This window comes from Flavobacterium tiangeerense, assembly GCF_007830355.1.
GTDB lineage: Bacteria > Bacteroidota > Bacteroidia > Flavobacteriales > Flavobacteriaceae > Flavobacterium > Flavobacterium tiangeerense.
Window position 1 is genome coordinate 288,588 of record NZ_VLKO01000003.1, and the last position, 57,671, is coordinate 346,258.

50 protein-coding genes (2 of these 50 cut by a window edge) are annotated in these 57,671 nt (G+C 33.8%); 24 read left to right on the plus strand and 26 right to left on the minus strand.

Annotation, left to right across the window (positions count from 1 at the left end; translation table 11 throughout):
• The 3 genes from IQ05_RS04485 to IQ05_RS04495 all read left to right on the plus strand — a co-directional run.
• Window positions 1-120, plus strand: the end of a protein-coding gene (locus IQ05_RS04485; RefSeq protein ID WP_144890358.1) for a recombinase. The gene continues 1,983 nt to the left of window position 1, outside the view; only the last 120 of its 2,103 coding nucleotides appear in the window; its start codon lies off the left edge, out of view; it ends in the stop codon at window positions 118-120.
• Between the two features lie 24 nt (window positions 121-144).
• Window positions 145-1,227 (plus strand): DNA polymerase IV, encoded by a 1,083-nt coding sequence (dinB, locus tag IQ05_RS04490; protein WP_144890361.1) that lies wholly within the window; start codon window positions 145-147, stop codon window positions 1,225-1,227.
• A 92-nt stretch (window positions 1,228-1,319) separates the two neighbouring features.
• Window positions 1,320-1,835: a PAS domain-containing protein gene (locus IQ05_RS04495; RefSeq protein ID WP_144890364.1), complete on the plus strand. Its 516-nt coding sequence runs from the start codon at window positions 1,320-1,322 to the stop codon at window positions 1,833-1,835.
• 52 nt (window positions 1,836-1,887) lie between these two features.
• Here the strand turns inward: IQ05_RS04495 and IQ05_RS04500 are convergent, their stop codons facing one another.
• The 6 genes from IQ05_RS04500 to IQ05_RS04525 form a co-directional block, all read right to left on the minus strand.
• Complete coding sequence (locus IQ05_RS04500) at window positions 1,888-2,658, minus strand: Bax inhibitor-1/YccA family protein (RefSeq protein WP_144890367.1); 771 nt, start codon at window positions 2,656-2,658, stop codon at window positions 1,888-1,890.
• Between the two features lie 131 nt (window positions 2,659-2,789).
• Entirely contained in the window at window positions 2,790-4,220 is a 1,431-nt protein-coding gene (pyk, locus tag IQ05_RS04505) for a pyruvate kinase (protein WP_144890370.1), read from the minus strand.
• 5 nt (window positions 4,221-4,225) lie between these two features.
• On the minus strand, window positions 4,226-4,717 hold the full coding sequence (locus IQ05_RS04510; protein WP_144890372.1) for an IPExxxVDY family protein: 492 nt from the start codon (window positions 4,715-4,717) through the stop codon (window positions 4,226-4,228).
• Between the two features lie 114 nt (window positions 4,718-4,831).
• Entirely contained in the window at window positions 4,832-5,572 is a 741-nt protein-coding gene (gene rnc / locus IQ05_RS04515; protein ID WP_144890375.1) for a ribonuclease III, read from the minus strand.
• Window positions 5,573-5,576: 4 nt separating this feature from the next.
• Window positions 5,577-6,830: a beta-ketoacyl-ACP synthase II gene (fabF, locus tag IQ05_RS04520; RefSeq protein ID WP_144890378.1), complete on the minus strand. Its 1,254-nt coding sequence runs from the start codon at window positions 6,828-6,830 to the stop codon at window positions 5,577-5,579.
• A 178-nt stretch (window positions 6,831-7,008) separates the two neighbouring features.
• Entirely contained in the window at window positions 7,009-7,245 is a 237-nt protein-coding gene (locus IQ05_RS04525) for an acyl carrier protein (protein WP_007137004.1), read from the minus strand.
• Window positions 7,246-7,421: 176 nt separating this feature from the next.
• Between IQ05_RS04525 and purN the strand changes: the two genes are divergently transcribed.
• The 4 genes from purN to IQ05_RS04545 all read left to right on the plus strand — a co-directional run bounded on the left by purN (window position 7,422) and on the right by IQ05_RS04545 (window position 11,531).
• Window positions 7,422-7,991 carry a phosphoribosylglycinamide formyltransferase gene (gene purN / locus IQ05_RS04530; protein WP_144890381.1) on the plus strand — a complete coding sequence of 190 codons (570 nt, stop codon included), beginning with the start codon at window positions 7,422-7,424 and terminating at the stop codon, window positions 7,989-7,991.
• A 5-nt stretch (window positions 7,992-7,996) separates the two neighbouring features.
• A complete protein-coding gene (rnhA, locus tag IQ05_RS04535; RefSeq protein WP_144890383.1) occupies window positions 7,997-8,476 on the plus strand; it encodes a ribonuclease HI in 480 nt (159 codons plus the stop codon).
• Between the two features lie 95 nt (window positions 8,477-8,571).
• Window positions 8,572-9,495 (plus strand): PfkB family carbohydrate kinase, encoded by a 924-nt coding sequence (locus IQ05_RS04540; RefSeq protein ID WP_144890386.1) that lies wholly within the window; start codon window positions 8,572-8,574, stop codon window positions 9,493-9,495.
• 137 nt (window positions 9,496-9,632) lie between these two features.
• Window positions 9,633-11,531, plus strand: coding sequence for an amidophosphoribosyltransferase (locus IQ05_RS04545; protein ID WP_144890389.1), 1,899 nt, complete (start codon window positions 9,633-9,635; stop codon window positions 11,529-11,531).
• Window positions 11,532-11,886: 355 nt separating this feature from the next.
• Here IQ05_RS04545 and IQ05_RS04550 read toward each other — a convergent pair whose 3' ends face one another.
• Together IQ05_RS04550 and IQ05_RS04555 are read right to left on the minus strand one after the other, a co-directional pair.
• Entirely contained in the window at window positions 11,887-12,495 is a 609-nt protein-coding gene (locus tag IQ05_RS04550; RefSeq protein WP_144890392.1) for a superoxide dismutase, read from the minus strand.
• A gap of 319 nt (window positions 12,496-12,814) precedes the next feature.
• Window positions 12,815-13,498: a ComF family protein gene (locus IQ05_RS04555; protein ID WP_144890394.1), complete on the minus strand. Its 684-nt coding sequence runs from the start codon at window positions 13,496-13,498 to the stop codon at window positions 12,815-12,817.
• A 97-nt stretch (window positions 13,499-13,595) separates the two neighbouring features.
• Here IQ05_RS04555 and IQ05_RS04560 point away from each other — a divergent pair, with 97 nt between their 5' ends.
• Window positions 13,596-15,137: a glycine--tRNA ligase gene (locus tag IQ05_RS04560; protein WP_144890397.1), complete on the plus strand. Its 1,542-nt coding sequence runs from the start codon at window positions 13,596-13,598 to the stop codon at window positions 15,135-15,137.
• 52 nt (window positions 15,138-15,189) lie between these two features.
• On the opposite strand, the gene IQ05_RS04565 is transcribed toward IQ05_RS04560, so the two are convergent.
• Window positions 15,190-15,543, minus strand: a complete 354-nt coding sequence (locus IQ05_RS04565; RefSeq protein WP_144890400.1) for a hypothetical protein — start codon at window positions 15,541-15,543, stop codon at window positions 15,190-15,192.
• A gap of 477 nt (window positions 15,544-16,020) precedes the next feature.
• Between IQ05_RS04565 and IQ05_RS04570 the strand changes: the two genes are divergently transcribed.
• From IQ05_RS04570 to IQ05_RS04590, 5 genes are all read left to right on the plus strand, one after another.
• Window positions 16,021-16,824, plus strand: a complete 804-nt coding sequence (locus IQ05_RS04570) for a LytR/AlgR family response regulator transcription factor (RefSeq protein WP_144890402.1) — start codon at window positions 16,021-16,023, stop codon at window positions 16,822-16,824.
• A gap of 173 nt (window positions 16,825-16,997) precedes the next feature.
• Window positions 16,998-17,243, plus strand: coding sequence for a hypothetical protein (locus IQ05_RS04575; protein WP_144890405.1), 246 nt, complete (start codon window positions 16,998-17,000; stop codon window positions 17,241-17,243).
• 38 nt (window positions 17,244-17,281) lie between these two features.
• Entirely contained in the window at window positions 17,282-17,467 is a 186-nt protein-coding gene (locus IQ05_RS04580) for a hypothetical protein (protein ID WP_144890408.1), read from the plus strand.
• Window positions 17,468-17,570: 103 nt separating this feature from the next.
• Window positions 17,571-19,595 carry a tetratricopeptide repeat-containing sensor histidine kinase gene (locus IQ05_RS04585; RefSeq protein WP_244289522.1) on the plus strand — a complete coding sequence of 675 codons (2,025 nt, stop codon included), beginning with the start codon at window positions 17,571-17,573 and terminating at the stop codon, window positions 19,593-19,595.
• 19 nt (window positions 19,596-19,614) lie between these two features.
• Window positions 19,615-20,310: a response regulator gene (locus tag IQ05_RS04590; protein ID WP_144890411.1), complete on the plus strand. Its 696-nt coding sequence runs from the start codon at window positions 19,615-19,617 to the stop codon at window positions 20,308-20,310.
• Between the two features lie 154 nt (window positions 20,311-20,464).
• Here the strand turns inward: IQ05_RS04590 and thiL are convergent, their stop codons facing one another.
• Complete coding sequence (thiL, locus tag IQ05_RS04595; protein WP_144890414.1) at window positions 20,465-21,511, minus strand: thiamine-phosphate kinase; 1,047 nt, start codon at window positions 21,509-21,511, stop codon at window positions 20,465-20,467.
• A 258-nt stretch (window positions 21,512-21,769) separates the two neighbouring features.
• Here thiL and IQ05_RS04600 point away from each other — a divergent pair, with 258 nt between their 5' ends.
• From IQ05_RS04600 to IQ05_RS04610, 3 genes are all read left to right on the plus strand, one after another.
• The gene (locus IQ05_RS04600; RefSeq protein WP_086455109.1) at window positions 21,770-22,645 is read left to right on the plus strand and encodes an ABC transporter ATP-binding protein; all 876 of its coding nucleotides are present in this window, start codon (window positions 21,770-21,772) and stop codon (window positions 22,643-22,645) included.
• 1 nt (window position 22,646) lies between these two features.
• A complete protein-coding gene (locus tag IQ05_RS04605; RefSeq protein ID WP_144890417.1) occupies window positions 22,647-26,294 on the plus strand; it encodes an ABC transporter permease/M1 family aminopeptidase in 3,648 nt (1,215 codons plus the stop codon).
• A 78-nt stretch (window positions 26,295-26,372) separates the two neighbouring features.
• On the plus strand, window positions 26,373-27,296 hold the full coding sequence (locus tag IQ05_RS04610; RefSeq protein WP_144890420.1) for a 1-phosphofructokinase family hexose kinase: 924 nt from the start codon (window positions 26,373-26,375) through the stop codon (window positions 27,294-27,296).
• A 205-nt stretch (window positions 27,297-27,501) separates the two neighbouring features.
• Here the strand turns inward: IQ05_RS04610 and IQ05_RS04615 are convergent, their stop codons facing one another.
• The 6 genes from IQ05_RS04615 to lepA form a co-directional block, all read right to left on the minus strand.
• A complete protein-coding gene (locus IQ05_RS04615; protein ID WP_144890422.1) occupies window positions 27,502-28,260 on the minus strand; it encodes a DUF2490 domain-containing protein in 759 nt (252 codons plus the stop codon).
• A 3-nt stretch (window positions 28,261-28,263) separates the two neighbouring features.
• A complete protein-coding gene (locus IQ05_RS04620; RefSeq protein ID WP_144890425.1) occupies window positions 28,264-29,871 on the minus strand; it encodes a SulP family inorganic anion transporter in 1,608 nt (535 codons plus the stop codon).
• 19 nt (window positions 29,872-29,890) lie between these two features.
• Complete coding sequence (locus tag IQ05_RS04625) at window positions 29,891-31,762, minus strand: proton-conducting transporter transmembrane domain-containing protein (RefSeq protein ID WP_244289523.1); 1,872 nt, start codon at window positions 31,760-31,762, stop codon at window positions 29,891-29,893.
• Window position 31,763: 1 nt separating this feature from the next.
• Window positions 31,764-34,256, minus strand: a complete 2,493-nt coding sequence (locus IQ05_RS04630) for a YbcC family protein (protein ID WP_144890431.1) — start codon at window positions 34,254-34,256, stop codon at window positions 31,764-31,766.
• Window positions 34,257-34,322: 66 nt separating this feature from the next.
• The gene (locus tag IQ05_RS04635) at window positions 34,323-34,691 is read right to left on the minus strand and encodes a hypothetical protein (protein WP_144890434.1); all 369 of its coding nucleotides are present in this window, start codon (window positions 34,689-34,691) and stop codon (window positions 34,323-34,325) included.
• Between the two features lie 62 nt (window positions 34,692-34,753).
• Entirely contained in the window at window positions 34,754-36,550 is a 1,797-nt protein-coding gene (gene lepA, locus IQ05_RS04640) for a translation elongation factor 4 (RefSeq protein ID WP_144890437.1), read from the minus strand.
• A 336-nt stretch (window positions 36,551-36,886) separates the two neighbouring features.
• Between lepA and IQ05_RS04645 the strand changes: the two genes are divergently transcribed.
• On the plus strand, window positions 36,887-37,525 hold the full coding sequence (locus IQ05_RS04645) for a pyridoxamine 5'-phosphate oxidase family protein (RefSeq protein ID WP_144890439.1): 639 nt from the start codon (window positions 36,887-36,889) through the stop codon (window positions 37,523-37,525).
• A gap of 17 nt (window positions 37,526-37,542) precedes the next feature.
• On the opposite strand, the gene IQ05_RS04650 is transcribed toward IQ05_RS04645, so the two are convergent.
• From IQ05_RS04650 to IQ05_RS04670, 5 genes are all read right to left on the minus strand, one after another.
• Window positions 37,543-37,902 carry a hypothetical protein gene (locus IQ05_RS04650; protein WP_144890442.1) on the minus strand — a complete coding sequence of 120 codons (360 nt, stop codon included), beginning with the start codon at window positions 37,900-37,902 and terminating at the stop codon, window positions 37,543-37,545.
• A 2-nt stretch (window positions 37,903-37,904) separates the two neighbouring features.
• Entirely contained in the window at window positions 37,905-38,387 is a 483-nt protein-coding gene (locus IQ05_RS04655; protein WP_144890445.1) for a DoxX family protein, read from the minus strand.
• A 75-nt stretch (window positions 38,388-38,462) separates the two neighbouring features.
• Window positions 38,463-38,750 carry a GIN domain-containing protein gene (locus tag IQ05_RS04660; RefSeq protein ID WP_144890449.1) on the minus strand — a complete coding sequence of 96 codons (288 nt, stop codon included), beginning with the start codon at window positions 38,748-38,750 and terminating at the stop codon, window positions 38,463-38,465.
• Between the two features lie 6 nt (window positions 38,751-38,756).
• Window positions 38,757-39,128, minus strand: coding sequence for a hypothetical protein (locus tag IQ05_RS04665; protein WP_144890452.1), 372 nt, complete (start codon window positions 39,126-39,128; stop codon window positions 38,757-38,759).
• 79 nt (window positions 39,129-39,207) lie between these two features.
• The gene (locus IQ05_RS04670; RefSeq protein WP_144890455.1) at window positions 39,208-40,452 is read right to left on the minus strand and encodes a helix-turn-helix domain-containing protein; all 1,245 of its coding nucleotides are present in this window, start codon (window positions 40,450-40,452) and stop codon (window positions 39,208-39,210) included.
• Between the two features lie 140 nt (window positions 40,453-40,592).
• Between IQ05_RS04670 and dusB the strand changes: the two genes are divergently transcribed.
• Window positions 40,593-41,588, plus strand: coding sequence for a tRNA dihydrouridine synthase DusB (gene dusB / locus IQ05_RS04675; protein ID WP_144890531.1), 996 nt, complete (start codon window positions 40,593-40,595; stop codon window positions 41,586-41,588).
• Window positions 41,589-41,700: 112 nt separating this feature from the next.
• On the opposite strand, the gene IQ05_RS04680 is transcribed toward dusB, so the two are convergent.
• Together IQ05_RS04680 and rbfA are read right to left on the minus strand one after the other, a co-directional pair.
• Window positions 41,701-42,900: an ABC transporter permease gene (locus IQ05_RS04680; RefSeq protein WP_144890458.1), complete on the minus strand. Its 1,200-nt coding sequence runs from the start codon at window positions 42,898-42,900 to the stop codon at window positions 41,701-41,703.
• A 3-nt stretch (window positions 42,901-42,903) separates the two neighbouring features.
• Window positions 42,904-43,296 carry a 30S ribosome-binding factor RbfA gene (gene rbfA, locus IQ05_RS04685; RefSeq protein WP_086453295.1) on the minus strand — a complete coding sequence of 131 codons (393 nt, stop codon included), beginning with the start codon at window positions 43,294-43,296 and terminating at the stop codon, window positions 42,904-42,906.
• A gap of 281 nt (window positions 43,297-43,577) precedes the next feature.
• On the opposite strand from rbfA, the gene IQ05_RS04690 reads away from it, so the two are divergent.
• From IQ05_RS04690 to IQ05_RS04710, 5 genes are all read left to right on the plus strand, one after another.
• Window positions 43,578-47,270, plus strand: coding sequence for a UvrD-helicase domain-containing protein (locus tag IQ05_RS04690; protein ID WP_144890534.1), 3,693 nt, complete (start codon window positions 43,578-43,580; stop codon window positions 47,268-47,270).
• 48 nt (window positions 47,271-47,318) lie between these two features.
• Window positions 47,319-48,512: a glycine C-acetyltransferase gene (gene kbl / locus IQ05_RS04695; protein WP_144890461.1), complete on the plus strand. Its 1,194-nt coding sequence runs from the start codon at window positions 47,319-47,321 to the stop codon at window positions 48,510-48,512.
• Between the two features lie 110 nt (window positions 48,513-48,622).
• Window positions 48,623-50,038: an OmpA family protein gene (locus IQ05_RS04700; protein WP_144890463.1), complete on the plus strand. Its 1,416-nt coding sequence runs from the start codon at window positions 48,623-48,625 to the stop codon at window positions 50,036-50,038.
• Window positions 50,039-50,101: 63 nt separating this feature from the next.
• Complete coding sequence (locus IQ05_RS04705) at window positions 50,102-52,879, plus strand: PD-(D/E)XK nuclease family protein (RefSeq protein ID WP_144890466.1); 2,778 nt, start codon at window positions 50,102-50,104, stop codon at window positions 52,877-52,879.
• A 300-nt stretch (window positions 52,880-53,179) separates the two neighbouring features.
• Entirely contained in the window at window positions 53,180-53,851 is a 672-nt protein-coding gene (locus tag IQ05_RS04710; protein WP_144890469.1) for an ATP-binding cassette domain-containing protein, read from the plus strand.
• On the opposite strand, the gene IQ05_RS04715 is transcribed toward IQ05_RS04710, so the two are convergent.
• From IQ05_RS04715 to IQ05_RS04725, 3 genes are all read right to left on the minus strand, one after another.
• On the minus strand, window positions 53,848-54,630 hold the full coding sequence (locus tag IQ05_RS04715; RefSeq protein ID WP_144890471.1) for an alpha/beta fold hydrolase: 783 nt from the start codon (window positions 54,628-54,630) through the stop codon (window positions 53,848-53,850). The genes IQ05_RS04710 and IQ05_RS04715 overlap by 4 nt on opposite strands.
• 210 nt (window positions 54,631-54,840) lie before the next feature.
• Window positions 54,841-55,641 (minus strand): TIGR00266 family protein, encoded by an 801-nt coding sequence (locus IQ05_RS04720; RefSeq protein WP_144890474.1) that lies wholly within the window; start codon window positions 55,639-55,641, stop codon window positions 54,841-54,843.
• Between the two features lie 328 nt (window positions 55,642-55,969).
• On the minus strand, window positions 55,970-57,262 hold the full coding sequence (locus tag IQ05_RS04725) for an aminopeptidase P family protein (protein ID WP_144890476.1): 1,293 nt from the start codon (window positions 57,260-57,262) through the stop codon (window positions 55,970-55,972).
• A gap of 203 nt (window positions 57,263-57,465) precedes the next feature.
• Here IQ05_RS04725 and IQ05_RS04730 point away from each other — a divergent pair, with 203 nt between their 5' ends.
• Window positions 57,466-57,671, plus strand: partial view of a VPS10 domain-containing protein gene (locus IQ05_RS04730; RefSeq protein ID WP_144890479.1) — the start only. 2,632 nt of this gene lie beyond the right edge of the window; the window shows 206 of its 2,838 coding nt (coding positions 1-206); its start codon is at window positions 57,466-57,468; the stop codon falls past the right edge of the window.

The following is a 57,671-nucleotide window of genomic DNA, read 5'->3' on the forward strand; positions in this document are numbered from 1 at the left end:
CATTTTAAAACTAAACCCTTGAGTTTCTTTTTCCCAACGGAGAGTAAAAATAAAACTGCCGTTATTGAAAACTATTTACAAATAGATAATGCTAAGGATGATAGTCATAAAAAAGTTTAAGTAATTGTATAATGCGCAACTTGGATGCAAGAAGAAGTGTCAAATAGAAAAATTATCCATGTAGACATGGATGCTTTTTATGCATCGGTAGAACAAATGGATAATCCTGCCTTAAGAGGAAAACCAATCGCTGTTGGTGGTTCTGAGGTGCGTGGCGTAGTGTCCGCAGCAAGCTATGAAGCTAGGAAGTTTGGCGTTAAAAGTGCTATGAGTGGTATTGTAGCTAAGAAAAACTGTCCTGATCTTATATTTGTTAAACCACGTTTTGATCGGTACAAAGAAATTTCAAAACAAATTCAAAAAATCTTTTACGATTATACAGATCTTGTTGAACCATTATCTCTAGATGAAGCTTATCTAGATGTAACCCATAACAAAAAGGGAAATCCGAGTGCAACCTTATTAGCGCAAGAAATTAGAGCACGAATTTTTAATGAAGTTGGACTTACTGCTTCGGCAGGGATATCAATTAATAAATTTGTTGCAAAAGTTGCTAGTGATTATAACAAACCAAATGGCCAAAAAACAGTTAATCCTGATGAAGTCATTTCATTTCTTGAGGCTTTACCTATTAGGAAATTTTATGGAGTTGGTAAGGTTACTACTGAGAAAATGTATCAACTAGGTATTTTTACCGGAATAGAGTTAAGAGACAAATCAGTAGCTTTTTTAGAAAAACATTTTGGTAAAATGGGAAACTACTTTCATGATGTGGTTAGAGGAATACATAATAGCCCTGTAAAAAGTTCCCGAATAGCAAAGTCCGTGGCAGCAGAGCATACCTTTGATATCAATCTATCATCAGAAATTTTTATGATAGAAAAATTAGAAATGATTGCATCCTCATTAGAAAAAAGATTAAAAAGACACAACGTTTCTGGTAAAACGGTGACTTTAAAAATTAAGTACAGTGATTTTACACAACAAACTAGAAGTAAAACGTTACCTTATTTTATTGCAGATAAATCTCTTATTTTAGAAATTGTTAAAGAATTATTGTATCAAGAACGGCTTAAAAATTCGGTAAGGCTATTAGGGATTTCAATGAATAACTTAAACACCGATGAAAAAAAATTTGTAGTAGTTCAGTTAAAATTTGAATTCTAACCACTCATTTGTAGTTGAACAATGGTTAAAGTTGGTAAAATAATATTTTTTCATTATCAATAAATATACTTTTGACCAATAATGTAAACATCATGAGTAATTTATCACAATACGACGCCGCATTTTCAAGATTTTATAGCTGCATGCGAATCAAAACTTTGCCGCTGTATTCTTTTGATTTTCATCATGAATACACTAAGGTGCTGCAAAATACCTTTATAGATACCGCTAGAATAAAAGTTTTAGCAACAAAAAACAAATGGAAAAATACAGATTGGGATTTGCAGTCCATTTTAAGGGATGATGTTGTTATTGTAACTGATGTCAATCTAAAAATTGTTTTTGCATCGCACAATCTTATAAAAATGAACGGCTATGTTGAAGAAGAAGTTCTAGGGAAAAGCCCAAAAATATTTCAAGGAGAAGTAACAAACCGAATCACATCAAGTGAGATTAAAAAAGCTATAGATGCTCAAGAAGCTTTTGAGAATGTAGTAATGAATTATAAAAAAAATGGAGAAGTTTATGCTTGTTTAATAAAAGGATATCCTTTATTTAATAACAAAGGAGAGTTAAGTCACTACATAGCCTTTGAAAGAGCAGCATAAAAAAAACCTTTCCAAAATAATTCTTGGAAAGGTTTTTTTGATTTAACCAGTATTAGTTTTTACTGTTGAGTTTACTAAGCAGTCTAAGAAATTCAATATAAAGCCATACCAGAGTAATCATTAATCCCATTGCGCCGTACCATTCCATGTACTTTGGCATTTTTTCCTGAGCTCCTTTTTCGATTCTATCAAAATCTAAAAATAAATTTAAGGAAGCTATTACTATTACAAATACGCTAATTCCTATGCTTATCCAAGAGTTACCATGGTGTACAGGAACAAAGCTAGTAAACATTGACAGTAACCAAGAAATTAAATAGTACGTTCCTATAGCTAGTGTTGCCGCAATTACAACTGATTTGAATTGTTCATTAACCTGTACAATTTTGTACTTATACAGACCCAGGCAAATCATAAATGTTACAAAAGTGGCACCAACAGCTTGAAGCACAATACCAGGATATAAAGCTTCAAAAATAGCGGATACTGCACCAATAAATAAACCTTCAAAAATAGCATAACCGGGAGCAAGATAGGGCGAGTATTGAGGTTTGAAAGCGGCTATAAGTACAAGTACTAAACCTACTACGGCACCGCCAATTGCAGGAACAAGCGGATTCATTCCGTTAAAAGTAAGCCACCAGATTACTGTAGCTGATCCAATTAGAATCATAAACAATAGTAAGCTCTTGTTTATTGTGCCAGAAATGGTCATTTCATCATTGTAGTCAATGATTGATGCTTGATTTATCTCTTCACTTTTTGAAACAGCAGTTGAAAATCTTTTACTATTTAAAAACGGATTATTTGAATTCAAACTCATAATTTTTGTGTTTTATTTACCCTCAAATATAATTGTATTTCCTGTAAATTCATACTTATGATTTCGGTTTTTTAGCAAAAAAAAACCATTCACATAAGATATGGGATGGTTTAGCTAGGCTGTAATTAGTGTTATTCTATTTCAGAAACTCTCAGGGTGTTTACCATTCCTTTATCTTTAATAGGCATCGCTGCTAGATTGATAAGGAAATCTCCTTTTTGAACAAAGCCTTTTTGTTTCACAATCTCGTTTACATCTGTTACCGTATCATCAGTACTTACATCTTTAGTGTACATGAATGATTTTACACCCCATAATAAATTAAGTTGGGTCAAGATTCTTTCATTCGATGTAAAAACTAAAATGTGTGCATTAGGTCTCCAAGCCGAAATTTGAAAGGCTGTGTATCCACTGTTAGTAAGGGTACATATAGCTTTTGCTTTAATAACATTGGCCATGGTAGCAGCATGATGACAAATAGTTTTTGTAATAAAACGTTTGGTTTTAATTTGAGGGGTATTTTGTGGAACTTGAATTAGCGGAGAATCTTCAACTGCTTCAATAATTTGAGTCATTTTTTGAATAACTTGAACAGGGTAGTTACCCGTTGCAGTTTCACCAGAAAGCATTACTGCATCTGCGCCATCCATTACAGAGTTTGCAACATCATTTACCTCTGCACGCGTAGGAGTCAAGCTAGTAATCATAGTCTCCATCATTTGAGTTGCTACAATTACTGGGATTCTAGCTGTTTTTGCTCTACGTATTAATTCTTTTTGAACTAAAGGTACTTCGTGAGCTGGTAATTCAACTCCTAAATCTCCACGAGCTACCATAAGTGCATCACAATAGGCTACAATTTTATCAATGTTCTCTAATGCTTCAGGCATTTCGATCTTTGCAACAATAGGAATTTTATACTCAGAATGTTCTGCTATTAATTCTTGTAGATCTTGTAAATCTCGTGGCGTTTTTACAAAGGATAATGCAATCCAATCTACGTTTTGTCCAATGGCAAAAATAGCATCTTCAATATCTTTCTCAGTCATTGCTGGAAGGGATATCTTTGTATTAGGTAAGTTTACCCCTTTTTTAGATTTAAGTTCACCACCTTGTATTACTCTTGCAACTACTTCAGATTTTTTATCGGTTTCAACAATTTCAAAAATAAGTTTCCCATCATCAAGTAATATTCTTTCTCCAGGATTTACATCATTTGGAAAGTTTTTATACTTCATAAATACTTTTTTTGCAGTACCAAGAATATCTTCGGCTGTGGTAAATGTTATTAAATCTCCATCATGAACAACAACGCCTTCCTCCATAACACCTACGCGTAATTTAGGACCTTGTAAATCACCAAGAATTGCTGTTGTATAACCAAACTCTTTGTTTAACCCGCGAATAATATTTATTTTTTCTTTTACATCTTCGTAGTCTGCATGCGAAAAATTTACACGAAACACATTGACTCCTGCATCAATCATGTCCTTGATGGTTTCTCTTGTACTACATGCTGGCCCTAGTGTAGCTACAATTTTAGTTTTTTTGTTTGTAAGCATTTGTATTAAAAAATTAAATTGTTTTTAGATTTTATTTTAGTTGTCTCTACGCTGTAAACCGCAGAAACTTTATTTATGGTATTTAATAGTGTTTTTATTTCGTTTAAATTCAAGGTGTCATCTGTATTTTCAATTTTAAAAAAGTAGTCTACTTTTTTAAACTCAGGTAATAAAAATACTTTTGTAGCTACATCCATCTTGATATCAGAAAATAAATTTTGAGAAAATTCTTTTTGTTTCTCTTGTAGCACTTCATTTTTATTTTGGATTAAATCCCAAGAAATTTCATTTTCAGGACCTTCATAGAAAAATCTTGAAAAATTTGTTTCTCCCTCCTTAATCTTAATTTGAATTTCATTGCTACATTTACTCAAATTGATAGGTAATTTTTGATTGATAAAATAAGCCAATCGATAATCTTCTAATGAGGTATGTATAGCAATAAGATGATAGTCTATTGCATCAAATTCACCTAAATTAAGTTTAAGATTTGCCATTTCATCAAAAAATAAGATGTAAATATAGCATTTCTATTGAAGTGTATAGTCTTCTAAATAAGATGTTTTTGTTAATTTATGAACGAAAACGATATAGTTTTATAGAAAATTGTATTATTTTCTGTCCATTTTTTCTTGAAATGCAAAATAAGCGCGTTGGGATGCTTTTTCTTCTGCTTTCTTTTTAGAGGTAGCCCTTGCTTTTGCAATGACTTTATCGTCAATACTGAGTTTAACACCAAAAAAACGTTGGCCATCAATAGAGTTGTCATCAAAAATATCGTAATGAAATATTTTTTTCTCTTTTTGACACCATTCAATTACTAAGCTTTTATAGCTAATTACCTTGCCTTCTAGACGTGCAATATCTACATAAGGAGTAATTACTCTGTTTCTAATGAATTTTTCACAAAACTCGTAGCCTCTATCTAGGTAAATGGCACCTACTAGAGATTCAAAAATATTGCCATGAATATTTTCTCCAAAATGTTGAACAGGAACTTTGCTTTCTATAAATTGAATTAAATTTAAATCTTTCCCTAGTTCATTTAAATGCTCACGACTTACAATTTTAGAACGCATTTTTGTAAGGTATCCTTCGTCACCGGCAGGCGCTTCATTAAATAAATGAGCGGCAATAACCGCGCTTAACATAGCATCCCCTAGAAACTCTAGGCGTTCATAATTGATGGGATTGCCAGATAAATCCAGTCTATTAGATGATCTATGGGTGAAAGCTTTGGTGTAAAATTCTAGGTTTAAGGGAGGAAATCCTAGGATTTTCTGGATAGAATCAAAAAAAATCCCGTCAGTAACCGAACGGGATTTTTTGAATATTTTTCTAATTATATTCATACAATTAGATTTCTAATTTTTTTACCAAAACGCAAGCATTATGGCCACCAAAACCAAATGTATTGCTCATTACTACATTCATATCTCTTTTTTGAGCTTTATTAAATGTAAAGTTCAATTTTGAATCAATGTTCTCATCATCTGTAAAATGATTGATAGTAGGAGGTACTAAGCCGTGTTTTAAGGAAAGTATAGCAGATATAGTTTCTACAGCACCTGCAGCACCTAATAAGTGACCTGTCATTGATTTTGTAGAATTTAAATTCATGCTATAGGCATGTTCACCAAATACATGAAGAATAGCTTTTGACTCTGCCATATCACCAAGAGGAGTAGATGTTCCATGCATGTTTACACCATCTACATCAGAAGGTTGTAATCCAGCATCTCTAAGGCAGTTTAGCATTACATTTTTAGCGCCCAATCCCTCTGGATGTGGAGCAGTAATGTGGTAAGCATCTGCCGACATACCGCCACCACCTATTTCGCAATAGATGGTTGCGCCACGAGCAATAGCATGTTCATATTCTTCAAGAACCAAGGCGCCTGCTCCTTCTCCTAGAACAAAACCATCTCTGTCTTTGTCCATTGGTCTTGAGGCCGATTTTGGATCGTCATTTCTTGTTGATAGTGCGTGCATAGCATTAAAACCTCCCATACCAGCAATTGTTACTGCAGCTTCAGAGCCACCTGTAACCATAGCATCGGCATGACCAAGTCTAATATAATTGAAAGCATCTATAATGGCGTTTGTAGAAGAAGCGCATGCAGAAACAGTTGTAAAGTTAGGTCCTCTAAAACCATATTTAATGGAGATATGTCCTCCTGCAATATCAGCAATCATTTTTGGGATAAAGAAAGGATTGAATTTTGGCGTCCCGTCTCCTGAAGCAAAATTAAGAACTTCAATTTGAAAAGTTTCTAATCCGCCAATTCCTGATCCCCAAATAACGCCCACGCGGTCTTTGTCAATTTTCTCCATATCAAAACCAGCATCTTTTACTGCTTCTTCAGATGCAACCATGGCATATTGAGCGTATCGGTCCATTTTGCGGGCTTCTTTACGGTCAATGAAATTTTCAACATTAAAGTTTTTAACCTCGCATGCAAAGTGAGTTCTAAATTTAGAGGCATCAAAGTAAGTGATAGGTGCAGCTCCGCTAACGCCATTTATTAGCCCGTCCCAATACTCTTGTACAGTATTTCCAATAGGAGTAAGAGCGCCTAATCCTGTTACTACAACTCTTCTTAATTCCATAAATTCTTTGTTATGTTATCTTTAAACAAATAAAACCCACGCTGATACAGTATGAAATACTACAAAATAGCTATGGGTAATATAATAATATCTTTTGGATTGGAGTTCAATCTTGAATTTAATATTTTTAAAAAATAATAACACCCGTTCACATGAATGCAAGCGGGTGTTTGATTTATTATTTTTTAGCTTCCTCGATGTAAGAGATTGCTTGACCTACAGTAGCGATGTTTTCTGCTTGATCGTCTGGAATTTGGATATCAAATTCTTTTTCGAATTCCATAATAAGCTCAACAGTGTCTAATGAGTCAGCTCCTAAATCATTAGTGAAGCTTGCTTCTGTTACAACTTCGTTTTCGTCAACGCCTAATTTGTCTACGATAATCGCTTTTACTCTTGATGCAATGTCTGACATAATCTTTAATTTTAGAATTTAATTTGTTGGCAAAAATAAAAAACTTTATTTTAAAACAACTATTTAGTTAATAAATGTGACATCTAATTTATGAAATATATTTTGACAAAGGTGTCACAATGTTATTTATTTTCAATTATTATGCTTTTTTTTGTGGCTTCAAATAGAATGTAATTATGAAAAAAATCGTGATTTTTGCCTCGGGATCGGGTACAAATGCTGAAAATATTATCCAATATTTCAAAAAAACTAGCTCAGCACGTGTTGCTGCAGTTTTTACAAATAATCCTAAAGCAGGTGTGATTACGAGAGTTCAAAAATACAATTTACCAATAGAGATTTTTACCAAATCACAATTATTTGAAAACGAAGTACTACAAAAAGTTCAAGCTCTCCAACCAGATTTGATTGTTTTAGCTGGTTTTTTACTCCAATTTCCTTCAAATATTATTAATGCCTTCCCAAATAAAATTATAAACATTCATCCTGCATTATTACCTAAATATGGTGGAAAAGGAATGTATGGGATGCATGTGCATCAAGCAGTTCTTGACAATAAGGAATTAGAAACGGGAATCACGATACACTATGTGAATGAAAATTACGATGAAGGCGCGATTATCGATCAACAAAGAGTTGCATTATCTGCGGTAGATACGGTTCCAACAATCGCCGAAAAGATACATGAACTAGAGCAAGAATTTTTCCCAATTATCATAGAGCGCATTTTAAACCAAAGTATATAATTGTAATGGGACACGATGTACACATATATACAGATGGTGCTGCCAAGGGTAACCCAGGAAATGGCGGCTATGGAGTGGTAATGGAATGGGTAGCAAAACCGTATAAAAAAGAATTTTATGAAGGTTTTAGGCGAACTACGAATAATAGAATGGAATTACTAGGCGTAATTGTAGGACTTGAAAAATTAAAAAATCCCAATACGAGAGTATTAGTAGTTTCGGATTCTAAATATGTCGTAGATTCTGTAGAGAAAAAATGGGTTTTAGGCTGGGAAAAAAAAGGATTTGTTGACAGGAAAAATGCCGATTTGTGGAAACGGTTTTTACTAGTATACCGCAATCACAAAGTCGATTTTAAATGGATCAAAGGGCATAACAATCATGTGCAAAACGAAAGGTGTGATGAATTAGCCGTTATGGCATCCATGCAAAAACAACTTTCTGTGGATGCTTTTTATGAAAAAGAGGAGGCTAAATTGTTGTAAATATGTTGTTTAAATTGGCAAAACTTTACATGTCTTGCGCTTTGCAACTTTATAACTTATAAACTATCTTTGCCCCTTAATTTGAAACGTATATAATGAATAAATTATTGATTGTTGGAACAGTAGCTTTTGACGCAATTGAAACTCCATTTGGGAAAACGGACAAAATTTTAGGTGGTGCAGGAACATATATTGGTTTGTCTGCTTCTTTTTTTAATGTGCAATCAGCCATTGTTTCTGTAGTTGGAGATGATTTTCCTCAAGAATATTTAGATTTATTAACTTCAAGAAATATTGATATCTCTGGACTAGAAGTAGTACAAGGTGGTAAAACATTCTTTTGGAGTGGTCGTTACCACAATGACTTAAACTCAAGAGATACACTAGATACTCAATTAAATGTTTTGGCTGATTTTCAACCAAAAGTACCACAAGATTATAAAAATGCTGAGATTGTAATGCTAGGGAACTTACATCCATTAGTACAAAGCAGTGTTTTAGATCAAATGGAAACACAACCTAAATTAGTAGTGCTAGACACAATGAATTTTTGGATGGATTGTGCTTTACCTGAATTGCTAGACGTAATCAAGCGCGTTGATGTAATCACTATCAATGATGAGGAAGCGAGACAACTTTCTGGAGAATATTCTCTTGTTAAGGCTGCTGCCAAAATTCAAACTATGGGTCCTAAGTATGTGGTAATTAAAAAAGGAGAGCATGGCGCACTTATTTTTCATGATAAGGAAGTTTTCTTTGCTCCAGCATTACCATTAGAAGAAGTGTTTGACCCAACAGGAGCAGGAGATACATTTGCAGGAGGATTTGCAGGTTACTTGACACAAAGCGAAAACATCTCTTTTGAGAATATGAAAAATGCTATCATTCAGGGTTCTAACTTAGCTTCTTTTTGTGTAGAAAAATTTGGTACCGAGAGAATGCTAACTTTAGAGAAAACCGAAGTAGTGTCTCGATTAAAACAATTCAAATCGCTAACACAATTTGACATAGAATTATAATATCTTAAAACCTCGGAAACGAGGTTTTTTTTGTATAAAAATAGTAGCAGGAAATTTTAGTTTTTACTTTTGTAAAACATAAAACTTATGTTTTACTAATTTCAGAATATCACAACAACACAACAAATTACACTACAATGAGCGATGCTTTACAACATGAATGTGGAATAGCTTTAATTAGATTACTTAAACCGCTTGAATATTATAAAGAGAAATATGGAACCGCATTTTACGGAATCCAGAAAATGTATCTTTTGATGGAAAAGCAACACAACCGAGGTCAAGATGGTGCTGGTTTTGCAAGTATTAAACTAGATGTAGAACCTGGTGAACGGTACATCAGTCGTGTACGATCAAATCATGCGCAGCCTATTCAAGATGTCTTTAAACAAATAAACGACAGAATAAACGAAGAAATGGCAGCGCACCCTGAGTATGCTGATGATGTGGCTTTACAAAAACAAAAGTTACCGTACCTTGGTGAATTGTTCTTGGGACATGTGCGTTATGGAACTTTTGGTAAAAATAGTATTGAAAGTGTTCACCCATTTTTACGTCAGAATAACTGGATGCACCGTAACTTGATCTTAGCAGGAAACTTTAATATGACAAATGTTAAAGAGCTTTTTCAGAATTTAATAGATCTAGGACAGCATCCAAAAGAAATGGCTGATACTGTGACCGTAATGGAAAAAATAGGTCATTTTCTTGATAATGCAGTTACAGATTTGTATCAAGATTGCAAAAACGAAGGATTGAGTAAGAGAGAGGCATCACCTGTAATTGCGGAACGATTAGATGTCGCTAAGATTTTAGCACGCGCAGCTAAAAATCTAGATGGAGGATACGCCATGGCTGGACTTTTAGGTCACGGTGATTCTTTTGTATTTAGAGATCCTGCTGGTATTAGACCTGCATATTTTTATCAAGATGATGAAATTGTGGTAGTAGCATCAGAACGACCAGTTATTCAAACCGTGTTTAATGTTCCCTTTGAGTCTGTACAAGAAATCGAGCCAGGAAATGCCCTGATTATTAAAAAAAATGGTACGATTTCTATGAAAGAAATTTTACCTCCAACGGTTAAAAAAGCATGTTCTTTTGAGCGCATTTATTTTTCAAGAGGTAGCGATGCCGAAATTTACCAAGAAAGAAAAACTCTAGGAAGATTAATCTTGCCAGCAGTTTTAAAATCCATAGATGAGGATACTGACAATACCGTTTTCTCTTATATACCCAATACGGCTGAAACCTCGTTTTACGGATTAGTAGAGGCCGCTCAGGATTTTTTAAATCAAAGGAAAAATAATTTCATCTTAGAAAATAGAAATAATTTAACTAAGGAAACGTTACAGGAGTTGCTTTCGGTTAAAATACGTACTGAGAAAGTAGCTATAAAGGATGCAAAATTAAGAACTTTTATTACTGAGGATAGTAGTCGTGATGATCTTGTAGCGCATGTATATGATGTAACGTATGGTGTGATTAAACCCACAGACAACTTGGTTATTATTGATGATAGTATTGTAAGAGGTACTACTTTAAAAATGAGTATCATCAAAATGATGGATCGTTTGAATCCAAAACGAATTGTAATTGTTTCATCGGCTCCGCAAATTCGTTATCCTGATTGTTACGGTATTGATATGGCGAAACTAGAGGGATTAGTGGCTTTTAGAGCTGCTCTTGAGTTACTTAAAGAAAGGAATTTATATCATATTATAGATGAAGTGTATGCTAAATGTAAAGCACAAGAAAATTATAAAGATAATGATGTTGTGAATTATGTAACGGCTGTTTATGCTCCTTTTGAAGCTCAAGAGATTTCAGATAAAATTGCTGAAATGTTAAGTTCATCAGAAATAAAAGCCGAAGTGAAAATTATCTTTCAAACCGTTGAAGATTTACATATAGCTTGTCCAAAAAATTTAGGGGATTGGTACTTTACTGGGGATTATCCAACTCCAGGAGGGAATAGGGTAGTGAACCGCGCTTTTATGAATTTTTATGAAGGTAAAGATGCACGAGCATATTAGAAATAAGAATAAAAGAGGTTTTAATCGATTTTATAAGTTGTTCATCTAATTTATTTGACTAAACAATATAAAATATATATATTTATATCACCATAATATTAGTAGGTTAAATTTATGGTAGATTTGGGGCAAAAAGGGTGGAAGCAATTCCACCTTTTTTATTGGAATAAAGTTAGGGAAGAAATTATAATAAAGAGGAAAGAATAAAGAAAATAGACTAAAGAAAAAAGACGAATAAGCCAAGTGTTTGTTCGTCTTTTTTAATAAGGAATAGTAATACTTTTTTAGATAAAAAAAATAGACAAACAACTTTTAAGTCATTTGTCTATTCTCTATATTCTAATCTCTTAAAAGATTATTTCTCTAAAGCATATCTTCTGGAAACTTCAGTCCAGTTGATTACGTTGAAAAATGCTTCAATATAATCAGGTCTTCTGTTTTGGTAGTTTAAGTAGTAAGCATGCTCCCAAACGTCCATTGCTAAAATAGGTGTTCCGCCACAACCTACACCTGGCATTAATGGATTATCTTGGTTTGGTGTACCACAAACTTCTACTTTTCCGCCTTTTTGTACACAAAGCCAAGCCCATCCTGAACCAAATTGTGTAGCCCCAGCTTTGCTAAAACTTGCTTTGAATTCTTCAAATGTTCCAAAAGCGGTTTCAATTGCAGCAAGTAAATCTCCTGTTGGTAACCCACCACCATTAGGTGTCATCACTGTCCAAAATAAGTTATGGTTGTAAAATCCACCACCGTTATTGCGTACTGCAGCGTTTTTTAAATCAAGATTGATCAAGATATTTTCAATGGTTTTACCTTCCATGTCAGTACCTGCAATAGCTGCATTTAGATTGGTTGTGTAAGCATTATGATGTTTAGAATGGTGTATTTCCATTGTTCTAGCATCAATATGTGGTTCTAATGCATCGTATGCATAAGGTAATTGTGGTAATTCAAAAGCCATGATATAATTGTTTTATAAGTGAATTAATATATTATTCAAATTTAAACATTAAAGTTTGGAAACGGAAATTCTATTTCGTTATAATTTCATTAAATTAATTTATTAAGTACTATATTGCTGTGTAAGTAGTAATAAATCAATGTTTTACAGGTGTTCGTAAAGGCGCTGAAGGTAATTGTTGATTAAAATGTTTAAAATGTGTTATTTATAGGTGGTACTATTTTTATTCCATTAAAGACTAAAAATATATCTAATAGGGTAAGTATTTAATTTTCAAATGTGGATTTTAAACCCTAGATAAATTAGCGCTAAGATTGATTTAGGATTGCGCCATAGCCATACAAACAATACTTATTTTGGCTCCAGGAATTTTCAACAAAGCTCTTGAGCATGCCTCAAGTGTGGCTCCAGTTGTAATCACATCATCAATTAGTAGAAAGTGCTTGTTGTGATCTTTTTCATCAAATACAACATCAAACACGCTTTCTATACCCTCAGTACGACCTAATAAGTTTTTTTTTGATTGTGTTTTTGAGTATATATTTCTGTGTAAAATAGTATCGTTGTAACTAATTTTTAAGTTTGATGAAAGTGCTTTCCCAAACGTAGTAACTTGATTATAACCCCTTTCTCTAAGTTTTTTCGGGTGTAAAGGAACAGGTATAATGGCATCTACATCTTGTAGAGCTTCAACTGTTTTTAATTCATGTGCATACCAATCCCCTATTAGCGTTCCTACTTTTTCATGACCCTTGTATTTCAAGTTGTGAATGATTTGCTGTACAATGCCTTTTTTTCTAAAATAAAATAAAGCTGATGCATGAATTACAGGAATTCGTCCATAGAATTTTTTGAACGCTTCATTGTTTTCCATCAAATGATGATTTGTCAAGGGAATGTTGTGTCTGCAAAGGGTACAAATCACTAATTCATTGGCAACCAAAAAAGAATCGCACCCTGAACAAACTTTTGGAAAAAAGAGATTTATAAAGCTTTCAAACATATAATCAGGTATTTATTGATAAAAATAAACAAATCAATGGTCCATTGACTCATAATTTTCTTTTTTTTAAGTTCACTTTTTATATTTTTGCAGTACTATGGCAAAACAAGAAGATTTATTTAAGAATGTAGTTTCGCATGCAAAAGAGTACGGATTTATTTTTCCGTCAAGCGAAATCTACGATGGTTTAAGTGCAGTCTATGACTATGCACAAAACGGAGTAGAATTAAAAAAGAACATACGCGAGTACTGGTGGAAAGCAATGGTGCAAATGAACGAGAATATTGTAGGCCTTGATGCTGCAATATTGATGCATCCTACCACCTGGAAAGCCTCAGGTCACGTTGATGCCTTTAACGATCCTTTGATTGATAATAAAGATTCTAAACGTAGATATAGAGCCGATGTTTTAATAGAAGATTATGCCGAAAAATTAAATTTAAAGGCAAAAAAAGAAATCGAAAAAGCAAAAGTTCGTTTTGGAGACGCTTTCAATGAGCAAGAATTCATTACGACTAATGCTAGAGTGGTTGAATATTTAGCCAAAGAAAGAGAAATTCTAGAAAGAATGGGCCGTTCTTTGGGCAATGGCGATCTTGAAGATGTCAAAGCTTTGATAGAAGAATTAGAAATTGCTTGTCCAGAATCTGGTTCTCGTAATTGGACCGAAGTGCGTCAATTCAACTTGATGTTTGGTACTAAATTAGGGGCCTCAGCAGATACGGCAATGGATTTATACTTGCGTCCAGAAACTGCTCAAGGTATTTTTGTAAACTTCTTAAATGTGCAAAAATCTGGACGAATGAAAGTTCCTTTTGGAATTGCACAAACCGGAAAAGCGTTTAGAAACGAAATCGTAGCGAGACAATTCATTTTCCGTATGCGTGAGTTTGAACAAATGGAGATGCAATTTTTTGTACGTCCAGGCGAAGAAATGAAGCATTATGAATTTTGGAAAGAAGCCCGACTAAAATGGCATTTATCTCTAGGTTTAGGGAAAGAAAGATACCGTTTTCACGATCACGAAAAACTAGCACATTACGCTAATGCTGCTGCTGATATAGAATTTGATTTTCCTTTTGGATTCAAAGAATTAGAAGGAATTCACTCTAGAACTGATTTCGATTTGAAAGCACATGAGCAATTTTCAGGTAGAAAATTACAGTATTTTGACGCTGAATTGAACCAGAATTATGTGCCTTATGTGGTAGAAACCTCAGTTGGTTTAGACAGAATGTTCTTAGCAGTCTTTGCAACTTCGTTAAAAGAAGAAACGCTTGAAGATGGATCTACTAGAACAGTGCTGAAATTACCTTCAGTACTTGCTCCTACAAAAGCAGCTATTTTACCATTAGTTAAAAAAGACGGATTGCCAGAAATCGCTAGACAAATTATTGAAGATTTGAAATGGGATTTCAGTGTATCGTATGATGAAAAAGATGCGGTAGGGAGACGTTATAGAAGACAAGATGCATTAGGCACACCATTTTGTATAACAGTAGATCATCAAACTATTGAAGATCAAACGGTAACCATACGTCATAGAGATACTATGAAACAAGATCGTGTGGCTATTGCGGATTTAAAAGCCATTATTGAAAATGAAGTTTCAATGAAAAACTGGTTGATGAAAATGTAATACACGATAATTATAGTATAAAAAAAGCTTCTCGATTGAGAAGCTTTTTTGCTTAGAAACGGTAACCGAGTGTTATACCACCACGCGGAACAACATCATAAACGTTATTGTTAAATAAATTTCGACCTACTCCTGCATTGATTTCAAAGACAAAGCCACGTTTGTGCACCCACTTTGACCCAAGACCAAAACCTAAGGCAAAATCAGTGAGCCTTTTTTCTCGTACGTTATAATTTTGACCATCATAATAGAAATTTGATTCTACCTCAGAATTTATCATACCAAATCCTTCTACAAAGAATCCAGCAGCTGGTTTTTTTCCAAAATAAGCACGGTAATATGGGGTTACATAATAAAAAGAATTAACATCTTCTCTTTTTCCATAAAAAAAAAGATATACCAACACCTGAATCCTCTGTGATCAGCCGTTCATATGTTATTTCTACAATACCCGCTATTAGTAATACAGCATTTCCTTTAATTTCATTTTTCTTGAAGGTTGAAACTTCTTTTTCTTGGCTAAACGCTATACAGCAGTAAAATAAACATAATAAAGTAGTTATTTTTCTCATGATTTTTTTTGATAAAAGTAAGATAAATTTTAATTAAAAATTATTTTCACTAAAATATTTTAGAAAAGAGATATTTATTTTCCCCATAAATTTTGAGTATAAATCTTAGAATCATAACTAGTAGTATCGTATTGTAGAATAATTCAAAAAAAAATAAAACGTTATATTGTAAAGTTTTTCAATGAGGAAAATGTTTTTTGAACTTGGTATAGGATATTTTATACTTTTGTTTTTAATTGTCGTTTAAAATACCACTTTTGAAAGTGCTGAAAATATTGAATTGTAGAGGATTATCAATTACAAACCCAAAAATGCCATATAAATACATAATTATAGATGACGACCCAGAAAGTCTCTTGCAAACTAAATTGGTTGCAGATGGATTTCAGGAACTTTGCTATGTGGGTTCCTCCTATAATGCCACTGACGGCTTAGATCTTGTATTAGAGTGCAAACCCGATATTATTTTTATAGAAATAGACCCAAAAGACTGCAAATCAAATTTGGCGTTGCATTTTATAGATTGCCTTTATAAATATTTGAGTGTCATGCCCATTTTTGTAGTTACTACTCGTGATAAAAAACTGGCGTATGACTCTTTTCAATATGGTGTTAGGGAATATTTGATCAAACCTATTGAGCCTTCTACTATTGTAAAATTTTTGTTGAGGTTAAATAAAAAAATAGAAAAGGAAGGAATTACAAATGAGATTGCAACATTTCACCATCAGCAGTTCCCTGTAGTAAGTTCAGTATCTGAAGTTCAATCCTTGCGTTTGTGTATTAAATCCTATGGTGACTACCGGTACATTGATGCAAAAGACATCTGTTTCCTAAAAGCAGATAATAATTCTACAGACATTCATTTGAACAATGGGGAACTAATAACGGCTTTTAAAACACTAAAATATTTTGAAACAGTTTTGTCTCAACCCTTCGCGAGGATTCATAAAAGTTACATCGTAAACAGAAACTACATTTCTAGAATTCACAGCGGGAATGCTCTTTGCTATATAAAAAACTCCAACGCACGCATACCTTATTCTAAAATGTACAAAGCGAATGTTGACCAAATTATCACTGATTTTGCAAACGGGAATTATTTAGAAATATAAATTTCCACACTTTACCCAAGTTTCGTACCCGTACACTCGTACACAGACTTGTTCTACCATTAACCCATTTTTATTGATTGTTGTTTACTTTTTGTATAGTAGTTTTACCTCAAGATAAGCTGTTAATCAGCGCTGTAAAGAGTTAAAATAATATAAATATAAAACCCCAAATCATGAAAAAATCAATTGCTACATTAGGATTATTCACGTTATTAATGGTACTTACTTCAGTAGAATCAAACGCGAAAATTACTCCATTAAGTAATAACAACGGACAAATTGAGATTTTGAATTTAAATACGATGAAGTTGGATATTACTGGTAATGCTTCAGTTGGGGGAAACAAGAAAAACGATACGCCTCCTCCGACTGAACCTACTTTATTGGACAAAATATCTGATTGGTGGGATAGTTTATAAAAAGATATAGCAGATACAATTCTTTAAAAAAATTAATAATGAAAAATACAATTATAACAACTGTTTTAATAGGATTAGTATTGGTGTTAACCTCCTTTACCTTTAAGCAAGAATCTGCTCCATTAATAATGAATGCATCGAAAGTGATGACTTTTAAAATAGAAAACGTAAATATGGATCTTATCGCAAATGCATCTGTAGGAGGAAATAAAAAGAATGACTAGTACCTTGTACTGTTAAAATTTATCAAAGCTGTCAAATACATGACAGCTTTTTTTTTTGACGACCATATAATTCCCTATTTTTGGTATTATAACTCATCGCCCATTGAAGCCTACTTTTTATATTATTCTTTTGTTTCTTATTTTGGGTGTGAGCTGCACTCAAAAAAATACAGTTTCTAAAAATGAAGAGAAACCAAAAGATAGTTTAGAGATTTTTTTCTCCTTGGCTAACAATTTTGATTTATCTCTAGATCAAAGACAGCAGTACATACAAAAAGCTTCGGCAATAGTCAAACTTCAAAATAATGATTCTGTCTACCGAACAAATTTATTTAAAATAGCCAATCGATATTATAACTTAGATCGTTTTGAGGATTATAAAAAAACGGTTACTTATATTATAAAAAAATCTGAAGCCAAACAAGATGCTCAAAGTGTAGCAAAAGGAAATGCTTATTTAGGCGACTATTTTCTTTTGAAAGAACGGGCAGACAGTGCTTTTTATTACTACAATAAAGCCGAAAATAAATATTTAGAGTTAAATGATACCTATAATGTTGCGTTAACGATTCTTAATAAAGCCACGTTACAGTATATGGAAAGCGATTTTTTAGGAGCTGAAATGGCAGTTTTTAAAGTTTTAAAAGTTTTAAAAAACACAAATTATAACGATATTTTATACGATTCTTACAATCTTCTGGGTCAGATCTATAATGAACTTGAGGATTACAGCAATGCTATCGAGTATCATAACAAGGCATTATCTAGTATAGATGATAAACTAATGAAATCGTTTGCTCAGCCAAAAGCAACTTCTTACAATAACATTGGATTTGTATATCAAAACAAGAAAATGTTTCGTGAAGCAAAAACATATTTTGAAAAGGGACTAGAACAGAAAAATGTTTTTAAAGATAAGCCCGCTTTGTTTGCTATGTTGTTAAATAATTTAGCCTATACTAAATTTCAACTTAAAGAGAATGAGGGGTTACCTCAATTGTTTTTTCAATCTTTAAGGATAAGAGACAGTTTGCAAATTACTACAGGTATTATTGCAAGTAAAATTAATATTTCAGAGTATTTTTTGTCAAAAAAGGATACTCTAAAAGCTTTACAATTTGCTAATGAAGCATTGTATTTATCTAAAAAAGCAAACAATTCTCGTAGTACATTAAATTCATTAAAGCAATTGTCTTTGGTAGACCCTAAAAATACAGCATATTATAGTAAAGAATATATTGTAGTTAGTGAAAGGAGACAAAAATCAGATCGTGCTATAGGAAACAAATTTTCTCGTATAGAATTTGAAACAGAAGAAGTTATTGAAAAAAATGACTACTTAACCACCAAAAACCGAAATTTATTATACGGTTTGATTTCATTTGTAACAGTAGGATTGTTGCTTTACCTAGTTAAAAATCAAAGAAATAAAAACAAGGTGTTGCTTTATAAACAAAGACAACAAAAAGCAAATGAAGATATTTACAATTTAATGATTTCGCAACAAAGTACGATAGACTTAGGGCGAGTTAAAGAAAAGAAAAGAGTAGCTCAAGAGTTGCACGATGGGGTTTTGGGTAGAATATTTGGTCTTAGGATAAACTTAGACACCTTGAACCAATTTGATGATTCAAATGCTATTGAAAAACGAAATGAATACTTAGTAGAACTGCGTAACATTGAGCAAGATTTACGGGAAATATCACATGATTTAAGCAGAGAGAATAAAGAGTTGATCAATAATTTTGTAGTCATTTTACACAATCTTCTTGAAGAACAAAGAAAAACTTTTTCTACAAATTTACACGCAAGTATTGACAATGCTATTGATTGGGACGCAATAAGTAATTCTATCAAAATCAATATTTATAGAATTGTGCAAGAAAGTTTACAAAACATAAATAAATATGCACATGCTAATTCCATCCATGTGAAGTGTTTAAAAAATGAGGATCAACTAATTTTAGAAATTATTGATGATGGAATTGGTTTTAACACAATCAAAGCAAAAAAAGGAATAGGTTTGCAGAATATCAGGTCAAGAGCCTTAGATTGTAATGGGACTGCAATAATTAATTCTATAATTAGTAAAGGGACCCATATTACAATTACAATACATTTAGTATAAACATTAAATACTAGAAAAAATGACAATTGAAGCCCCAGCTAAAATTAAATTTAATAATAATATTTTAATCGTAGATGATCATCCTTTTATAATTGAAGGGTATAAGAATGCTATTACTCGCTATAAAACCGATGAGTACACATTCATGATTGATCAAGCTAAAAACTGTGAAACAGCCTATGATATTATTACTAATCCAGAAACGGCTCCTTTTGATATTGCTTTCCTTGACATCAGTATGCCTCCTTTTGAAAGTAAAAATATTTTCTCAGGTGAGGATTTAGCTAAGTTACTCCAAAGATACATGCCTAATTGTAAAATTATTTTACTGACTATGTATACTGAATTATTGAAAATCAAAACGATTGTTAAAACCATCAATCCAGCTGGTTTGATTGTAAAAAATGATCTTAATTTTGAAGTTTTGATTTTTGCAATTGACACGATTATCAACAATAAAAAATACTATAGTGATTCTATTGTACGTATGTTGGAATTAGTAGATGCAGATGCTGTTGAGATAGACGTTTTTGACAAACAAATATTATTTCACTTATCTAAAGGAACAAAAAAAAGCGAATTAACACACTATATTCTTTTATCAGCAGGTGCCATTGAGAGAAGAAAGAAAGATTTAATGTTACTCTTAAAAATTGAAAGCGGATTAGATAAAGATCTGGTTCAAGAAGCTAAAGCAAAAGGATTGTTGTATTAATTTTTTGATGCCAATTTTATTTTGAATCAACATCAAAGGGCATTAGTATACATCAATACTATATAGAGATTCTTTTTATCAGATAAAAAATGCCACAAAAAGTCTTGAACTTCTTGTGGCATTTTTAAATAGGTTCCGTTTTATAACCGAATAGTCATTCACTTAAAGCATCCCATCCACGGGCTTTGAGTGGAATTTTGGTATTTGCACGAGTGATTAAATGAATTCCTTCACTTTCTTGGGTCATGTGACCAATAATTGTAAAGTTCGGATTGGCTTTTATTTTCTCAAAATCTTGTATTGAAATGGTAAATAACAACTCGTAATCTTCGCCGCCATTGATGGCAACAGTGGTGCTATCAATATTAAACTCTTCGCAAACATTGATAAACTGAGGGTCAATAGGTAATTTATCTTCATATAAATTACAACCTACTTTTGATTGTTTGCAAATATGCATGATCTCTGATGATAATCCATCTGATATGTCAATCATAGCCGTAGGTTTTACTTCTAGGGCATGTAATAATGTGCGCACATCTTTACGAGCTTCTGGCTTTAATTGACGTTCTATCAAATAAGTATAGGCGTCTAAGTCAGGTTGGTTATTTGGATTCACTTGAAACACTTGTTTCTCTCTCTCTAAGACTTGTAAACCCATGTAGGCAGCACCAATATCTCCAGTAACAACTAGTAAATCAGTTTCCTTAGCCCCATTTCTATACACGATTTCGTCTTCATTGGCTTCGCCAATAGCTGTTATACTTATGATCAATCCTTTTTGAGAGGATGTAGTGTCACCACCAATCACATCAACTTTGTATTCTGCAGCAGCATGTGTAATACCAGCAAATAATTCTTCTAAAGCTTCGAGTGGAAATCTGTTGGAAACGGCAACCGAAACGGTGATTTGAGTCGCCTTAGCATTCATGGCACAAATATCCGAAATGTTAACAACTACCGCTTTATATCCTAGGTGTTTTAAAGGCATGTATGCCAAATCAAAATGCACTCCTTCAATTAACAAGTCAGTAGACACTACCACTTTTTTGTCCTTGAAGTCTAAAACAGCTGCGTCATCACCAATTCCTTTTAGAGTAGAAGCTTGTGTAATTTCGAAGTTTTTTGTCAAGTGATCTATTAGGCCAAATTCTCCTAGTTGAGCAATGCTGGTGCGTTGTGGGTTTTTATCTTCTATCATTTAGCAAAGGTACAAAGGATTTTTGTTTGTCGCAAAGACTCAACGTTTCAAAGGATTTTTGAATCATCATAGATCAAAGGATTTATGGTTCTAAAAGTAGGTTTAAGTTAAAAGGAATTCATTTTTTTTACTTTGTTATTGTCATAAGGAACAGCAGTTTGCAATGCGAAAAAGGATAAAATAGTACTAAAAATAAGAAATAATTGGTAACATTTTAGTAAATAAGATACTAATCTGACTTAACTAAACCAATAAATCATGAAGTTAAAGATTAGTAACTTGAGCAAGACGTATAGCAATGGTGTAAAAGCATTGGATAATTTGAATTTAGAAATTGGAACGGGAATGTTCGGACTTTTGGGTCCTAATGGAGCGGGTAAATCTAGTTTAATGCGTACCATAGCTACTTTACAAAAACCGGATTCAGGATCCATAGAGTTTGATGGAATTAATGTTCTTGAAAATCAAATGGAATTGCGTAAAATTTTGGGATACTTACCTCAAGAATTTGGTGTTTATCCTAATATGTCTGCAGAAGATTTACTAGATTATTTTGCCCGATTAAAAGGAATTTCATCTCAAAAAGAGCGAACAGTAATTGTCAAACAAGTATTGGAAGTTACTAATTTGTATGACGTTAGAATGAAAAATGTAAATGGCTATTCAGGTGGTATGAAACAGCGTTTTGGTATTGCGCAATTGTTGTTAAATAATCCAAAGTTAATCATTGTTGATGAACCTACTGCTGGTTTAGATCCTGCGGAAAGACACCGTTTTTTAAACGTACTAAGAGAAATAGGTACAAATCATACCGTTATTTTTTCAACGCATATTGTTGATGATGTAAAAGAATTATGTAATGAAATGGCCATTCTAAATGGTGGAAAAATATTAAATCAAAGTACTCCTAAAGCTGCAACAGCTGAACTTTCAGGTCAAATTTGGACCAAAATTATTGAAAGAGAAGCTTTGGAACAAAACGAAAAAGACTTTAATGTAATTTCTTCTAATTACAACCAAGACAACACGCTTAATATTAGGGTGTATAGTCAGGAAAAGCCAAATGAAAGTTTTGTTCAGGCAGAACCTCAGTTAGAAGATGTATATTTTGTTGCACTAAAAAAAGACCTATAAAATGTTTGGAACCTTATTTACTTTTGAATTAAAAAGGTGGCAAAAAAATCCAACTTTTTATATATACGCCGGAATTTTCATGGCATTTTCTATGTTAATGATGGCTAGTAGTCTTGGAATTTTTGATAGTTTTAAAACTACTACGGCCTCTAACGCTATGGCAAATTCGCCTATAGCATTAAACAATATGTTAAACGCATTGTCAGTTTTCATTTATTTTTTATTGCCTTCCATAATAGGTGCGTCTGTTTATCGTGATTTTAAATATAACATGCATTCTATCTTGTTTTCGTATCCATTTAGCAAATGGGATTACTTAATGAGTAAGTTTTTCAGTTCCTTATTAGTTGTTATTTTAATCACCCTTTGCGTTGGTTTAGGTGCTTTTTTAGCTTCATTTTTACCAGGAGTAAATCCACAGTTATTGGGTCCGCATAGTTTTATGGCCTATTTGCAAAGTTACTTGATATTTGTAATCCCTAATTTGGCGTTTTTTGGTGTAATTGTTTTTTCAGTAGTAACAATTACCCGCAATATTTCGGTTGGTTTCATTACTGTCTTACTACTTTTATTTGTGCAAGGTATTGTAAGTAGTTTTACAAAAGAAAGTGAGAATCGATTTTTGGTTGCGCTTTTTGACCCTTTTGGTGGTGAAGCTTTACGTTATTATACAAAGTATTGGACTGTTTACGAGAAAAACGAAAATTTACTGCCTTTTAAGGGAGCTATTATTTACAATAGGGCAATCTGGTTGACTGTTTCTATGGTAATTCTAGGTCTTATGTACCGCTATTTTTCATTTACTCAAACAGCATTAACACTAAGAAAAAGTAAAGATAACGAGCGTATTACAAAGAACAATTTTGGTGGAATCACTAAAGTCAACTTGCCTAAAGTAGGGTATGATTATTCAACCAAACAAAATTTGAAAACAGCTTGGAGTTTATCTCAAGTAGATTTTAAATTTATTGTGAAAAACTGGATATTTATCAGCATTGTGCTTGTAGGAATGCTTTTTATTTTAATTACAGCTTTGTCTTCGGGTGCATTTTTTGGAACAGAAACCTATCCGGTTACTTGGCAAATGCTCGAAATTCCTGGAAGTACTTTTGGGTTGTTTATCAATATTTTAACCTTTCTTTTTTCTGGGATTTTAATTCATCGTGCTACTACCACTAGAATGTTTCATTTAATAGATGTAACTCCTACTCCTAACTGGGTTTTACTTTTGTCAAAGTTTATTGCCATTGTCAAAATGCAAATGGTGTTACTTTTAGTAATTATGTTTTCGGGGATTTTGTTTCAGGTGTATAAAGGTTATTTTAATTTTGAAATAGGTCATTATCTTTTTGAATTGTATGCCTTAAAATGGATAGAATATATAATTTGGGCATTAATGGCAGTTCTTATTCAAACATTAGTTAAAAACTATTTGTTAGGATTCTTTATCCTTTTACTTTTTTACATCGGATTAAGTTTTCTGCCGGCAATAGGGGTTGAGCAACTAATTTATCAGTTTAATAGTGATACGGGTTATAGTTTTTCTGATATGAATGGTTATGGTCACAGATTGTCATCTTATTTTCTCTATAAAATATACTGGTTAGCCCTTGGAATTATTTTCTTTGGTTTAGCATTACTTTTTTGGACTAGAGGTACGGTACAATCTTTTAAGGGTCGTTGGTCTGATTTTAAAATCAGATTTACAAAGCAAATTGCATTGCTACTGGTAGCGTCAACATTCGTTTTTTTAGGAATTGGTGGAGCGTTATATTATCAAGATAATATTTTAAACGAAAATAAAAGCGGAAACGAACAGGAGCTAGAAATTGTAAATTGGGAGAAGAAATACAAAAAGTTCGAGAACAAAATTCAACCAAGAATTACAGATATTAAAATTGATATGGATTTGTTTCCAGAGGAGCGCAATTTTGTTGCTAATGGGAAATACATTTTAAAAAACAAATCAACTCAAATAATTGACTCTATTTTTGTAGATTATAAAGAAGGAACCCAAGTTAGTTTCAATGTCAAAAACAAGCTGGTTTCTAAGGATACACTTTATAATTTTAACATATATAAATTAGAGCAAGCGTTGCAACCTGGTGACTCTATCCAAATGAGCTTTGTTATCAAGAACAAGCCAAATACTTTCTTTAAAAATAACTCTCCCGTTTTATATAATGGAACGTTTATTAATAAGGATATTTTTCCTTCTATAGGATATTCAGCTAAAAGTGAATTGACAGATGATGATGTTCGAAAAAAATACGGACTGAAACCAAAAGATCGAATGGCTAAACCAACAGATAGTATTGCTAGGAAAAACACTTATATCAGTTCTGATGCGGATTGGTTAACATTTGAAACCACAGTAAGTACCTCTGGAGATCAAACAGCTATAGCACCTGGTTATTTAAAAAAGAAATGGCAGAAAAACGGACGAAATTATTTCCATTATAAAATGGATAAAAAAATGCTTAATTTCTATGCTTTTAACTCTGCTCGATATGAGGTTAAACGAGACAAATGGAAAAATGTAAACATTGAAATATATTACCACAAAGGACACGAATACAACTTAAATCGAATGATTGCAGGTGTAAAGAAATCCCTAGAGTATTATAGCAAAAATTTCAGTCCGTACCAGCACAAACAAGTTCGAATTATTGAATATCCTAAAACGCAAGGTCAATTTGCACAATCATTTGCTAATACGATCCCTTACTCTGAAGCCATAGGTTTTATAGCTGATGTAAATGACGACAATCAAGACGCTGTTGATTATCCTTTTTCAGTTACATCACACGAGGTAGCGCATCAGTGGTGGGCTCACCAAGTTATAGGTGGCAATGTTCAAGGGGTAACGTTACTTTCTGAGAGTTTGTCAGAATACAGTTCATTAAAAGTTTTAGAGCATACGTATGGAAAATCTAAAATGCGACGATTTCTAAAAGATGCGCTAGATAAATATTTGAAACAACGAACTTTTGAAAGCAAAAAAGAACAGCCTTTAATGTTTAACGAAAACCAACAATACATTCATTATGAGAAAGGATCATTGGTATTGTATGCCTTAAGTGATTATATTGGAGAACAGAAAATGAACAATACCTTAAAGAGTTATATAAGTAAGGTAGCTTTTCAAGATGCTCCCTATACCAACTCAATAGAATTGGTAAACGAATTGAAAAAAGCAACTCCAGATTCGTTACAATATGCTATTAATGATATGTTTGAGACTATAACTTTATACGATAACAGAATTAGTAACGTGACTTCTAAAAAAATGCCTAATGGCAAATTTCAAGTTACGATTGAGTTTGAAGTTTCAAAGTATAAAGCTGACGAGGAAGGAAAAAGAATCTTCAAAGATCCTAAAGGAAAAACATTAAAGTTCACTAGGAAAGGCGACAAGTATCCTACAGAATCGTTTCCTTTACAAGACTATGTAGAAATTGGAATTTTTTCGGAGCAAACCATTAAAGGAAAAAAAACAGATAAAGAATTGTATCTTAAAAAAATAAAAATTAATACTATTGATAATACAGTGGTGTTAATGGTAAACGAAAAACCTACAGAAGTTGGCGTTGACCCTTATAATAAGTTGATCGATACAAATTCTGATGATAATAGAAGGAAATTGTAAAAAGAAAGCGAAGTCTATATAGATTTCGCTTTTTTTTTGACTAAATTTATATTTCTTTCAACAATTTAATTTGATTACATGAAAATGAAACCCATTGTAACACTAACCATAAATCCTTCCTTAGATAAGAGCACTCATTTCACAGGACTAATTGCAGAACAAAAAATTCGTTGTGAATCACCTCGATATGATGCCGGTGGTGGCGGTATAAATGTGTCGAAAGCAATAGCAAAATTAGGAGGTACGTCCAAATGCATTTTTACTTCTGGTGGTTCTTCCGGCGAATTGCTCGAAGAATTAATTACAAAAGAAGGTTTGCAATTTGAATTGATAAGAACGAAAAGCTGGACACGAGAAAATTTTATTGCTTTTGATTCCGAAACACAATCGCAATACCGTTTTGGTTTTCCCGGAAATGAGTTATCTCCAGCTGAACAAGATGAAATTTTGCAAAAAGTAAAAGATTTAAAAACAGATTATCTTGTCATTAGCGGAAGCTTAAATGAAGGATTAGCAACTGATTTTTACCAACAAATAGCCCAAATAGCAAAAGCTTCTAACATCAAAGTTATTGTAGATACATCTGGTGAACCACTGAAAAAAGTTTTAGAAACAGGAGTCTACTTGATAAAGCCCAACATTGGCGAATTAGCAAAATTAATTGGTGTCGAACGATTAGAATTTCCAGAGGTTGAAACAGCTGCCAAACAATTAATAGAAAATAAAAGTGTCAAAATTGTAGTAGTTTCACTAGGAGCGGAAGGAGCCATTTTAGTCACTCAAGACGAAACACATTTTCTTAAAGCACCAAAAGTAGAAAAGAAAAGCACCGTAGGAGCTGGCGACAGTATGGTGGGTGGTATGGTGTGGGCATTGTCTCAAAATAAAACTTTTGAAGAAGTAATTCGATGGGGAGTTGCGTGCGGAACAGCTGCTACAATGAATGAAGGAACTCAATTATTTAAAGCGGAAGATGTAATACAATTGTTGGGTGAAATGTAAAAAAATAAAACCCAACAACTTTCGTTATTGGGTTTTATAAGAAATCAGTAGGATGGTGTTTTTATAAATACAACTTCATCTACTAGCGCTAATTTATAGCTTACAAAGGGTTTTGGTCAATGGTGTTCCATCATTTTTGTATAATAGGAATGTGAAATAAAGATCTCTTATTTGATCAAAACACTACTTCTTTCAAAGCATAAATTTATTTAAACAAACTAATGTTAGTGATGTAGGATATTCTTACGGTTGGATTACTTTCTTGTAACGTATTGGTGTAATTCCAAATGTTTTGATGGATATAGCTCAGTTGAATTTGTTGGTTTTTATCAATATTATAGCCTAAACCTCCAATAATTCTATTTTGATTAAAAAAAGTTTTTCCAGCATTGGAACCAATATTGAAAAAAGCTTCATCGCCTAGAATCCCGAATAATTTTACTTTGTCCTCTTTCTTAGTTAAAGTATAATTCATCAAGAACATATATCTCAATCTGTTTCTATACTCGTAATGATCAATTGAATACTCTGTGCCATTTTTTACTGCAATTCCAACAAATCTATTTTCATCTCTTAAACGATGCGTGAATTTAAATTTCCCATTCGAGTGAACAAACGTTCCTTGAATCCAAACATGATCTTCAGGAATATCTGTTTTGTTTAAAGCAGGGCTTCCATACACATAGGTGTTGTAGTGTGAATAACCAATGCTACCATTGAATTTTTTAGTAAACTGATAATCAAGAGATGGCCTCACAAAATATTGTTGCTTTTCTGAAACCCCGTTGGCATATCGCATAGTGGCTTCTAATGTAAACGATAACTTTTGGCTTAACATGTTTTTCCCAACATAATGAAACCAAACATCGTTATTACTTGTTTTTACCTGTGCGCTTGAACTATTTGGCAAAAGAATTCCTAGTAGCCCAACGAGAGCTACTAAGAAATGACTATATTTTTTCATTTGTTAATTTATAAAATTTAAATTTTTTCTGGAAGATTTTGGGTGAGCAGAAAAAGCAGTATGATTTTCTAATCCTACAATGGTTACTTTTCCTCCATTCGATTCATAATCATGAACAAAATGTTCTAAGTTTTCCATAACAGAATTGTCTACAAGCTTAGTATTTTTCAAGTCGATAGTAACATTAAATCCATATGGAATTTCTTCTAATTTTCTTTTAATTCCTAAGAAATTAGTAAAAATTGCAGCTTTACTAATCGTTACTAAATAGTCATTTCCTTCGAAAGCTACTTCAGTTGGTGCTTTGAAAAATGATGAAATTGGAGTTCCGTGTAATAAGTGAATAATCATGTTTAAAACCATACCGGCAGCAATACCCACTAATAAATCTTCAAACAAAGTAAAGAAAATAGTCACTAAAAATATAGCTAATTGTTCTTTTCCTATTTCAAATGTATGAATGAATTCTTTTGGATGTGCTAATTTTATTCCAACAGTAACTAACATCGCTGCTAATGCGGCATTCGGAATCATTTCTAATAATGGTGAAGCGACTAATAAAAATGCTAAAATGAAAAAACCATGAAAGAAATTCGCCCAACGTGTTTTTCCACCATTGTTTACATTTGAAGAACTACGTGCTACTTCAGCAATCATTGGTAAACCACCTAAAAATGCAGCAAAAACATTTCCTATTCCAACCGCAATTAAATCTTTATTGGTATTCGATTTTCTTTTGAATGGATCCGTTAAATCAATTGCTTTTACAGTTAATAAACTTTCTAGGGTTCCAACCAAAGCAAACATAATCACGAATTTGATAAAAGTTCCTGTTTGCGAAATACCAGCAAAACTAGCATTGAAATTAATGTTGTCTACTAAATTTCCAATTTTCACCAAAGAATAAGCGGGTTCAGTATGTGCGAAATCCATATATAACTCTGCTGGAATAGCAAACAATAAAACTACAAGCGGTGCTGGAAACATTTTGATGTACTTGTTTTTGATGTATGGCCAGCCTAACATAATGGATAAACTTACCACGCCAATAATAGTCGCTTTATAGTCTAAATTCATAATGAAATTCGGAATATTAGCTAGTAATTCCAATGGACCTTTTCCTTTTGCAAGTGTTGGATTATCGTTTAATAGTACTGGAATTTGTTTAGCAATAATAATGATTCCAATGGCGGCTAACATACCATGAATGGCTGAAAGCGGGAAAAAATCGGCAAGTTTTCCAAGTTTTAAAACGCCAAATAAAATTTGAACTAAACCAGCAATAACCATTGCGCCTAAGGCTAATTTCCAACCTAAAACATTATCACCATGACCAAATTCTGCTACTGCTCCGGCTACAATTACAATTAATCCTGCTGCTGGTCCTTTTATTGTTAATCGTGAACCTGAAATTAAGCTCACCAACAAACCACCGATAATAGCGGTAATTAAACCCATAATAGGCGGAAAATCGGAGGCTTTTGCAATTCCTAAACTTAAAGGAAGCGCTAATAAAAACACAATAAAACCAGAAATAGCATCTGCTGAGAAATTTTCTTTTAATCCTGCAATTCCGTCTGCAGGGATATATTTTTTAACTTTTGAGTTCATATTTTTTAAATATTTTTAATTATGATGATTTATAAGGTAATTCGTGATAGGTCTTAATGTGTGTTCCTAAGAAAAGTCTAGTGTAAATTCTAACGCCGGCTATTCCAGAAACCACAAAACTAGTGGCTAATAAAAAAGCTAGTACAACTTGGTGACTTTCAATATGGCTAAACAATAAATCTTCGCCAATAAAGGTGGAAGTAATTGGAAAACCTGTAACGCCAAGTGCTGCTAATAAGAAAAAGAAAGCAAATTTTGGATGTTCATATACGTGTCCAGAATGTTGACTTAATAAAATTCTCTTTTCCATTGTTTTTAATTTCAATAAAGCGATGTAACCAATAGTTCCCGCTATTACAATTCCTATGATATATAAGGATATTTCGTAATAACTTACTTTTTCGTTAAACAAAATGGCTAACACAATCCAGAAATGGTTAAAAACAATTAATAACCAAGCAACAAACGGACTTTTTCTTTCTGAAAAGGCTTTGAAAACGAATACCAATCCGATAGTAGCGAAAACTTCAGGTAAATAATTAGTCACATAACTTGGAATTGAATTCTTGAAATACAAAGTGATGCTTCCAACTAAATACGTGCTCAAAAACAAGAAGAATAGTTTTCTTAGGTTTAAGAAGTTTAACTTATTACCAATTGTGTTTAATGGATTCCAAAGGAAAATTCTAATGATTTTTTCCAAGTGAAATTCGTTTAAACTCAAAACATATAAAGCATTTTCTAATTTTTTAGGAATGATGCTTTTACGTATTTGTTTTGGTACGAAATTGTAAAATTGTTCTCGGATTAAATAACTTACCACAGATGGTGAAACCAATAATTGATAGGTTCTTAAAAACGCATTTCCAGCAATATGAAATAAAGCTAATGTTTCGAATCCCAAAGCTATTTCAATAAATATCAATCCAATTTGTGAAATCGAGCTATAAGCAATTTGACTTTTTACAGACGATTGTACTCTAGCAATTAAAGTGGTAACGATACTTGTGGTTAATCCCATTACGCCGATGGCAATTCGCATAGACGTTTGGTGTTCCCAAAAAGGCATCGTACGTAACATTAAAAAAGCACCTAGATGCACCGAAAGCGAACCATAAAAGATAGCACTTGATGGAGTAGGACCTTCCATTGCTCTTGGTAACCAAGAAGAAAATGGTACTTGAGCCGATTTCACTGCTGCTGCACACGCCAAACATAAGGCAATAAACGAACCAATTAAGGTGTGATTTTGCAAATGTTCGTTGACCAATTCGTAATTGTGTAGTCGGATAAAAGTGATGTTTTCATGAAACAAATGATGACTTGCCCACATTGCTAAAATAATTCCAACGTCACCAATTCTATAGATTGAAAATACTCGGAAAGCATTTTTTACAGGTAAATAACGTTCTCTGTAAAAACCAATAAGTAAAAATGATGAAATTCCGATAATTTCCCAACCGATAAATAAAGTTTCAAAATTCCCTGATAAAATGGCTAAATTATATCCAAAAAAGAAGAATAAAACCGTGATAAAAAAGCGTTTGTATCCTTTTTCTCGATGTAAATAATAGCGACTATATGTTGTTATCATTGAGGTTAATAAAGCACCAATGAATAAATACACCGCAGTTACTTTGTCGAAATAAAAATCGATAAAGAAGTCGTAGTCATTTGTTTTGACTAACGATACTTCGAATAAATTCAAATCTTTGCTGCCGTTAAATATCCAATAGAAAATAAAAACACACAACACTAACAACTGCGCAAAAACCGTTGTAAATGCCGTCCAAGATAGCCAAGACTCTTTCTTTTCTGGAATGAAAAAACTAATCAAAAATCCTACAATAGGAATAATGATAAATACTAATAAAAATTCATTTGTCATCATCTTATTTTAGTAGCGTTATGTTTAAATTTTCCGAACTCGTTATCGCATATTCCAAAGAATTATCGATAGTTTGTATATTAAAAGAAGCGGGTTGGTAAATTTCAAATTCACCATTTACAAAACGATATAGTGTTTTAGTTTCTGGATGCAAGGCAACCAAATTCACCCAATTATTGATAAACCATTCATAGGTTGCGGGAACTTTTGTTATGGCATATTTTACAATTTCAGGAAAATGTTCTACTACAATTAACAAGCGTAATGGATCGTGAACTTCAATCATTTGACTAGGTAAACCTGGTCGTAAATCGCCGTCAATTCCATTCGCAACTCCAATTAATCCCATTACATTATGAGGTAATTTGGAGCCCGCACCGAGTTTATGATTGTCAACTCTTGAGAAATAATATTCTAAATTAATTCCACCACCAACAGGAGCTACGGCATTTAAAATTCCAGCTAAATAGTCGCCTTTTGGATCTACTTCATAATCAAATGAATTCATAAACGAACGTCTGTCTAAAAACACATGGTCCGATACACTTCTTCTTCCTACAATACACATGGCATTTGTAGCATGATTTAATTCAGGTCGAGGTTCAAATAATGAAACCGAACGATTTTTTATTTTCTCGTGTACTTTTGAAATGCTTTCGTTAGAATTAATGGTATCAAACCTTCTAGAGCGTTCTTTGGCATTATTGGCTAAGGCATTTGTGAACGTTTTGCTGTTTTCTTTATGTGAAAAAGTATTTACTACAGAAAGTAATTCTTCATCGTAAAAAACAATTTCGTCTCTAGTTGTATCGTGTAATGCGGGTAAAAACTGTGTGTCGGTAGGAATAACAATACCTCTTTCAGCCAAAATTTCACGAACTTTTACATGATTAGCAGCGAAGCTTAATACTTTCGCGTTCACGCTACTTGGTCTTCCGCTACATGCACCACAATCGTAACCAGCAAAATGAGTATTGTTCACGCTAGTAGCGCCGTGGCCTACTACATAAACTATTGGAGCAAAATTTTCTACCAAACCAATAGTCTTTAAAATACCTTCCACACGATTTGCCATTTCTTCAATAGAAAATCCTACTTGTAAACCGTCTATTTTTTCTTCTGGATTGGTGTTTTCTATTACTAATTTCGACTTTTTATTCAAATGTTTGAAGGAAGCCGAAGTGGCAGGAGACATGCTTGGTTTAAAAATATTTAAAAACAATTTAAACGCTGAGGTATACCCTAATGTTTGAGAAATAAGCCAACCAAATACCAAGGAATGCGATTTTTTATGGTAATGATAATCTTTAGGGCTTTTCTTTTTTCTTGGCAACTCTTTTATTAGAAATTGTGGTGTAACAGGTGCTGGACATAATTTGGTAAAGAACTTTCCATTTACAGGTTGATAGAAAAATTCGAAATTAAAAAATGCCGCAACCCCAAAAGTTTTTACACTTGGTTCTAAAGCTTCAATATGTCTTCTAAACGAACATTCTCTATCGTCCATACAAAAGAAAGCTTGAAATTTTGTGTTTTCTTCTGAGGCTTTTACACTTGTTTTATGTTGCAAACCGGTTAAGGCTTGGTTGTAAAAGGTCCATTCAAAAGCTTCTTGCCAAATAGAAAGTACTTCAAAATATTCTGAATAAGCCGATTGAGAAAACAAGTTTTCGGCTTCAAAAGTGATTTTGGTAATTAAAGGCTCCCAGTTTTCTCCAAATTTTTTATCTAATGCGTCAATTTCTAAAAGCAACTCAAAAGTAACTAGTTCTTTTAAAGTTATTTTTCTTGCATCTAATAACGAAGTGGGATTGCTTTCTAAGGTGGCAATCATACCGCTCCATCCAGGATGAGAAAATTGTTGATCAAAGAGATAATTTTCAAAATACAAACCTTCTCCAACTAAAATTTGAAGTAATTTATAAATTGAAGTGTCTTCTTTTAGTAGCTTTTTGGCTCTTGCCGTTGAAAAGATACTAAAAACACCATTTTTATCTAATTCTTTTATAGAAGCTAAAAACCCGTCCTGATGAACAGGAAATGCCCAAACAGAAATGCCTTGATCTAAATAACTGCATAAGATTCTAAAAAGAATACCGTGAGTAGATTTGTCTAAGTTTATGGCATATTTCTCTTTCCATAGACTTCTAAGTTTTCCAATTTTAGGATAAATGGCTTCGTCGTAATTTTTATGCAGAACATTTTCTTTCCAAGATGAAAAGTTATCTTCTCCTTTTTTCTGATAAATAATTTTATCTAGAATTGCCTCATTTATTTGGTTGTTTTTTAACTTGTTTCTAAAATCAGAAAGCGGTAAAAACGTTTTATAACCAAATATTTCAGATGATTCTTGTAAGGCTGTAAAGAAGTCTTTATCCTGAAAAGCATGTAATGTATTGTGATGCACAAAGTCTTTCAACGGATTTTGTGCAGGTAGAAAATGCGAGAGTTTGTGAAGAGTTGCCTCTTCCACAAATCGCAATGAAGTTAAATTCATTATATTCTAAATTAAGTTAATAACAATAATGTTTTGCTTGTATAGCAAACAGTTATGAATATTGTATTAACTTAAATTAAGCTTCCAGTTACAGAAAAGATCGTATAAAGGAATACTTTTTTGTAGAATACAAAAAAGTGTTTTATTGTAGATTTTTTGATTTTTGGAATATGAAAATAAACCAAAATTTGAACTTATCGAATTGGTATATTTTTCTAAGTCATCACCAAATTCGACATCTTCTTCAATGTCAAAACTGATAAATTCAAAATCATTTTCAATTTCATTTAGATCAGAAAAACTGTATGATTTTGCGTGCTCAACTTTATAATTCTTAAAATTATTACTGACTTTATTTGTATTATTTCCATACGCCAAATTCCCACATGCAAAGTATGTGAGAATTGTGAGTAGGAATAATAATTTTTTAGTCATTGTAATAAGTAGTCGTCAGGCAAAACTATTAAAAAAAAAATTAAAAGAGTATGATTATATTTTTAATCATTCAACTTTAATACGGCCATAAACGCTTCTTGAGGAATTTCAACATTCCCTACCAATCGCATTCTCTTTTTACCTTTTTTCTGTTTTTCTAATAATTTACGTTTACGAGAAATATCTCCTCCGTAACATTTTGCTGTAACGTCTTTACGCAATGCTTTGATCGTTTCACGTGCAATGATTTTAGCGCCAATGGCCGCTTGAATTGGAATATCAAATTGCTGTCTCGGAATCAATTCACGCAATTTCTCACACATTTTTTTACCGATGTTGTAGGCATTACTCTCGTGAATCAAAGCAGACAAAGCATCTACAGATTGCGAGTTCAATAATACATCAAGTCTAACTAATTTCGAAGTACGCATTCCTATTGGAGAGTAGTCAAATGAGGCATACCCTTTAGAAACCGTTTTCAATCTATCGTAAAAGTCAAATACAATCTCGGCTAGTGGCATGTCAAAATTCAATTCAACACGCTCTGTTGTCAAGTAAGTTTGATTGGTAATGACACCACGTTTTTCAATACATAAACTCATTACGTTCCCTACAAAATCAGCTTTAGTGATGATTGTTGCTTTGATAAAAGGCTCCTCTACACGGTCTAAACGTGAAGGTTCCGGTAAATCAGATGGGTTGTTAATGATAAACGGTGTCTCCGGATCTTTTTTGGTATACGCCAAATACGAAACGTTAGGAACCGTGGTAATTACAGTCATGTCAAACTCGCGCTCCAATCGTTCTTGGATAATTTCCATGTGCAACATTCCTAAGAATCCGCATCGGAAACCAAATCCTAAAGCCGCTGAACTCTCAGGCAAAAATACAAGCGAAGCATCGTTCAATTGTAGTTTTTCCATTGAGGCACGCAAATCTTCATAATCCTCTGTATCAACAGGGTAAATACCGGCAAAAACCATTGGTTTTACATCCTCAAAACCCGTAATCATATTCGTTGTTGGCGTTTTTGCATCCGTAAGTGTATCACCTACTTTTACTTCTTTCGCCTCTTTAATTCCAGAAATTAAGTATCCAACATCTCCAGCTGAAATCACTTGTTTTGGCACTTGATTGAGTTTCAAAGTACCTATTTCATCAGCAAAATATTCATTGCCAGTAGCCATGAATTTAATTTTTTGCCCTTTCTTAATTTCACCATTTACTACTCTAAAAATAACCTCAATACCTCTAAACGGGTTGTAATGAGAGTCAAAAATCAAAGCTTGCAAAGGCTCGTGTACATTTCCTTTTGGAGCAGGAATTTTTTCAATAATTGCTGCTAATATATTTTCGACACCAAAACCAGTTTTTCCAGAAGCGTGAATAATATCCTCTAGGTCGCAACCCAACAAGTCAATAATATCATCGCTTACCTCTTCAGGGTTGGCGCTTGGTAAATCTACTTTGTTTAAAACGGGAATAATTTCCAAGTCGTTTTCTAAAGCTAGGTATAAATTTGAGATCGTTTGTGCCTGAATACTCTGCGCTGCATCCACAATCAAAAGCGCACCTTCGCAAGCCGCAATGGATCGGGAAACTTCATACGAAAAATCAACGTGTCCCGGAGTGTCAATTAAATTCAAGATGTATTCCTCACCCTTGTAGGTGTACTCCATCTGAATGGCGTGACTTTTAATAGTAATACCACGTTCACGTTCCAAGTCCATATTGTCAAGCAATTGCGCCTTTTCTTCACGAGCAGTTACAGTTTGTGTAGCACCTAGTAAACGGTCTGCAAGTGTACTTTTCCCGTGATCAATATGTGCAATAATGCAAAAATTCCTTATGTGTTTCATTTTCAGTAAATATCAATAAATTTGCTTGTCAACTTGTGGGCGTGCCGGCAGAAAAAGCCGTCGGGCTATGCGCTATATCTTTTGTGAAGTCCCGATAGCAATCGGGACTTCACAAAAGGATGCCACTGCTATCCCTCACGCAAAACCCCACTAAGAGTCAATTAATTTGCAAATATAGTCTAAAAGTTTTTCATGAGAGATTCAACAATGCCTAATGTTACTGCAATTGAAATTTAATTTTTTAGCAGTTCTCTTTTAGGGTCTTTCTTATTGTATTTTTGCTCGTATTTACAAGAGCATCTTGCAGTTACATTTGAACTTTTACACCAACTATTTATGCCAACTTCAGCACAAGATTCTATTATCATAAACGACACTTCTTACAACTTACAAGAACTAGAAACCCTAGCTTGGAAAAAATTAGTCAACGGTTCAGTCAAGAAAAAAAACGGTTTCCGAACCATGTGCGTTGGTACCATAAATGAAAACAACACCGCCGCTTTACGAATTGTAGTAAACAGAAAAGTTGACGAGGTAAACAAAACCATCTACTTCCACACGGACAATCGCTCCCGAAAATGTTATGATTTACTAAAAGACAATCGCATTTCACTCTTGTTTTACGATGCGCGCCAACGGGTTCAAATTGTAGTGAAAGCGCATGCCACTTTACACACTAATGATGCTTTATCAAATGATCGTTGGAAGGCAACCAGTCCGCAAGCCCGTCTGGGTTATATGACATTGGAACCACCCAACACAAAATCAGACCACCCAACCTTGGGATATGAAGAACGTTTTTCGACCCTAAAGCCCACAGATATTGAAAGCGATCTTTTTCAAGAAAATTTCACGGTTGTTGCTTGTGCCGTCTATGAACTTGAATTTTTATACCTCGACTTTACTGGCAACAGAAAAGCTAATTTCTTTTATGAAAACAGTGTTTTACAAGATAGTTTTTGGGCAGTTCCGTAGTGTAAAATATAGGGAAATTATCTTTTATTGAACTTCGCTTTGTAATGCGTAGTGTCTTTTTCTGAAAAAATCACTCTGCGGTTGTCTTCATTTTCGAATTCTAAACTGTCATTAACCACAAATTTTACTTCTGTAAATTTATACCCGGTAACAAATGTGGTTGTTATTTGATAGGAATTATTGTTAGCATTTAATTTCATTTCGGTAGCTTCACCCCAAGAGAATGGTTTGTCTTTTCCCCGAATGGCTACCTTTTTTACATTTTTCATTTCGGATGCATCCAAAGTAAAAATAACGGTTTTTTGTTCTGTTTTTTGAACGCAATTTGTTAAAAATAAAGAAAGTACAAGTGCTAGTAATATCGTTTTAGTTTTCATAATTAACCTTTGTTTTTAGTTAGTAAATAATCAATTCCAAATCGTCCTGAACCTAGTATTAAAAAGAACATCGCTACCCAAAGAAATCCCATGGCGGCAAGGCAATTCCACAATCCATTTTGGATTTGTTGCATAAATATGGCAACCAGCATGGTACAAATTACTAAGAAAGAAGCAATACGAGTTTGAATTCCAAATAACAGTAGCAATCCGCCAACAGCTTCTGCAAAAGCGCCCATCCAAGCAAAAAAAGCTGGAGCAATGGCAAAAATCCCACCATAATTTGCCACATCACCTGGAAACCAAAAAGCGACTTCAAACAATCCTAAATTAGCATCAACGGGTGACCAGGGCATTCCAAATTTATCGGCTCCAAAGTTAAAAGCCAGCAAGTACCCGCAAACAATTCGCGGAATAGCAATAAATAGATCTTGTGACCAATGTGGTAACAAAATAGGTTTGGTGATTTTGGTAAGTAGTTTCATAATGTTGTATTTTTTGATTTTCTTATTGATATTGAATTTTGCCATTGCCATTGAACTTTGCCATTGCGATTTTCATTAATTAACAATCAGATCTCCATTGCCAGATTTTTTCGAATTAGAATCGAATTGGGCTTTCCCTTTGTTAATGATATCTCCGTTTCCAGTTAATTTTGCAGTAAGTTTTTCACTGACATTGACAGTTAGATTTCCGTTTCCAGTGCTTTTTAAATCGGCTGTTTTAGCAACTAGATTCTGAGCGTTGACATCGCCATTTCCAACTTTAACAATATCTAAATCGTCAATCGTTCCGCTAATTTTACTTTCGCCATTTCCTGTGTTTTCTAATCTAAAATAACGACCCACAACATTTTACACGGTTAAATTACTGTTGCCAACGTTTTTGATGACACTCGCCTCTGGCATCGTGATTTTTATTTTTAGATTGGTGTCTTCAACATACATTTTGTTGTTTTGGTTTCCTTTAAATTGAATTTTTAGTTCTTTATCTGAACCGTTTTCTGAAAAACTCAGGAGACGTTCCAAATTGTCATCGATAGTTATAGCAATGCTCCAAGGTTTGCCAATCTCAACCTCAATAATTCCGTCTAAATCTTCCAAAGAAAGCTTATCGAAATTTTTGTAGTCGTAATTTTTAGTGATCGTTTTTCCTGATCCTTGTAGTTGTGCGTGTGCAAAAGTTGAAGCGAAGACCAACGTTATTGCCAAGATTAATTTTGTCATAATTAGTTTTTTAGTGATTAATAACAGGGCAAAGTTGCGCCATAAATCAGCACCAATCGCTTCAAATTATGATTTGAGACTAACTAAGTAATGTTTTAAAGTGTTGTAAATATAGGATTTGCAGGTTTTTTGTAAATTCTTTTGGTGTTTTGGAGGTATTTTTCTTGAAAGCTCTATTAAAAGTAGCTTTCGAATTAAAGCCGCAATCAAAAGCAATTCCTAGCAAGGTAGATTTTTTGTGTTCGCCATTTGATAAACTGATTTTAACCGCTTCAATTCTAAAATTATTGATGTAATCATTAAAGTTCATTTGAAACCCTTGATTGATCGTTTTGGAAATAACAGAGGCGTTGGTTTCTAATTTTTTTGCCAAATCCGTAAGCGTTAATTCGGGATTTTGATAGAGTTTTTCAGCCTGAATTAAGGTTTCTATTTTAGATTTCCAATGTGCCGTTTCGGGCGAAACAGCTTCTTCAACAGTATCATATTGAATGTCAATACTGATCTCCAGTTCATTTGCACTGCTATTTTCTAACAAAAGAATGGGGTTTTTGTCAAAAAATGACATCTTAAACGGTATCGTAGCATTTGTAGGATTAGAATATCCCGTAATGGCAATGTAATACATCACAATTGAGAAAGAAAGATAAAACCACCAACTACCTTGATACGATTTCATTTCTGGAAAAAAGTATTCAACACCATCAAAAACAAGTGGTAAAAGCAACATCACTAAAAAAGCAATCAAATACGTTTGAATCCATTTAAACAAAACCGAATCGGCATAACTCACCACCTGAAACATCAGTCTTTTGTATACATTGTAATATCGGATACTCAAAATAAAATACACAATCATCGAGAGTAAACCTAATTTTTGATACCATTCCTCAAAGTCTTTGTCCATTCCGTTTTCGTAGAAATAATAATCCCCAAAAATGAATTTGTCGTAAATCCAAATAGCAATAATGTAAATAAGATAAAGCAATCCTGGCAGAATATGTAATGCCTCTTTTTTCGAAAATTTAAATGAAGGATTCAGTAAACTTTGAGTATAAAAAAAGATGATCGGACCTATCCATAAAAGGTGTTGAAAAGGAGTGTAAAATAAAATATCTCGATAGGGTTGATTGTCATACCAGCCTGCAAAACCAAGCATCCACGGTGCAATATAGAGGCTACAAAGAAAAATGAAAAAACTCAACCAATAATTCGATTTATTTTCGGTTTTGATAGCTTTTGCAAGTAACAAAACGCTGTAAACAATTCCTTGAGTAAACGAAATAAGTAAAACGGAACTGTAAAATCCAAAGGTAAAAAGCATCTTGTAGTTTTCGTAAAAATAATTATTTTTTGTAAACTAATGTCAAAATTTTGCAACTACGACTTCTTGTGTCTTAATCTATTGATAGTTCCAAAATTATCGGTCTAATTTTTTTATCTTTGCAAAAAAATAAAAACACCTTGATTAAAATAGGCGACCATATTGTATTACCGGATTTTCCCTTACTTCTTGCTCCAATGGAAGATGTAAGCGATCCTCCGTTTCGTAGATTGTGCAAAATGCATGGTGCTGATATGATGTATTCTGAATTTATTTCTTCTGAAGGATTAATACGTGACGCCATCAAAAGCCGAATGAAATTGGATATTTTTGATTACGAGCGACCTGTGGGAATCCAGATTTTTGGTGGAGATGAAGAAGCAATGGCACTTTCGTCAAAAATTGTTTCTACCGTAAATCCAGATCTTATTGATATCAACTTTGGCTGTCCTGTCAAAAAAGTAGTGTGCAAAGGTGCAGGCGCAGGTGTTTTAAAAGATGTTGACTTAATGATTCGGTTGACCAAAGCAGTGATTGATAGCACGCATTTGCCCGTAACCGTAAAAACGCGTTTGGGTTGGGATGATAACTCTATTAATATTGATGAGGTTGCTGAACGTTTGCAAGACATTGGCGTTGCAGCATTGAGTATACACGCTAGAACGCGTGCCCAAATGTACAAAGGCCACTCCGATTGGTCACACATTGCCCGCGTGAAAAACAATCCTAGAATTACGATGCCTATTTTTGGAAATGGCGACATTGATTCTCCAGAAAAAGCATTACAATATAAAAATGAATACGGCATTGACGGAATCATGATTGGTCGTGCTGCCATTGGTTATCCTTGGATTTTTGACGAAATCAAACATTACTTCAAAACAGGAGAGCATTTAGCTAAACCGACCGTTATTGATAGAGTAGAAGCCGTGCGCAATCACCTTACTTGGGCCATGGACTGGAAAGGAGAACGATTAGGAATTGTTGAAACGCGACCGCATTACACGAATTATTTCAAAGGAATCCATTCTTTTAAAACCCACAAACAAAAATTAGTAACCCTCGATCGTCCAGAAGAGTTATTTGCCGCTTTAGATGAAATTCAGGATGCTTATGCCGGTTATGAGGTGGTTTAGTGACACTATAAACTTAATCTGAGCTATAGGAACAAGCGAAGCAATTCCATTAATCTGCACAAATTAATTCGTGTAAATTGGTGGAATTCGTGTTTTATTTTAAATGGGAAAACTACTCCAACAACCTTTTACTAACCCTACTACTCGCTATCAGTGAAGCAATAAAACCTAGCGATACAATGGTTCCCATCACTATGAGAACATTTTCAAGAGAGAAAACAACGGGATAGGCTAGTGTAGGAGTAATCATAATCAACTGGAAATATTCTTGCAATAAAACAATAATAATCCCAATAGTTAATCCTATAATTCCACCAAAAACACTCAATAAAGTACCTTGAAGTAAGAATATTTTGCGTAAATCTTTTATTTCTGTACCCAGGTTATAAAGTGTTTTTAAATTCCCTTTTTTGTCTAAAATCATCATGATCAAAGCGCCAATTAAGTTAAAAAGTGCCACCACAATCACTAATGTAAATATTAAATACACAGCAATATTCTCAGTGTTTAGCATTTTATAAAGCGCCTCGTTGAGTTGGGCTCGGTTTTTTACCGTTATTTTATGGCTAAAAATGGAGTTTAATTCGGATGTAATTGCCTTTTCATCGGCTGTTTTAGATACTTTAAATTCTATTCCCGAAACTTGATTGGGTTTGTATTCCAGTAATTCTTGGGCTAAACCCAAGTCAGCAAAAACATACTTTGAGTCTAAGTCATCGTTAATATTATAGATGCCTACTGGTATTACATCGGTTTTATTAAAAGCTTGTTCAGGATTTTCAATGGCGCCTTTTCCTGGTTTTGGAACTAAAACTTCCAGTTGATTATTGAAATCCAACAATCCCATGGAGAATTTTTGAGCAATTCCGTAGCCTACAACTACTTGGTACGTATCTGGACTAAGCCATTGCCCATTAAAAAGCTTTTTATCAAGGGCATTTACTTTATTAAAATTGTGGTCCACTCCTTTAAGAGTAGCAACTTCTTGTTTTCCATCAAAAGTAAACAAAACCCGCTCTTCAATAATTTTGGAATAAGAAACAATGCCGTCAATTTTTTTAATCTGCTTTTCCTGACTTGGTAAAACGAAGAAAGATTTACCCAGAGTGCTGCCTATTTTTAAATCAGGATCTATATCATTTGCAAACGAAAGACTAAATACTTTAAGTCCGCTAAACACTGATAAAACCACAAATAAAGCCATGGCACCAACAATAATTCCCAAACTGGCAATCCGATTGATGATGTTAATAGCGTTGTTTTTGCTATTACTTTTAAGGTAACGTTTGGCTATATAAAGCGGAAAATTCAATGGTTATTGAAATCTACGTTTGTCTAATAAATCTCTATTTTCAATAGGATTGTCTCGGTTAGCAAGAGCATTGTCTATTTTTTCAATATAGTCTAAGGAGTCATCAATAAAGAAAACCAAATTTGGAACTTTTCTCAATTGTAATCGTACACGTTGAGACAAGTCATGCTTTATATTCTTCGAATTTGATTTTACAGCCTCGAGAATTTCATTTGCTTTTTCTTGAGGAAATACACTTAAATGCACCGTAGCTACTGATAAATCTGTAGTCACCGTAACCTTGGATACCGAAATGACTAAGTTTGCCAATCCGTTTTTTCTCACTTCACCTTGTAGAATGTCAACCAAATCTTTTTGGATCACCCCACCTATTTTTTTCTGTCTATTTGTTTCCATGCTGCAAAAATACTACTTTTAAGTTTTATCCCGAAGTTTCGGCACAAATTTTAAAAAGTAACCTATTAATACACGTATTTTTAGGAGCTATTTCCTGCTGTTCACTATATCTTTTTATAAGGTGATGAAAAATCACCTCATAAAAAGGATGCCGTTTCCATCAGGGCTAGGAGATCCCGTGCAGTAGTGCGCTATTTCTATAAAATGATAAGTAAAATTCAATATTTAAAAATATCAATTTGGAACCTAAAATAAATCCAGTTTCGGCTCCCTCCCCTTTGGTGAGTCCCGACGCATCGGGAGGGGAGGGAAAACCATCTTTCTCTATATATGATGCTTCGGCAGGCTCTGGAAAAACCTATGCGCTAGTCAAAGAATACCTTAAGATTATTCTTGTTGCAACAAAAAACGATGCCTATCGCAACATTCTAGCCATTACGTTTACCAATAAAGCGGTACACGAAATGAAATCCCGAATCGTAGGCAGTTTATCTGAGTTTGCAAAAGAAGAGCCCAACCAAAAGGCGCAAGACTTAATGCTGGATTTAGCTTCAGATACCAAACTGTCTATTATCCAAATCAAAACTAAATCACAGCAAATCATTAAGCACATTATTCACAATTATGCTGCCTTTGATATTTCTACCATTGATAAATTTACCCACAAAGTGATTCGGGCTTTTGCTCATGACCTGAATCTGCCCATGACTTTTGAAGTCACTTTGGACACCGAAAATTTATTAACAGAAGCTGTTGATGCCATTATTGCTCAAGCCGGAGAAGATGAAACATTAACAAAACTGTTAATCGATTTCACAATGGAAAAAACAGATGATGATAAGTCATGGGATATATCTCGGGAAATTCTTCAAACTGGGAAACTGGTCTTGAATGAAAACAACCGAAATGAAATCACCCATTTTCAAGATAAATCCATCACTGAATTTGTCGAAATCAAAAAAAAATTAGCCGAAACCTGTAAGATTCTTCAAAAAGAGAGCATCCTTTTAGCTGAAGAAGGGTTGTCAATTATTGATAAAAACGGAATCAATCTTAAATCCTTTTCGGCAGGACATTTCCCCAATCATTTAGTTGCCATTAAAGACGGAAAATACAATCCTAAAAATAAAACCTATCATGAATTTGATGATATAAAAATTAATAAAACAGCACAAGACAGAGCCGTAATAGAAAGTATCATTCCTAATTTACTTCAGCTTTTAGACAGTATTTATAAACTGCATGATAAAATAAATTTTTACAAAGCATTCTTAAAAAACATTACACCTTTATCATTATTGAATACAGTAAGTAATGAATTGGCCAAAATACAACAGGAGCAAAATGTCCTTTCAATTGCTGAGTTTAATGCCATCATTCACAGAGAAATTCAAAATCAGCCAGCGCCCTTTATATACGAGAGATTAGGAGAGCGTTACCGACATTTTTTCATAGATGAATTCCAGGATACTTCCGAAATGCAATGGCAAAACCTGATTCCGTTAATTGACAATGCACTTTCAGGTCAGGACGATTACGGAGTAAAAGGGACTTTGATGATAGTAGGAGATCCCAAACAATCTATTTACAGATGGCGTGGTGGTAAAGCAGAACAGTTTATTGAATTAAGTAAGGATCAAAACCCATTTAGTAATCCGGATAAAAGACTGGAACATTTAGACAAAAATTATCGTTCCTATTCACAGATAATTGAGTTTAACAATGATTTTTTTAAGTTAATTTCAAATGAATTTGAGCACCCAGATTACAAAGATTTGTATGAAAACCACAGCTATCAAAAAACGAATGATAAAAAAGGAGGGTATGTAAACATTTCATTTATTCCAAAACCAGAAAAAGGAGAAGAGGAATATGATACAAATCTAGAAGAGGAAAGCAAGAGCAAAATAGATTTATACGTTGAAGCCACTTTGAGCACAATTCAAAAAACGCTTCAACAAGGTTTTCAATACAAAGATATTGTGGTACTCACCAGAAAACGAAGTCAAGGAATTGCTATTGCAAATTATTTAACAGAGCAAGGAGTTCCACTTTTGTCTTCAGAGACTTTGATGATTCAAAATGCCACCGAAGTACGATTGATTATTCATTTATTAAAATATTTAAAAAACAGCTCTGATTTAGAGTCTAAGGCGAATTTTCTTCAATACATAGCTCAAAACAGTCAAGACAAGCTTCCTGTTCATGATTTTATTGCACAAGGAATGGCTTTGCATAAAGAAACTGATTTTGAAAATTGGTTACTCGGCTTTGATGTTTCGCTTTCGTTTCAAAACATTCGAAAAAAATCATTGTATGAAGCGGTAGAAACTATAATAAGTAAATTCCTCTCTCCATCCCTCTCCAAAGGAAAGGGTGACGAAGCGGCTAATGGTTTGGATAAAAATGTTATAGCAGAATCAAATAAGTTAGGATACATGACCGGCGGAAATTATGCTCATCTTTTAAATGAAAAAGCAAAAGAAAAGAGAAAAGAGCCAACGCCTGCTGAGAAAGCTCTTTGGATGGAGCTTAAATCTAAGTCACTAGATGATCATAAATTTAGGCAGCAACACTTAATAGATGATTTTATTGTTGATTTTGTCTGCTTGTCAAAAAAACTAGTTATTGAAGTAGATGGAGAGTATCATTTTACCGATGAACAAGCTGAGCTAGATAGTAATAGAACCAATACTCTCAATAAGTTAGGATATAAAGTTATCCGATTTACTAATGAGCAAGTGTTAAAAAATATATCAGAGGTTTTAAAAGAAATCAAAAAGGAGGTAATGGTTCAGGAGAATTCTCTAGATATTATTGCTCCAGTTTCATCTCCCTCCCTTTCGGGGAGGGCTGGGGAGGGGAATGCCTATGTTCAGTATTTCTTAGACATTGTTTTGGAGCGCGATATTCGCAACCAAGCAGGAATTTCTGATTTCTTGAATTTTTGGGATAAAAATGCAGAGAAATTCAGTATTCCTTCACCAGAGGGAACGAATGCCGTTCGAATTATGACCATTCATAAATCAAAAGGCTTGGAGTTTCCAGTTGTTATTTTTCCATTTGCCGAGGAAGATTACAATAGAAAACCAAAAGACAAACTCTGGTTGAATGCTGAGGAGGAGGATTTTGGTTTACCAAAAGTTTTAATTGATAATAGTAGTGCAGTTGAGGGATTTGGTGAAGCGGCAGCAGCGGTATACTATCAAAAAAAACAGGAAGAATTGCTTGATAATATTAATGTTCTATACGTGGCTTTAACTCGTGCAGAGGAACAGTTGTATGTGATTTCAAATATGAATCTATCTAGTAAAGGCGAAATTCCAAAGAATAATATGTGTAGCTTTTTCATTAATTATCTAGATCATAAAATTGGTTTTGAAGAGCAAAAATTAGAATATGAATTGGGTACACCGGTAAAGTTGTCTTCGGTAAAGCAACATGTTGATACTTCAAAAACAATTCCTGTTGTTTCAGAAATTTTGAATCCAAAGAATATTAAAATTGCACAACGCGAATCTATAATGTGGGCAACGCAGCAACAAGAAGCCATTGAATACGGTAATTTAATTCATGAAATTTTATCCTTTGTAAAAACAAAAAAAGATGTTGATATAGCCATTACAAAATCATTAGAAAATGGTTTAATATCATTTTTACAACAAGAAACGGTTTTGGCTACCATTCAAGAAATTGTGAATCATCCTGAATTAGAAATTTGTTTTTCAGAGGGGAATGAGGTTTTAAATGAGCAAACCATCATTCAAAAAGAAGGAAAATCTATAAAACCAGACCGTATGGTGATCACTCCAAATAAAGAAGTGCAATTGATAGACTATAAAACGGGTACTACTAATATAAAGTACCAACAACAATTAGAAGGGTATCAATCGGCGATAGAGTTGATGGGTTATAAAGTGATAAAAAAAGCACTTATTTATATCGGAAAAGGAATCGAAGTAGTAAATTTGTAGCTCAAAAATGAATAATTCGCAAAAAATAGAACTTTTAAAAAACAGTTTATGTACGGAAAAATAAAAGAACATCTTCAAGCTGAATTGCAAACCATAGAAGATAATGGGATTTTTAAGAAAGAAAGAATAATAACCTCACCACAAGGTGCCGAAATTACAATAGCAACCGGAGAAACGGTGCTTAATTTTTGTGCAAACAATTATTTAGGATTATCATCTCATCCAGAAGTAGTTCAGGCTGCAAAAGATGCACTTGATACACATGGTTTTGGGATGTCATCTGTTCGTTTTATATGTGGTACACAAGACATACATAAAACATTAGAGAGAAAAATATCTGAGTTTTACGGTTTAGAGGATACTATATTGTATGCAGCCGCATTTGATGCTAACGGTGGTGTTTTTGAACCTTTATTAGGTGAAAATGATGCCATAATTTCAGATAGTTTAAATCACGCTTCTATTATAGATGGTGTGCGTTTGTGTAAAGCAGCTCGTTACCGTTACGAGAACTCAAATATGGAGGATTTAGAACAGCAACTGATAAAAGCAACTGAGGCAGGAACTCGTTTCAAGTTAATTGTAACTGATGGCGTTTTCTCTATGGATGGATTAGTGGCGCCATTAGATAAAATTTGTAATTTAGCTGATAAATATGATGCCATGGTTATGGTAGATGAGTGCCATGCTGCAGGTTTTATTGGGGCAACCGGAAAAGGTACGCTCGAGGCAAAAGGAGTAATGGGCAGGGTAGATATTGTTACGGGAACTCTAGGAAAAGCACTAGGAGGTGCAATGGGTGGTTACACTACGGCAAAAAAAGAAATTATAGAAATCTTACGTCAACGTTCAAGACCGTACTTGTTTTCAAATTCACTTGCTCCATCAATTGTAGGTGCTTCAATAAAGGTTTTTGAACTACTAGAAAAAGACACCACTTTGCGTGATAAACTAGAATGGAATACAAATTATTTCAAAAACGGAATGAAAAAAGCTGGTTTTGATATCATTGATGGAGATTCTGCAATTGTACCAGTAATGCTGTATGATGCAAAGTTATCTCAAACCATGGCCGATGAATTATTAAAGAAAGGTATATATGTGATAGGCTTCTTTTTTCCAGTTGTTCCTAAGGATAAAGCAAGAATTAGAGTGCAACTCTCTGCAGCACATACACAAGCGCATTTAGATAAAGCAATTCAGGCATTTGTAGAAGTAGGGACTATGTTAAATATTATATAATTCCCACATTAAGCACGTAAATCTATTTTTTTTAACATTTCGTTTTGTAGTTTAAAATTTACGTGCTACTTTTGTTCATAATTAACTAAATGTAATTAAAAAATTTAAGTATGAAACATCTTAACAAAATTTTTGTTGCTGCGATGATGGTGGTGGGATTTACGTCTCAAGCACAAGATAGCAACAATCCTATTGCAATATCTTTCGGAGTAAATGCAATAGATACTAAAACAAGTGCAGGAGGAGGAAAAGGATGGGCTGATCGTCATTTCTCTCAGCCATTTGCTGTAAAAGACAACTGGAATATTTTACCATCAGTATCGTACCTAAGCGTATCGAAGTATGTTGGAGATAATTTCTCTGTAGGTCTTGCAGGATCTGTGAATAAAATTGATAAATTGGTAACTTTTAACCCAGCTGCTCCTGGTAGAGACTCTCGTGGGTATGTTGTAAACAATCCTGGAGACTTAATGTATTATGGAATTGATGCTACTGTTAAATATAGTTTCATGAACATGATCAAATCAAAAGTTATTGACCCTTCTCTTTCTGTAGGTGGTGGATACACTTTCCTAGGAGATACTAGCTTCGGAACTGTAAATCCTGGTGCAGGTTTAACTTTATGGTTTACTGAAAATGTAGGTGTAGAGTTAGCAACAAGATACAAAAAATCTTTTGGAGATGGAGAATTGCAAAGATCTCTTTTCCAACATTCTGCAGGTGTGATCTTCAAATTTGGAGGTAAAGATACTGACGGAGATGGAATCTACGATAAAGATGATGCTTGTCCAGATGTTGCTGGTTTAAAGCAATTCAACGGATGTCCTGATACTGATGGAGACGGAATCCAAGATAGCGCTGACTCTTGTCCAGACGTTGCAGGTTTAGCAGCTTTAAATGGTTGTCCTGATGCTGATGGAGATGGTATCGCTGATAAAGATGATGCTTGTCCTAATGAAGCAGGTCCAGTTGCATTAAAAGGATGTCCTGATACTGACGGAGACGGAGTAGCTGATAAAAATGACAAATGTCCTACTGTAGCAGGTCCTAAAGATAACGCAGGTTGTCCTTGGCCAGATACTGATGGAGACGGTGTATTAGACAAAGATGACAAATGTCCTTCTGTAAAAGGAACTGTTGCTAACCAAGGTTGTCCTGAAGTTTCTGAAGAAGTGATGAAAACTTTAAATAACTACGGTAAAGTAATCTTATTTGATTCTGGTAAATCTACTTTCCAACAAGGTACTTACACAGTATTGACATCAATTAAAGATATCTTGAATGAGTATCCAAATTCTAAATTCCAAATTGAAGGTCACACTGATAGCGATGGAAGTAATGAATTAAACCAATCTTTATCTGAAAACAGAGCTGCTGCAGTTAAAAACTATTTAGTTGAAAACGGAATTGCTACTGAAAGATTAAGATCTACTGGTTTTGGTGAAACTAAACCAATTGCACCTAACAAAACTGCAAAAGGAAAAGCTGAAAACAGAAGAGTTGAGATTTCTTTGATTAAAGAATAATTTCCTCAAAATATTTATAGAAAACGCCTCGATTTATCGGGGCGTTTTTTTTATTTTTATAAAATGACAAACATTACTTTTTTAGATAAAATAGCTACAGTTTTAATAGAAAAATACGCAACTAGTTTTTCGGATACAATTATAGTGCTGCCAAATAAACGAGCTAAAATATTTCTTATCGAAGCTCTAAAACGTCAGGTGACTTCAAATGTTTTTTCTCCAGACATTATCAGTATTGAGGATTTTATTCAAGACATTGCAGGTATTCGTACTATTGATCCTATTGAGTTGTTATTTGAATTTTATGAAGTATACTTGTCAGTTACTGATAAAACAAACCAACAGAGCTTTGAGTTATTTGCCAATTGGGCCAAAACCTTATTGCAAGATTTTAATGAAATTGATCGGTATTTACTTGATCCAGCACATGTATTGTCCTATTTGAAAGATATTGAGGACATCAAAAAATGGGGTATTGAGGTGGAGAATAAAACGACTTTATTAGAGAAATATATTGATTTCTGGAAGTTATTACCACATTATTATCAATCGCTATATGCACATTTATTGACTAAAGGGATTGGTTATCAAGGATTAATTTATAGAGAAGCAGTCCTTAATTTAATTCATTTTTCGGAAAGTGTTCAAAATAAAAAATATCTTTTTGCAGGGTTTAATGCATTAAATGCTGCCGAAGAGAAAATAATTCAACACCTTATAGCAAGTGAACAAGCTGAAATTTTTTGGGATGTAGATCAAACTTTTCTCAATGACCCGTATCATGATGCAGGACTTTTTGTGAGAAGGTTTAAAGAAAATTGGAAACATTATAAGGTAAATCCTTTTGAATGGATAGTTGATGATTTTTCTAAAACTAAAAACATTCATTTCATTGGTACACCCAAAACGATAGGTCAAGCTAAAATTGCGGGAAGTATAATAGAAAATGTAATCCTTGAATCAATAACATCTCAGGCTGCTGGTAAACTTGATAAAGTAGCTGTAGTACTTGGAGATGAGAATCTTTTAGTTCCACTTTTATATTCGTTACCATCAAGTGTTGGCGCTTTAAATATTACAATGGGTTATTCCAGCAAGAATAATCCAGCTCAAATATTGATAAGTAAATTATTTAAAATGCATACCAATGCACTTTCAAGAAATGCTAAAAGCTACGTTTTATATTACAAAGATGTTTTGGATATTTTGACACATCCTTTAGTAGAACCGTATGCAAATACAAGTGCGCTCGTAAAAATTATCAATCAAAATAATTATACGTTTATCACCCATCATAAATTGATGGAGTTGCAAGTTGAGCCTAGTGAATTGTTTTTGTTGTTATTTCAAAAATGGGAAAACGGATCGATTCCTGTTTTAGAAACAATTTCTAAATTATTGCAAACCATTAAAGAGAATTTAAGCAACGATAATGAGGAAGAAAAAATCACGAAGGCCTTTGTTTTTGCTATTTTTAAAGTAATCAATAAACTCATTAACTACTATTCTAAACACGAACATATTGATAAAATAGAAACGCTATATTCTATTTATAAGCAGGTTATTGATCTTGCCGAAGTATCGTTTGAGGGAGAACCACTACATGGTTTGCAGATTATGGGTGTGTTAGAAAGTAGGGTTTTGGATTTTGATACAGTCATTGTCACCTCTATGAATGAAGGTAAATTCCCTGCTGGTAAATCTCAAAATTCCTTTATTCCTTATGATGTGAAAAGAGAGTTGGGTTTACCAACTTTTAAGGAGAAAGACGCCATTTACACCTATCATTTTTATCATTTATTGCAGCGTGCCAAGACTATTTATTTGTTGTATAACACCGAAAGTGAAGGTTTGGATGCAGGTGAAAAAAGTAGGTTTATCACACAACTGGAAGTAGAAAAGCAAAAAAATCACACCATTACTCATGAAATTTACAATGCGGTTTTACCCGATACGGCGTACCAACCTATTGTAATTCCTAAATCAGAAAGTGTGATGCTGCGATTGAAAGAAATTGCGGAAAAAGGATTTTCACCCTCTGCTCTAACCAGTTATATCCGCAATCCGATACAGTTTTATTTCCAAAAGATCCTACGTATTAGCGAAGTGGAAGAGGTGGAAGAAAATATTGCTTTGAATACCCTGGGGACCATTATTCATGAGACCTTACGTGTTTTATACGAACCCTTTATTAATAAATTTATTTCAGAAACTGATATTCTAAATTGTTTTAAACAAATAGATGATGAGGTTCTCAAGCAATTTAAATTAGTGTACAAGGAAGGCGAAATCAAAAAAGGAAAGAATTTATTAGCGTTTGAAGTAGCCAAACGTAATGTTTCTAATTTCTTGAAAGTAGAATTAGAAAATATCAAAAATGGAGATGCCATCAAAATTATTGCTTTAGAACAAACTTTTGAGCGCATTTTGCATCATCCGAATTTGCCTTTTCCAGTATTGATAAAAGGAAATGTGGACCGAATCGAAGAGCGCAATGGAAACATCCGAATCATCGATTACAAAACAGGAAAAGTGGAAAAAGCTAATGTGACTTTGAAATCATGGAACGGACTTATTGAAGATATTAAAAGCGATAAAATTATTCAGGTGCTTGCCTATGCTTTTATGTACGAAACCGAAGCAAAAGGGAAAACCATCGAAGCAGGTATCATCTCATTTAAAAATCTAAAAGCAGGTTTTTTACCGTTTAATTTTAAAGTAGATAAAACAGTTAATAGTAGCATCACTGATGATATTTTGAGGAATTATCTGGAACAACTGGTACTTTTACTAAGTGAAATTTTGGATGAGAATACGCCTTTCAAAGAAAAAATAATTTAATTCAGCAACTATCAGAAAACTAAATAATAGTTACGAGTTTTACAAAAGTACTTTAGCCGTAAACATTGGTATAAGCGCTTTGGCAGGTGTTTTTGGAGGTTTTGAAACCTTTAAATATGTCCTTTTGTTTTTCGGTTTTTTCATTAGTCTTTTGATTAAAGAGGTGAATGCTAAAAAGGAATACTTGTTTTATTACAACAACGGTCTTTCAAAAATTCAGTTGATTGTTTATGGATTCCTTATTAATTTTTTCTGCTCTATGATCTTCATTCTTGTTGTGAATCTTATCTCGAATTTCCTATGACAACAAGTATTTTAGAAGTAGATAGCGTACAAAAACAATACAATGGAAAAATTATCCTTTCGGATGTGTATTTGAAATGTGAAACAGGAACTGTTCTCGGGCTTTTGGGTCGAAATGGTTCTGGTAAATCTACATTATTGAAGATTATTTTCGGGATAGAACCAGCTGATTTTAAGTTTGTTCGGGTTGGTGGAAAAGTGCTGTCAAAAACAAGTGAGCTGTTAAAAGAAATCAGCTATTTACCTCAGGATTCTTTTATTTCAAATTCTTTTTCGGTGCAAAAAACCATTCAATTGAGCATTGCAAAAGAGAACGTAAAAGATTTTTATGCAGATGCCATGATACAGTCTATGTTGGGTAAAAAAATCAAACATTTATCTGGCGGGGAATTGCGTTATCTAGAAATAAAATTAATCTTTAACAATGATTCAAAATTTGTACTGCTTGATGAGCCTTATAATGGATTGTCACCCATCATGATTGAAAACATAAATGCGTTAATCACAACAATGTCGGCTGTAAAAGGTATTTTGATCAGCGATCATAATTATCAAAATGTGATTCAAATTTCTACCAAACTGGCATTAATGAAAGATGGGAAAATGCATCATTTAAAAGATAAAAACGAACTCATCGAAAAAGGGTATTTAAAATCTGGTATGCTCTAAATACTTTTAAAAAAAGACAATAGAACAGCTAATAATTCGTCTTGATTTTCTAGGTGACTCATGTGTCCATCAGGAAAAGTGATAAGTTGGACCGCCGTGTTTTCTATTTGTTCCTTGGTTTCCTCATAATTCAAAACAGGATCTTTTTCGCCTAAAATTAAAAGTTTAGGAAAAGGCGTAAGGTGCAGCAATACTTCTCGATCTTGCCTGATTTTCATGCCTTCTAGTGAAGCAACAATTCCTTGCAAGGGCGTTTGTAGTGCTCCTTTTTTAACGTTTTCAATCGTAGCAGCCAATCGCTCTCTGTTATTTTCACTAAATAAATTACCAATCGAAAGCGAAATGAAATTTACAAATGATTGTTTCACGGCTTTAATGGCACGATCCCGATTTTTTTTGCGCTCTTCACTGTCCGCCCTTGCGGTCGAGTTGAGTAAAACCAATCCTTTGATAGTGTCAGGATATAATTCGGCGAACGCCAAAGCCACATAACCTCCCATAGAATGCCCTACGAAAATAGCTTTGCGAATGCGCAATTCTGATAAAACCGCATGAACTACATCGGCATTGTCCTCCATGGTATGCACATATCCCAAACATTCTGTGGCGCCATGACCTAATAAATCAATGCTAATAACACGATTTTTTAGCGCTAATTTTGGGACATAAAAATCCCACATGCTTTTGTTTTCTAGAAAACCGTGGAGTAAAATAATTGCAGTTCCTTTTCCTTCGTCAGTATAGGAAATAGTGGTGTTTTTAAAGAGGATTTGTTTCAATTTTGTAATGTTTGTGCAAAGCTAAAGCTTTAATTTTTTTCAAAACATATTAGCCATTTAAGTTTTAAATTTTTTTGGGTGAATATTGGTGATAGCTGAAATAAAAAAATAAACATATAAGTCATGTAAGCTCATTTATTCATTTTATTACAGTACTTAAATGACTTATTTGTTTACAAAAAAGCTCTCATTTCTGAGAGCCTTTGAGTCTTAAAATCTGTTATCACCGTCTATTAATCGGCCTAAACCGCCTAATAAACTGCCTTCGTCACGGCTGCTTCCGCCTGCTCTAGGTGCCGATGCAATGATTCTGTCGGCAAGGCGGCTGAAAGGTAAGGACTGAATATAAACTGTTCCTGGACCACGTAATGTAGCATAAAATAAACCTTCGCCACCAAAAAGAGAATTTTTGATTCCGCCTACAAACTCGATGTCATAATCTACATCTTTTGTAAATCCTACAATACAACCAGTATCGACTTTTAGGACTTCACCTGCGGCTAATTCTTTTTTGGCTAATGTTCCGCCGGTGTGTACAAAGGCCAGTCCGTCACCTTCAATTTTTTGCATGATGAAACCTTCTCCACCAAATAACCCAGTTCCTAATTTTTTAGAGAATTCGATTCCTACTGATACGCCTTTGGCGGCACACAGAAAAGAATCTTTTTGACAAATAAATTTACCGCCAAATTGCGTCAAATCAATTGGGATAATTTTACCAGGATAAGGCGAGGCAAATGAAACTTTACTTTTGGTGTTGTTTTGGTTGATGAATGCGGTCATAAAGAGACTTTCTCCAGTAAGTACTCGTTTTCCGGCGCTTAATAGTTTGCCAAACAATCCGTTTTCTTGGCCAGAACCGTCTCCAAAAATGGTTTGCATTTGGATGTTGTTGTCCATCATCATAAAACTTCCGGCTTCGGCAACAACTACTTCTTGAGGATCTAGTTCGATCTCTACGTATTGCATTTCTTCGCCGTAAATGTGATAATCGATTTCGTGTGCTTGCATGATTTTTATGTTTTTTAGTTTTTTCTATTTAGTACTTATTAACTGCTGTTGATAGCAGTTTAAGAATAAGTCTTTGACTGGTTTATAACGTTACAGCTTTAGAATTGTTTTAACATTTAGCTCTTTTGAAAACGGAGCGAACTTTTTAGCCCTGATGGCAGTGGCATCTCCCGCTTATAAAAAACAAGGCTTTTGGGCCGTAGTTTTTTGAGCGGGAATATAACGAACAGCAGGACAGGTCGTGGTTTTGAAAATTTCATATACTGCTCCTCAAAAAAAAAGCAGCCTAGATTGCGCTAGACTGCTTGTTATGGATGGGAAAGATGTGTTATGTGTTCATGAGGTCTTCGATTTCTTCGACTTCGATAGGAATGTTGCGCATCATGTTGAAAGGTTCGCCGCTTTCTTGAACGATGATGTTGTCCTCAAGACGAATTCCGAAACCTTCTGCAGGAATATAAATTCCAGGCTCAACGGTAAAGACCATGTTGGCTTGCATTGGCTCGGTCAAAATACCATAATCATGCGTGTCTAGTCCCATGTGGTGTGAAGTTCCGTGCATGAAATATTTTTTGTAAGCGGGCCAATCAGGGTTTTCGTTTTGCACATCGGCTTTGTCAATAAGTCCTAAACCTAGTAATTCTGAGGTCATTATTTTCCCCACTTCGATGTGGTATTGTTTCCAAAGTGTGCCAGTGGTTAACATTTTAGTAGCCTCGTTTTTTACACGAAGTACGGCGTTGTAAACCTCTTTTTGACGACTAGTATAGCGACCAGAAACGGGAATGGTACGCGTCATGTCACTAGAATAATTAGCATATTCAGCAGCTACATCAAGTAAAATTAAATCGCCTGCTTTGCATTGTTGGTTGTTTTCAATATAATGCAAAACGTTAGCATTGTTACCCGATGCGATGATAGGCGTGTACGCAAAACCACGAGAGCGGTTGCGGATGAATTCGTGAATCAATTCGGCTTCGATTTCGTATTCGGTAACGTTTGGTTTCACAAAAGGCAACAATCGTCTGAAACCAAGTTCAGTAATGTTGCAGGCTTTTTGGATCAAGTCCAATTCTTCGCTTTCTTTTACAGAACGTAGGCGTTGTAGGATAGGGTTGCTTTTGGCAACGGCGTGTGCAGGATATTTTTCTTTCCACCATTTTACAAAGCGTGCTTCGCGGGTTTCGGTTTCTACCGTGGCGCGGTAATGCTCATTGGTATTGATGTAAATAGTTTCGGCATGCGTCATCATTTCGAACAATACTTTTTCAAAATCTTGTAGCCAATACACGGTTTTGATTCCGGTTACTTCGTAAGCACGTTCTTTGGTTAATTTTTCGCCTTCCCAAATGGCAATGTGCTCGCTAGTTTCTTTCAAGAAAACCATCTCGCGTTGGTGTTCATAAGGTGCTTCAGGGAACAGTAGTAAAATACTTTCTTCTTGGTCTACACCACTCAAATAAAAGATGTCTCGGTGTTGTGCAAAAGGCAAAGTACTATCAGCCGAAACGGGATAAATATCATTCGAATTAAAAACAGCCACACTTTTTGGCTTCATTTGAGCCATGAATTTGGCTCTGTTTTTTATAAATAAATTGCGGTCAATTTGATGGTATTTCATGAGTTGAGTTTTATTTTTTATGGGTGTGAAATGTAATTGGAATGGCTTATTTATCTCATTAATTTAAAACAAATGGATGTCAGTCCATATTTTTTATTGATTATTCAAAAATACTAACTTTGAGAGAAACAGGTGTTAATTAGAGTATAAAATTTTTTGGTCCGTTGATTTATCCTTAAATTTCGGCATCAAAATCCAACTCTATGAAAAAAGGAATACTCTTAGCTGCCTTTATTGCGCAAACCGTTGCCTCTGCACAAGTCTCTCCTGAGGCAGTTCAAAATAGTTTAGTAGCCAAAAAACAACTGCAAGAACAATCGCTTTTTAAAAACCTAAGTTTGCAAAATGTGGGTCCAACGGTTATGAGCGGGCGCGTTGTAGATGTGGATGTTAATCCTGAAAATCCAAC

What these genes read in the sequence shown, in the direction of transcription:
- dinB (WP_144890361.1), top strand. Translation starts at nt 145, where the DNA reads ATGCAAGAAGAAGTGTCAAATAGAAAAATTATCCATGTAGACATGGAT.
- IQ05_RS04495 (WP_144890364.1), top strand. Translation starts at nt 1,320, where the DNA reads ATGAGTAATTTATCACAATACGACGCCGCATTTTCAAGATTTTATAGC.
- IQ05_RS04500 (WP_144890367.1), bottom strand. Translation starts at nt 2,658, where the DNA reads ATGAGTTTGAATTCAAATAATCCGTTTTTAAATAGTAAAAGATTTTCA.
- pyk (WP_144890370.1), bottom strand. Translation starts at nt 4,220, where the DNA reads ATGCTTACAAACAAAAAAACTAAAATTGTAGCTACACTAGGGCCAGCA.
- IQ05_RS04510 (WP_144890372.1), bottom strand. Translation starts at nt 4,717, where the DNA reads ATGGCAAATCTTAAACTTAATTTAGGTGAATTTGATGCAATAGACTAT.
- rnc (WP_144890375.1), bottom strand. Translation starts at nt 5,572, where the DNA reads ATGAATATAATTAGAAAAATATTCAAAAAATCCCGTTCGGTTACTGAC.
- fabF (WP_144890378.1), bottom strand. Translation starts at nt 6,830, where the DNA reads ATGGAATTAAGAAGAGTTGTAGTAACAGGATTAGGCGCTCTTACTCCT.
- IQ05_RS04525 (WP_007137004.1), bottom strand. Translation starts at nt 7,245, where the DNA reads ATGTCAGACATTGCATCAAGAGTAAAAGCGATTATCGTAGACAAATTA.
- purN (WP_144890381.1), top strand. Translation starts at nt 7,422, where the DNA reads ATGAAAAAAATCGTGATTTTTGCCTCGGGATCGGGTACAAATGCTGAA.
- rnhA (WP_144890383.1), top strand. Translation starts at nt 7,997, where the DNA reads ATGGGACACGATGTACACATATATACAGATGGTGCTGCCAAGGGTAAC.
- IQ05_RS04540 (WP_144890386.1), top strand. Translation starts at nt 8,572, where the DNA reads ATGAATAAATTATTGATTGTTGGAACAGTAGCTTTTGACGCAATTGAA.
- IQ05_RS04545 (WP_144890389.1), top strand. Translation starts at nt 9,633, where the DNA reads ATGAGCGATGCTTTACAACATGAATGTGGAATAGCTTTAATTAGATTA.
- IQ05_RS04550 (WP_144890392.1), bottom strand. Translation starts at nt 12,495, where the DNA reads ATGGCTTTTGAATTACCACAATTACCTTATGCATACGATGCATTAGAA.
- IQ05_RS04555 (WP_144890394.1), bottom strand. Translation starts at nt 13,498, where the DNA reads ATGTTTGAAAGCTTTATAAATCTCTTTTTTCCAAAAGTTTGTTCAGGG.
- IQ05_RS04560 (WP_144890397.1), top strand. Translation starts at nt 13,596, where the DNA reads ATGGCAAAACAAGAAGATTTATTTAAGAATGTAGTTTCGCATGCAAAA.
- IQ05_RS04570 (WP_144890402.1), top strand. Translation starts at nt 16,021, where the DNA reads ATGCCATATAAATACATAATTATAGATGACGACCCAGAAAGTCTCTTG.
- IQ05_RS04575 (WP_144890405.1), top strand. Translation starts at nt 16,998, where the DNA reads ATGAAAAAATCAATTGCTACATTAGGATTATTCACGTTATTAATGGTA.
- IQ05_RS04580 (WP_144890408.1), top strand. Translation starts at nt 17,282, where the DNA reads ATGAAAAATACAATTATAACAACTGTTTTAATAGGATTAGTATTGGTG.
- IQ05_RS04590 (WP_144890411.1), top strand. Translation starts at nt 19,615, where the DNA reads ATGACAATTGAAGCCCCAGCTAAAATTAAATTTAATAATAATATTTTA.
- thiL (WP_144890414.1), bottom strand. Translation starts at nt 21,511, where the DNA reads ATGATAGAAGATAAAAACCCACAACGCACCAGCATTGCTCAACTAGGA.
- IQ05_RS04600 (WP_086455109.1), top strand. Translation starts at nt 21,770, where the DNA reads ATGAAGTTAAAGATTAGTAACTTGAGCAAGACGTATAGCAATGGTGTA.
- IQ05_RS04605 (WP_144890417.1), top strand. Translation starts at nt 22,647, where the DNA reads ATGTTTGGAACCTTATTTACTTTTGAATTAAAAAGGTGGCAAAAAAAT.
- IQ05_RS04610 (WP_144890420.1), top strand. Translation starts at nt 26,373, where the DNA reads ATGAAAATGAAACCCATTGTAACACTAACCATAAATCCTTCCTTAGAT.
- IQ05_RS04615 (WP_144890422.1), bottom strand. Translation starts at nt 28,260, where the DNA reads ATGAAAAAATATAGTCATTTCTTAGTAGCTCTCGTTGGGCTACTAGGA.
- IQ05_RS04620 (WP_144890425.1), bottom strand. Translation starts at nt 29,871, where the DNA reads ATGAACTCAAAAGTTAAAAAATATATCCCTGCAGACGGAATTGCAGGA.
- IQ05_RS04625 (WP_244289523.1), bottom strand. Translation starts at nt 31,762, where the DNA reads ATGATGACAAATGAATTTTTATTAGTATTTATCATTATTCCTATTGTA.
- IQ05_RS04630 (WP_144890431.1), bottom strand. Translation starts at nt 34,256, where the DNA reads ATGAATTTAACTTCATTGCGATTTGTGGAAGAGGCAACTCTTCACAAA.
- IQ05_RS04635 (WP_144890434.1), bottom strand. Translation starts at nt 34,691, where the DNA reads ATGACTAAAAAATTATTATTCCTACTCACAATTCTCACATACTTTGCA.
- lepA (WP_144890437.1), bottom strand. Translation starts at nt 36,550, where the DNA reads ATGAAACACATAAGGAATTTTTGCATTATTGCACATATTGATCACGGG.
- IQ05_RS04645 (WP_144890439.1), top strand. Translation starts at nt 36,887, where the DNA reads ATGCCAACTTCAGCACAAGATTCTATTATCATAAACGACACTTCTTAC.
- IQ05_RS04650 (WP_144890442.1), bottom strand. Translation starts at nt 37,902, where the DNA reads ATGAAAACTAAAACGATATTACTAGCACTTGTACTTTCTTTATTTTTA.
- IQ05_RS04655 (WP_144890445.1), bottom strand. Translation starts at nt 38,387, where the DNA reads ATGAAACTACTTACCAAAATCACCAAACCTATTTTGTTACCACATTGG.
- IQ05_RS04665 (WP_144890452.1), bottom strand. Translation starts at nt 39,128, where the DNA reads ATGACAAAATTAATCTTGGCAATAACGTTGGTCTTCGCTTCAACTTTT.
- IQ05_RS04670 (WP_144890455.1), bottom strand. Translation starts at nt 40,452, where the DNA reads ATGCTTTTTACCTTTGGATTTTACAGTTCCGTTTTACTTATTTCGTTT.
- rbfA (WP_086453295.1), bottom strand. Translation starts at nt 43,296, where the DNA reads ATGGAAACAAATAGACAGAAAAAAATAGGTGGGGTGATCCAAAAAGAT.
- kbl (WP_144890461.1), top strand. Translation starts at nt 47,319, where the DNA reads ATGTACGGAAAAATAAAAGAACATCTTCAAGCTGAATTGCAAACCATA.
- IQ05_RS04700 (WP_144890463.1), top strand. Translation starts at nt 48,623, where the DNA reads ATGAAACATCTTAACAAAATTTTTGTTGCTGCGATGATGGTGGTGGGA.
- IQ05_RS04705 (WP_144890466.1), top strand. Translation starts at nt 50,102, where the DNA reads ATGACAAACATTACTTTTTTAGATAAAATAGCTACAGTTTTAATAGAA.
- IQ05_RS04710 (WP_144890469.1), top strand. Translation starts at nt 53,180, where the DNA reads ATGACAACAAGTATTTTAGAAGTAGATAGCGTACAAAAACAATACAAT.
- IQ05_RS04720 (WP_144890474.1), bottom strand. Translation starts at nt 55,641, where the DNA reads ATGCAAGCACACGAAATCGATTATCACATTTACGGCGAAGAAATGCAA.
- IQ05_RS04725 (WP_144890476.1), bottom strand. Translation starts at nt 57,262, where the DNA reads ATGAAATACCATCAAATTGACCGCAATTTATTTATAAAAAACAGAGCC.